Raw genomic sequence first — 56954 nt, forward strand, 5'->3', positions numbered from 1 at the left:
TGCCGGATATAATGGATGTTCGCCATGCCCGAGATGTTCTGGATTTCGCGGAGCGTCTCCAGCTTTCCTTTCTCGAACAGCGCCTGCTCCAGCTCAACCGTTTTGTCGAAATGGTCTTCGATCGACTTCTTGTTGCGCCCGGTCACGATGAGAATGTTCTCGATACCGGCGCGCACCGCTTCTTCAACAATGTATTGAATGGCCGGCTTATCGACGATCGGCAGCATTTCTTTGGGCTGCGCCTTCGTGGCCGGCAAAATTCTTGTTCCTAATCCGGCTGCCGGAATTACGGCTTTTTTAATTTTCTTCATCATATACCACTCCTTTTCGTCGCAGGGGGCGGCTGGCTGAATACCCAGAAGCGGCTCCCCATATAGTTGACTATCATTCCTAAAGCGCTCACGCACAATTTACTGCTCCACACCGGCCATCCCGCATGCTGTCCAAGCCAGGCCATCAATGCCGAAGTCATTAACAGGACTACGCCGTTCACGCCGACGAATTTGAGAAATTCGCTGCGGCTCCGCGAAGGCCCCCTGTCTTTTGCAAACGTCCACGCCCGATTCATCAAATAACTGTTGATCACACCGCTGGAATACGATACGGCCTGAGCCGCCAAATACGGCCATCCCCACAAAGTAAGGAGAGTAAACACTCCAAAATCAATCGCCGTATTTACGCCTCCCGTCATAGCGAACTTCACGAATTGCGCCACATTTTTGCTCATATCAGATGACGCTCTTGATGCGGCGTTCTTTTTTTTTCATTCCGTAGCAATCGCGCACAATGTATAAAGGCCGGCCTTTGGCTTCGTCGTAAATGCGGCCGGTATATTCGCCCAGAACGCCCAGCATGATCAAAATAAAGCCGCTGAAAATCAGTTGAATGATCGCGATGGCGTTCCATCCGGGTACGGCCGCGCTGGTGAACAGTTTGAGATAGAAGACGACGAGCATGTAGATCAGACCCGAAACCGAGAGCAAGCCTCCCAAATAACTCGCTAATTTCAAAGGTTTATAGGAAAAGGAAGTGATTCCGTCCAGGCACAGCTTGAGCATTTTCCTCAGCGGGTATTTCGTTTCTCCCGCCAGGCGCTCGTCGCGCACGTATTCGACGGCCGTTTGTTTAAAACCGACCCAGCTAACGAGCCCGCGGACAAAACGGTTTTTCTCCGTCAGGCGGCGCATTTCCTCGCATACTTTACGGTCCATCAGGCGGAAATCGCCGGTATCGACCGGGATCGCGATCTCCGTGGACGCCCGCAGAATCCGGTAAAACATGTGAGCCGTCTGCTTTTTGAAAAAGGTTTCGCCCTTGCGTTTCGTCCGCTTGGCGTAGACGACGTCGTAGCCTTGCTTCCATTTGGCAATCATCTCCAGAATCAACTCCGGAGGGTCCTGGAGATCGGCGTCGATCACGACGACGGCATCTCCGCCGGCGTAATCCACGCCCGCCGTAATCGCGATCTGGTGACCGAAGTTGCGGGAAAAATTGATCAGCTTGACCCGCTCATCCAGGTCGCTGAAGCCTTTGATAATCGCCGCCGTCTCGTCGCGGCTTCCGTCGTTGACGAACAGCAGCTCGTACGAATCGCCGGTCATATCCATCACTTCCCTCAAGCGCCGGTACGTCTCATGAATGACAGCCTCCTCGTTGAATACGGGAATTACAATCGAATAGCGTACATATGCCGTCATATCGGTTTCCTCCTTCGGTTTATTGAGTAATTTCATACAGTGTCGAGTTGCCATCTCTTCCGCCCATTCCCATCGGACCGCCGCGCCCGCCATCCTGGTTTTGCGACGACGTTGCCGATTGCCACTCCGACGATGGAATTTCCTTGCTGTGTTCTTTAATCCAGGTAATGACTTCCGAGTTTCCTTTCTCGCCGCCGAATCCGCCGAATCCACCGGACGATAACAGGAAGTATTTGATTTCTTTGTTCGCAACCATTTGCTTTAATTTATCTACCGTCAAAATCGGGTCGGAACCCGAAAAGCCCCCCATAGCCATGACCGGCTTGCCGGTCTGAATAATATACGGCGACGCCGAAGTGGCGCTGGATACCGCGAACAGGTACTTCTCGCCGGTATTGTTTTTGGTTACGTAGTCCAGCAGCTTGGTGTTGACCTGCTCGTTCATACCGCCGCCCATCCGGCCCATACCGCCGCTTCTCATCAAGCTGGGCCCCGCCTCGGGCAGCATGCTGTTGCCGCCGTACAGAAGCGGTGTTGCCGCCCAGAACAGAGGCGCCGCGAGCAGCGACAGCAATCCGAGCATGGCTGCGGTGTGCGCCAGCTGTTCTTTTTTGGCGGCGATGAGCAGCAGCAGGGTCATGATGACACCCGCGGCGCCGACTCCAGCCGCCCAACTGTAACCGATTTGCGCATTGTAAGGGTAAATAATGTACACTTCAAAAGCCGTCGTTCCCACAATCGCCGCCGGCAGCAGCCATGTTTGCCAGCCCGCTCTGTCGCGGTAGCGGTGCCACAGCTCCACCCAACCGGCTCCGGCAAGCGCCGCGATCGGCGCAGCCAGCATGATCAAATAATATTGATGGAAGAAGCCGGCGATACTGAAAAATCCCATAGCCGGCAGCAGCCAGGACAGCCAGAACAACGTTTCCTGCTGCTTGTGAGTAAGCGGCGTTCTTCTGCGGATGCCTGCCAGCAGCGCAAGAGCGCCAATGGCTGCAAAAGGAATCAGCCAGCTGATTTGACCGGACAGCGCCGATTGGAACAGGCGCAGCGGCCCGGCTTGGCCGGTGTTGAACGCGCCTCCGCCTCCGCCGCCCGGACCGCCGGGGCCTCCCGGGCCGCCTCCGCCGCCGGGGAAGCCTTGGCCGCCGAAGTTCGGCATCTGCCCGTTCGGCGCACCGCCGTCCGGCATGCCGCCGTTCTGGCCGCCGCCGCTAGCCATGCCGCCGTTGCGGTCTGCGGCCGCTTCGCTGTTCGGCGCGCCGCCGTCCTGCGAACGGCCCTCGCCGTTCGGCATTTGCATCTGGCCGCCGCCTCCGCCGCCAGGCCCTCCCTTCATGCCCGTCAAACGCGACACGCCGTTATAGCCAAAAGCAAGCTCCAGCACCGAGTTCGTTTGGCTGCTGCCCATATACGGGCGCTTGTCTTGCGGGATCGAGTCCACGACTACCGCCCAGGATAAAGATACGGCCGCCAAAACTATGGATGACGCGGCCAGTACGCTCAGTTTTTTCTTCCAGTTCACCTTGGCCGCGATCAGATAAAAGAAATAAAAAGCGGGCACTACCATGTAAGCTTGCAGCATTTTGATATTAAACCCGACACCGACGGCAGCGAACGCTGCGATCACCCAGCCCCACTGCTGTCTGCGAATGCCCCGGAACAGCATCCAGGTTGCCGATACCAATGTGAATACAAGCAAGCTGTCCACATTGTTCGTTCTGCTGACTGCCGCCGCAATCGGCGTACAAGCAAAGACCAGACTCGCCAGCCGCGCCGCCGTACGGCCGAAACTCGGCTTCACGATCGCGTAGATGAGCAGCACCGACCCGACGCCCGCCAGAGCTTGCGGCAGAATCACGCTCCAGCCGTGCAGCCCGAAGATGTAAGCGCTGAGCGTCTGCACCCAGAACGTCACCGGCGGCTTATCCACCGTTACATAACCGCCCGGATCAAAAGAAGCAAAGAAAAAATTATGAAAGCTTTGCAGCATGCTGGTGACAGCCGAAGTGTAGTAGGCATTCACCGTTTTATCCGTCCAGATGTTATACATGTTAAGGAAAGCAGCCAGCAACGCGATCAAAATAAGGCTGATATCCACTTGTTGATATCGTTTTGTTTTCATATTCGGTCGTTCACCCCTTGATTGATTTCCCTTTACACCTAACACTTTAATCACCGTTGCTGAATCCTAGCTGAAAGCCCCCTGAGTTTTTAGTGAAAGCTTTCTGAGCCTATGCTGAAATGGTTGGAACAGGAAACATTCAGTGATTTTTCAGCAAACAATCAAGTTCATCTCAGCTGTCGATTTTATACTAAATACATCATTCAAGAGGCAGTACATGAAAAGAGGGGAAGCATTATGGAACTTATCACAGAGTCCTTCCATCCGTTTCGCTTTCAGGCCATGCAAGTGGACGTAGAGCTGCTGCTCAGGTGCGAAGATAAGGATGCTCTCGTCGTCGAGAAGCTTGCCGTGGATTGGTTCCGAAGCGCAGAAAAACGCTTCAGCCGCAATTTGGCCGATAGCGAAATCAGCTTGTTAAATACGTTGGCCGGCGAAAGCTGTATGGTTTCGAACACGATGTTGGAAGTACTTTTTTTGGCAGAGGCTTATCAAACGGCGACCGAGGGCGGGTTTTTCCCCCTGCTTAACAGCGGCGAGGCCCAAACGGCCAACTCCAAAAAGCCGGCACTGCTCTGGAAAATGGATCCCGTTCAGAAGTCCATTACGCTTCCCGAGCATTCCACCATCGATCTGGGGGGCATCGAAACGAGCTGGTCCGTGAAAAAAATGGCCGAGTACATGCAGACCGGCATGGAACTGAAACAAGGCCTCATTCTCGCCGGAGGCAGTCTGACCGCATGGGGAAGAGCCCTGCGCCAGCTTGACCCATGGATCATCGGCATTCAGAACCCGTGGAACGGCAATATGAAGGTGGGCGGCGTCGCTCTGCCCCAAGGAGCTTTGTCCACGTACAGCAAATATGAAAACCCCGTGCCCGGCGACAGCGACGTGGAGCAATGCACGGTCATCGGCCAGGATGTCATCGAATGCCATGTATGGGCCAAAGCGATCTGCACACTGGGCATCGAGGCAGGTCTTGCGCTGCTATCGGAGCGCACAACGATGTGCGAGGCCATCCTGATTTCGACCAACAGGCAAATCCACTACTTCGGCAAAAAGGAATCGCTCGGCAAAACCTGGCTGGATATGAGCATCGATCATTATCATTTCAGACAGGAGGCTTCCTGAGCGAGCAGGGGCCCGGTGGCTTTGGCGCGCGGGGTCCAGGCTCTGGCGAGCGGAGTCCAGGGCTTTGGCGAGCGAGGCCCGGGGCTTTGGCGCGCGGGGCCCGGGGCTTTGGCGAGCCTGAGAAGCCCGCGATTGTCAGATCGCCCGAGAAAGTCGCGGCACTTTGTTAGGGATAGGGGAACCAGAGGGGCTCCGCTTAGCGGGAGAGCCTGCTTTTCCCCAACGGTGCCTCTCCGGTGTGGGTCGTGGAACCGCACAACTGGGCAGGAGGCAGCTTTGTAAGGAGAAAACCTGCGAAAGTGCAGGTTTTTTCTGTGAAATCGGCTAATTTTGGCGAAATACCTGCAAAAGTACAGGAATTTTCGCTGGAAGTGAGTCTGCGTCCATAAGTTCGGATGAAAAGCCTGCACTTTTGCAGGAATTGTTCGCGACCAGCGACCAAGGACGCAAATTCATGTATTTTTGCAGGTTTTCTTCGTGCAGCCAGGCAGATTTCTGCGCGATTGCCGGCAATTGCCGGCTGCTGCCTGCGAACCCCGCCCCTTGACGGGAGGCCGATGCAGGGGCAAGCCACGATTCCGCGCGGAGCCAAAACATTTCTGCGCAATTGCCGGCTGCTGCCTGCGAACCCCGCCCCTTGGCGGGGGGCCGATGCAGAGGCAAGCCACGATTCCGCGCAGAACCAAAACATTTCTGCGCAATTGCCGGCTGCTGCCTGCGAACCCCGCCCCTTGGCGGGGGGCCGATGCAGAGGCAAGCCACGATTCCGCGCGGAGCCAAAACATTCCTGCGCGATTGCCGGCTGCTGCATGCGAGCCCCGCCCCTTGGCGGGGGACCAATGCAGGGGCAAGCCACGATTCCGCGCGGAGCCAAAACAAAAGCGGCCCTGGAGTTTTACGCTCCAAAGGCCGCCGGTTTTTTTGCGGATTAAGCCTGCACGTTCAGGACGGAGGCTGTCTCCGATGCAGCGTCCGCTTTGCCTAAGCTGTAGGCTTTTTTCAAAAGCTCCTGCAAACTGTTGGTAGAGCTGCTGCTGCTGCTCGTACTGCTTGAGGTGCTGTCGTCATCATCGTCATCATCGCTTTTCAGCGTCTGAAGAATCGACTGGAGCGAGTCATCCTCCTTGGAGGAGGCTCCTTGAGGTCCGCCGGCGCCGCCGGGTCCTCCTGGCCCGCCTGGCCCGCCTGGTCCCCCACCCGGAGGCATGCCCCCAGGAGGAGGTCCCATAGGCTTTTTGCCCGAGGATATCGATGCTGCAATAGAAGACGTATCCCCTGTATCTATGGAAGTAACTTCTTCTCCGGTCCCGGAAGAATCGGAAGAAGAATTTTGTAACTGTGCGTAAAGCTGCAAAGCTGCGGAGCTCAACTCCACGGAGTCGGCGGAATTGCTTGAGCTGGAACTGCTGCTGCTTTCGGACGTGCTGCATGAACTTCCGCTTTCCGAGCTGGCGGAAGTTTGCAAAGATTGCCTGTACAAATAACTGACGGTTGAACTGGAAATGTTCATTGGCGAGTCCTCCTCATCGAATTTGGGTCGTGCCTGAATGTCGTATGTATTCTCCATCGCTCCAGCATCAACGTACCAAATCCAGATGAACATCGCATGAACGTAAAATGAAAGTTTCCTGAAACACTTCCGGCCTTCATCGGGCGTTTGTTTTGAACTGCCGCGCTCCCGTGCTATTATGGAAGAAATAATCGTGTAGGGGCTTTTGCAATGAACTATGATGTGATTGTTATCGGCGGCGGATCAGCCGGATTGATGGCAGGTATTGCCGCCAGTGCCGGCGGCGCGAAAGTATTGCTTGTGGATAAAGGGGACAAGCTGGGTCGCAAGCTCGGCATCTCCGGCGGCGGAAGATGCAACGTGACGAACAATAAGGATATGGATGAGCTGATCCGGCATATTCCGGGCAACGGACGCTTTTTGCACAGCGCGTTCTCCCGGTTCGGCAACCGCGATATTATCGCGTTCTTTGAAAATTTGGGCATCCGCTTGAAAGAGGAAGACAACGGACGCATGTTTCCGGTCACGGACAAAGCCAAAACGGTCGTCGATGCGCTCGTGAATCAAGTCCGCAAGCAAGGCGTGGATATCCGCACGAACAGTCCGGTCGCCAAGGTGCTGTACGAAGACGGACATGTCCGCGGCATCCGTACGCGCAGTGGCGAAACGTTCCGCAGCCGCTCCGTCATCGTCGCTTCCGGCGGCTGCTCCGTGCCGCACACCGGCTCGACGGGCGACGGCTACGAATGGGCGAAGGATGCCGGGCACACCATTACGGAGCTGTTTCCGACCGAGGTCCCTTTGACCTCGAAGGAGCCTTTCATCCGCAGCCGGGAGCTGCAGGGCCTTGCCCTGCGGGACGCGGCTTTGTCGGTATGGAACGCGAAGGGCAAAGCCGTCATCACCCATCGCGGCGATCTTTTGTTTACCCACTTCGGCTTATCCGGCCCGATTGCCCTGCGCTGCAGCCAGTTCGTCGTCAAAGAGCTGGCCAAGTCCGAACGGAAAGAAGTGCTGCTGACGATCGACCTTTTTCCGGATCGGAGCATGGACGAAGTGTACGGCGAAAGCCTGGATCTTGCCAAAGCGGAGGCCAAAAAAGCGATCAAGAACGTGCTGAAAAGCCTCGTATCCGAGCGGCTGATTCCGCTTTTGCTGGACAAAGCCGGCCTGGACGGGCAGTTGACCTTCGACCATATTCCGAAGCAGAACTGGCTGGAGCTGAGCAAGCTGCTGAAAGCTTTTCCCGTGTCCGTTCACGGCACACTTTCTCTGGAGGAAGCTTTCGTCACAGGCGGCGGCGTCCACCTCAAAGAAATCGATCCGCGGACGATGCAGTCCAAGCTCATGGGCGGGCTGTTTTTCTGCGGGGAAATTCTAGATATTCACGGCTACACCGGGGGCTACAACATCACGGCTGCTTTTGCGACGGGCTATACGGCGGGCCTAAGCGCAGCTGCGCTGGAACTGTAGGTCCTCTTCTCTCCCCAATTTGTAAAACTCGCACTGCTGCGCTTCGTAGACACTGCGCCAAAAACGGATAGCCGGCTCGTTCGCGGCCAGCTGTCCGCAGCAGCAGCGGCCGGGATACAGCCGGAAAAGCTTGGCCGCCGCGGCGGTGCCGATTCTCATCCACCTCAATGAATCCATTTGAGCCATAAATAAAGTCCTGTAAGCGTCACAAACAAGGTTGGAACGGTCAGTACGAAGCCGATTTTAAAATAGTACCCCCACGTAATCTTCACGTCCTTGCGGGACAAAATATGCAGCCACAACAGCGTGGCCAGGGAGCCGATCGGGGTGATTTTCGGCCCGAGGTCGGTGCCGATGACGTTGGCGTAAATCAGCGCCTCGCGCATGATTCCTTCGGTCTGCGTGCCGTGAATGGCGAGCGCGTCGATCATAAGAGTAGGCAGATTGTTCATGATCGAGGACAATACCGCCGCAAGGAAACCCATGCCCAGCGTTCCCGCGTACAAGCCGTAATCCGCCGAAGCCTGAATCAGCTTGCCAAGCAGGTCCGTTAGTCCCGCGTTTTTGAGCCCATATACGACCACATACATGCCGATAGAAAAAACGACGATCGTCCAGGGCGCTTCCTTGACGATTTTGCGGACATTCACGGTCTTGCTCCGTCCGGCGGCAATCAGGAAAAACAGCGTCGCCAGGCCGGTGATCATGCTGACGGGAATCTTGATAAACTCGCTGGCAAAAAAACCCGCCAGCATAATGCCGAGAATGATCCACGCCAAGCGGAACAAGCGCATGTCTTTGATCGCCTCGCGCGGCTGCTTGAGCGCGGACACATCGATTTGCCGCGGCATTCGCTTGCGGTAGACGAGGTACAGCATCAGCAGGCTGGCTCCAATCGAGAACAGGTTCGGCACGAGCATGCGCGATGCGTATTCTCCAAAACCGATGCCGAAATAGTCCGCAGACACAATATTCGTCAAATTGCTGACGGTGAGCGGCAGCGACGCCGTATCGGCGATAAATCCGCCCGCCATAATAAAAGGCAGCACCATCGCCTGCTCGAACTTCAGCGCGCGCACCACCGCGAGAACAATCGGCGTCAATATGAGCGCCGCCCCGTCATTCGCGAACAGCCCCGATACAGCTGCGCCGAGCAGGACCGCGTATACGAACATGCGTCTTCCGCTGCCCTTTGCCAGACGTGCCATATGCAGCGCCGCCCACTCGAAAAAGCCGATCTCATCGAGCAGCAGCGAGTTCAAAATGATCGCGACAAACGCCAGCGTGGCATTCCACACAATACCGGTAACTTCGATTACATTGTGCCAGGTCACTACACCAAGCAAAAGCGCCAGCAGCGCCCCTCCCGACGCCGTCCAGCCGATTCCGAGCCCTCTGGGCTGCCAAATCACCAAAGCAATGGTTACCGCAAACAACAAACAAGCTAAAACAATCATATTTCCCCCAAAATTCGACAATATAGCCGGCCTTTCAGCACAGCGATACTATCCATTGTAAAACAAACTGCATAAAACCGAAACACTCGAAAAAAGCGTACCGGCCCGCTTTGTTGAACCGCTTCTGCAAAGGAATTCCCGCTCGCTTTCACCGTTCCGCATGGGGGATACGTGCAGCCGCGGCAGTTTTCGCACTGCGCACTGCGCACAGCTCCAGCATGCAGCGTTGCGCTGCATGACGGCAGCCGGGCAACTCGACGGCCGCAGCAGATCTTCTCTAACCCGCACCTCTCCTGCACGGGTTGCGGCGCTGAAATAGGGGACACAAGGCGGCTTGACTGGAAGAAAACCTGCAAAAGTGCAGGTTTTCCCCGTGAAAGTGGTCCATTTTGGCGAAAAGCCTGCGAAAGTGCAGGAATTTTCGATGAAAATGGATCTGAGCCCATGTTCGCGGCGAAAAGCTTGCACAATTGCAGGAATATTTCGATTGCAGCGTATCAACCGAGCAAAAACTGTACTTTTGCAGGTTTTCTTCGCGCAACCAGAGCCAGATGAGAATGTGCGATACCGGCTCTAGCGTGCGCGTGCGGCTTTCCCAAAAGCCTGACTCGACCGACCGCCCTCATGCAGCACACCACCACCGCACGGTGGGTGGTGCTGCGCACGGTGTGGTGCTGCGCACGCTGGGTAGTGCTTCGCACGCTGGGGGCTGGGCGCGCTAGGAGCTGCGCAACCATCGGCAAACATCGCCGGCCCAATCACCGCCGCTCCAAAAATAGGCTTGCCCCGCACAACAAAAACGCCCCCACGAAACGATCGTGGGGGCGCCCTCCCGGCGGCGCCTTCCTCAAAAGCGGATTCCCGCGCTGAAGCGGTTGTAGTCGTCCGCGGACGGGTCGAAGGCGGCCTCGTCGTCGGTCGGCACCGCGTCCGCCGCTGCCGGGCCGTTTTGCTCCGCATAGCCTTCGGGCCAATCTTCATTCACCGTATGCGCCGGAATGCGGATCGAATTCTCCAGGTCGTAGGCCATCGCATAAGTGTCCCCTTCGGACCTGCTTTGCTGGCGCTCGACCAGTTTGCCCCCGTGCGCTTGGGCAACTTCCAATGCTGACGTAAGCTCCTGGTCGTCGATATGAATGTGCAAAGTCGGCCGCTCGGTCTCAGGAAGCAATTCGGGCTCGTAGCCAAGCTCTTCCAGCGTATCAAGCGCCAGAAGCGCATCTCGTTCCTGCGCAAATTCGAAAAAAATCGGAGTAGAACTGTTCATGTCCGGCATCCTTTCTGCATCCAAATTGTAAAGTCTGCCACTAGCTTCTGCAATCTCGTCCTATTCTATAACTTCCTGCACGATACGCAGCAGCTCATCGTGGTATTCGGGCGCTGCCGCGACCAGATAAGGCGTCGGCGTCTCCCCGCCGGTGACCGGATTTCCGGCGAAATCCGTAACCTTGACCCCTGCTTCCAGGGCAAGCAGCAGCCCCGCGTACAAATCCTCGCCTTCGGAGTTGTACAGCACGATCCCGTGCAGGTCGCCTCTGGCGAGCATGCCCCAGGTCAGCGACGGCGCCCATACGCGCAGCACTCTTTTGAGCCGCTGTTCCAGCGTATGCCTGAGCTTCAGCGCCAGGACGTCGTCCTTGCCGACGATGTGGCCCTGAATCCACGAAATCGTGGATTTGACCAAAGCTCCCCGGGGCTTCGCCTCCAGCCTCGCATCCTTCAGCCAAGCTCCCCCGCCGCGGATCGCCGAATACGTCTGCCGGAGCGCAGAATCGTGCACGACGCCGACGGTGATTTGTCCCCGGAAGCTTAGCGAGATCGAAACGCCGTAGAGCGGAATGCCAAGCGCAAAATTGTTCGTGCCGTCCAGCGGATCGACATGCCAGACCCAATCGCTGTCGGCGCCGCCAGCCCCCGCTTCTTCGCTGAATATACGGTGATTCGGAAAATGCCGTCCGATTTCCTCCACGATCAGCTTGTCCGCCATAATGTCGACTTCCGTGACCAGATCTCCCCGGCTGTCTTTATGCCGGATATCCAGTTTGCCGCCAAATCGTTCTCTCGCCAGCTCGCCTGCCTGCCGGGCGGCTTTTACGGCAACTTCTTGCGCCAATGTCCGAATATCGAGATTCACCCGGGCACCTCCTGTTCTTTTACACAAACTTTATACCCTATAAACGCAGGCGCGGCGGGAAAGTTGCTTTGGCATGCGGCATCTGTTCATTGACAAGCATGCGGAAGATAAGTCATAATATAGCAAAATCAGATCCGATATTTTGACAAGCGGGAAGGGGTATACAGAGCATGGTCAAGCATCATCAACACAAAATTTTGGACTGCACGATTCGCGACGGCGGTCTGGTCAACGATTGGGATTTTAGCGTAGAGTTTGTCAAAGACATGTATCGCGGTTTGAGCGCAGCCGGCGTCGAATATATGGAAATCGGCTACAAAAACTCGGAAAAACTGCTGAAAGGCGGGGCTTCCGGTCCTTGGAGATTTTTGAACGAATCGTTTCTGAGAGACGTGATTACGCAAAAAACCGACACCAAGCTTTCCGCCCTTGTGGATATCGGCCGTGTCGATGAGAAAGATATTTTGCCTCGCGAAGACAGTCTGCTGGACTTGATCCGCGTCGCTTGCTACATCAAAGATGTAGATAAAGGTCTTGAGCTCGTTCAAAAATTCCACGACATGGGCTACGAAACGTCGCTGAACATCATGGCGCTTTCGCATGTCATGGAAAACGAACTCGTGGAAGCTTTCGAAGAAATCAACAAAAGCCCGGTTGACGTCGTCTATATCGTAGACTCCTACGGCAGCATGAATTACAAGGACATCGACTACCTCGTGGCGAAATTCCAGCGCTTACTGCCTGAAAAAGAGCTCGGCCTGCACATGCACAACAATTTGCAGCTTGCTTTCTCCAACACGATCATGGGGGCGGACAAAGGCGTTGCCTTCCTGGATTCCTCCGTGTACGGAATGGGCCGCGCCGCCGGCAACTGCACCACCGAGCTGCTGCTCAGCCATTTGAAAAACCCGCGCTACGACGTGCGTCCGGTGCTGGAAATTATCGAGAAGCACATGATCGCCATGCGTCAAAAATGGGATTGGGGCTACCTCATTCCATACATGATCGTCGGCGCGCTGGATGAGCATCCGCGCACTGCGATGGCGCACCTGAACAGCCCGGACAGAGACAAGTTCGTAGATTTCTACGATAAGTTGACTTCCCCGGAAACTGTGCCTGTAGCTCACAAAGAATAATTTAAGCGCACGACGCCAACACCCCTTGGTCCCGGCCGAAGAGATCCGTTCTCTCTGCCGTGCCAAGGGGTGTTTTTGCTTGCCGGATAACGGTGCGAACGTTATTTTACCAGTCTCGCCCCTACGATATGGTTCTCCGCAAACCGCCGGTCGATTAAAAACACGAACTCATCGTCTTTTTGGCCGGAAGGTATTTTTCTGTAGGCTTCGATATATTCGTCGTCGACCAACTTTGTGCATGCTTCATCGGCGTAAATGTTGCCGGCCTCTATTCTTCTAATCGCCTCGATCAACGTATCTTTCGATGTAAGAAACCCGTTGATTTCCGCATACACTTTTCCTGTGGCATCATGATCCTCGAGCATGATCACAACTTTTTGCAGCGGTCCGGCAAACGCTTTTCTTCTGGGAGAAAGGCTCATACGCAGCGCTCCTTTACGTTCATCTTTAACAGCCATTGCAGATCTTGCTGCTATTTTATGTGGCAAATGCTGCATATGAACTAGGCCGATGCAGGGCAACATCATTGGGATGGCGCTTTCGACAAAATCATTCAAAAAAAAATTGGTCTTTATACCACTCAACCTGTCCAATCGTAGAGTAATAGACAAACATAGTATAAATCATGCCGAAAGAGGCATAACCTAGTATGGAGGCGATATTTATATGGCTCTTGCTTTACAAGCTTTTACAACGACAACCAACACGCAGGTAATTGCCGACACCGCAGCTCCTCCGGGAACTCTTCCTACGGCGGCCGTTGCGACTCTCCCGTCACTTCTGTCCCCGGCGGTTAACGGAAGCACCGCTTATATTTGGTCTCCCAATAATGTTCCGGGACAAACCGTTACCTTGCGGAGCACCTTCGTCATCCCTGGACTGCCTATTCTTGCCGTAGCTTTGCCAGTAAGCGTGTTTTATGCTTTTGCGGCCAATGAAACGGCATTCGTAAGCGCAACGCTGCAAATCTTAAATATTCTTGGCATCATCGTACTGACCGTTCCTTTATTTACTGCAGCGAATGGCGGGAATGAGCAGAATGTGGCGACAGCTTCCGCAGATGCACTGCTTGCTGCAGGCGTGCTAGTAGGCAATACGGCGCAGATTGTCGTAGATGCGAGCATTACAGCGCCGACGCAAACCGGATATGGTCCGGTCGATCTCGGAAGATATCTCGGCGAAATTATCGTCCGCGACATCGTATAAGACGTCAAAAAGCCCCTTAAGTTAAGGGGCTTTCTTATTTATGAGGCCCAATCGGGAAACGGGAGCGCCTCCCGGAATAACCGTTTACAGCAGCGCTTCGATAGCAGGCCCGACGTCCTTAGGATCGACAGGCGGTTCGAAGCGATCGACGACACGCCCGTCGCGGTCCACTAAAAACTTCGTAAAGTTCCACTTGATCTCGTTATCGAGAAGCTGCTCGGGCATTTTCTCGGCGAACATCGAATGCAGCATTTTGCCTGACGGCTGGCTCTGATCGAACCCTTTGAACGGCGCCTGCTCCGTCAAGTAAGCAAACAGCGGGTGCTTCCCTTCCCCGCGGACTTCCAGCTTTTCAAAAAGCGGAAACGTTACGCCATAATTCAGTTGGCAAAATACATGTACGTCCTCGTTCGCTGCCGGCTCCTGCCCCCCGAACTGGTTGCAAGGAAAACCGAGAATGACGAAGTCTTGTTCCCGGTACTTCTCATACAGCTTTTGCAAATCGGAATATTGCGAGGTAAAACCGCATTTGCTCGCCGTATTCACGATCAGCACAACTTTCCCCTTATATTGCTCCAACCGGACATCAGTGCCGCGAATGCTTTTGGCTTCATATTCGTGAACGCTCATCCCCATCATCTCCCACGGTTCGTCATTTAAATTTTATGCAATTTAATTTTACAAAACCTAAATAAGATTGTCAAATTCCCCGTTATAAATCGGCCCCCACCATGCACACGTCATCCGGATTCGGGCAATCTTTCCCTTTGATTTGCAGCATCTGCTCCAGAAATAACGGCAATGAGACCTCTGTACCGGCTCTCAGCATCGCCTTCAGCTCCTCCTGCTTGAGCTTCATGGATACGCCCGGGGATTCGATCAAGCCGTCCGTATACAGCACCAGGCGAGCCGGGCCGGCATAATGCAGCGTCTGCTTCATCGGCTGAAGCTCCGGTATCAGGCCGATAGGAACGCAGGTTGATCCAAGCTCCTTGACCTCCTTGTCCGCAACTACCACAAACCCCGAGGTGTGGCCGGCATTAATGTATTCCAAGCATTTGCGTTCCGTATCGATCACTGTGTAAAGCGCTGTAAAAAAGAAATGCTTGGGACTGCTCGCGGCGCGGAACAACTTGTACATGTGGACGTTCAGCTCTTTGATGACGATCTCGGGCTCTTTGCATTTGCGGATAATTCCTTCCAGCAGCGAGCGGATCGACATGCTGATCAGCGACGATGCTACCCCGCTGCCCATGACATCGATAATAATAATGCCGTAGCGATGGTCGTCGAGCTGATACCACGCATACATATCTCCCCCGAGATAGTGGGAAGGCGCGTATTTGCCTAGAATCGATATGGCATCGTTCCGAAGCGGCGGGCTGAGCACGCTTTGCTGCACGAGTGTGGCAAGCTCCAAATCTTTCTTGCGCACTTCTTCCGCCGCTTTTTGCCCGGTCATATCCAGAAGGATGCCTTTGATCATCAGCAGGTTGCCGCTGTCGTCGAACTCCGAGTACATTCTGGAATCGACCCATTTGATGGCGCCGCTGGCATGTATAATGCGAAAGCTGCACACATAAGGGGCCTTGCCCGCCGAACGGATAGCTTCCGGACTGAGCAGGGGAACGTCATCGGGGTAGATCAGCTCAAGCCAGAAATCGGGATTTTTCACAAAAGTTTCGTACGGATAGCCGTGCAGCCTTTCGGACGACGGAGATACCGCCACGATCTTCTGCCGGGAAATGTCATAAGAATAAAGATGGGCATCGATATTTCCCAGTATTTCTTCCAGCGGAATCTCCATATGCGACCGTTTGCGGCTGCCCGGCGGCTGTGCCGCCGGTTCGAATCTTACGAACGCGAGAATGAGAACAAACAGAACAATTTGAATGACCGCATGATATAACGATTCCATCGGGATGAAGAAGCACAATGCCAAAAGCAAGAGCGATACCTTCGCCGTCAGCCGGTATTTCCCCCCATCGCCGGACAGTTTAAAAATCGGAGTCTGTTTCAACATCGCAATCTCCTCTGTTCATTCTCATCCATAGGGCGGTATAAGCCCGCTGATGATACAACCCCACCTCGTCCATGATGCCTTGAATCAGAACTAGCCCCCGGCCGCGGCCGCTCCGGTTAGGCGCGTATCCGGCAGGGAGCCCGAAGCCGCTGTATTTGGGCTGAATGACGCTGATTTCGAGCTGCTCCCGGTCCAACAGCCACTGCACGACAAAAGACCGCGCGGACGCCAAACCGCCATACTCCCAAGCGTTCATACACGCCTCTTCCGTGGCCAGCTTCAGGAGGGCCGCCCTGGTGCCCGTTATATTGGCGGCAGCGGCCATTTCTGCGGAAATTTGCATAGCCGTCAAAATCTCTTCTTTGCTGCCGATCGCCAAACGCTTGCAGACCTGCGCCAAGGATACGATCATCCTTTCCCATTGCCGTAATAGGCACGCGCCTCCTCGAGGCTGGCAAAGATGTTCATGAACGTCTCGAAACGGACGATCGCCAAAATTTCCGCAACCGCCGCACGCACGCCGGAAATAACGAGCTCCTTGCCCCGGCTTTCCGCCGAGAGCGCCGCATCGGCGATGACGCCCAACGCCGCGCTATTCAGGTAGGCTGCGCCGTATAAATCCACGATGAGCTTGTCGCCGCTTCCTTCGGCCAGCCTGTTGACGGCGGCGCGGAAGTCATCGACATTTTTAAGCGTGATATCCTGCTGCCAAATGAGCAGTTCAATTCCATCCACCGTTTCGATTCTCATCTGCAGGCCAGTCCTTTCTTTATGCAAAAGCATGAGACTCATGACGCTCCAACCGCTGCAGCGATACGATTCGTTCCAACTTCAACAGCATGACAAAGCGGCCTTCCCGCTCGTAGACAAGATCGATAATATCGCGTTCCGGATCTGTCAGTTCCTTCGGTATAGGGCCAAGCTCCTCCCGGCGGATTTTGATAACCTCCGTCACCGCGTCCACGCGAATGCCAAATTCCGTTCCGTGCATCTCCACCACGACGATGCGGGTTTTGTCCGTTTGGGCAAGGGGCGGCAGCCGGAAAAAAGATCGCAGATCCCATACCGGCATAGTCTGGCCGCGCAGCTTGATAATGCCGAGCATATGATCGGACGAGGCAACGACCCGTGTTATATAAGGAACGGTAATAATTTCTTTGACTTGTTGAATATCCAGCGCATACTGGCCTTCCTCCACCTTGAACGTGACCAACTGCCGTTCTTCCCGTTGACCGTCTTCTCCAGGCAGAAGCTCGGATGGGCCTGACACCGGAATCGAGCCCTCTTCCCGGACGAGAGAGCCTACATCGAGTATCAGCGCCACATTCCCGTTGCCGAGAATCGTAGAGCCGGAAATGAAGGGAACGTTGCCTATGTAAGCGCCGAGCGATTTGATTACGATCTCCTGGTTGCCCACAAGACCGTCCACCGCCACGCATACCCGCTTGTCGGCTACGCCAAGCATGACGACGAACAACCGCTTCGGGGTTGCGGAGGATGAATGCTGAATGCCGAGCTTCCGGTGGAGCCGCACGAGCGGGAATACCGCCCCGCGGATTAGGCACACCTCCTGGCCCTGGAGACGGCGGATATCGCCCGGCGAAAGCCGCAAAATTTCAATCACGTTGACAAGCGGCACGGCAAAAGTCTGATTGTGCAGTTTAATCAGGAGAGAACGGATGATGGCAAGCGTCAGCGGCAGCTTGATCGTGAACACGGTGCCGCCCCCGAGAGTCGTGTCGATCCCGATGACGCCGTTCAGCTTTTCGATTTGCGAGCGTACGATGTCCATGCCTACGCCGCGTCCGGATATGTCCGTGACCGAAGCCGCCGTCGAGAAACCGGAATGAAAAATGAGAAATACGAGCTCCCGGTCCGTCATCCGGGCTGCGTCCTCTTCGGTGATAAAGCCTTTTTTGACGGCTGAGCTTTTAATTTTTTGCGGGTCTATGCCGCGCCCGTCGTCGGCAATCGTAATGACGATCTGATTTTCCTGATGGGCGGCTTTGAGCGTAATTCGCCCTTTGGCCGGCTTGCCGAGCTGAAGCCGTTCCGCCGGTCCTTCCAGCCCGTGGTCGGCCGCATTGCGCAAAATGTGCAAAATCGGATCGCCCAGTGCATCCCGCTGATGATCTGGCCGATCTGCTTCGTAGCCGAAGAGCTCCGCTCGGCCAGCTTGCGCACTTCATCGGCCACTACGGCGAATCCGCGGCCCTGCTCGCCCGCCCTGGCCGCTTCGATGGCCGCATTCAACGCCAGCAAATTCGTCTGCTCGGCAATTTCATCGATCACCTCGATAATGTCCCCGATCTTGATCGAGTCCTCCTTGAGCAGGGACATCTGCCTGTTCAACTGCTGTATCCCGTCCATCGAAGCCTGGACGACTTTGCCGCCCTGTTCCGCCCCCACTCGCGTATTATTGGACAGCTCGGAAGCCGTCTCCGCGCTTCGCGCTACGGATTCGATCGCCCGGGACAAATCCTTGAACAGCTCGTTGATCGTCTGTGCCGCAGACGCCTGCGTTGTCGTTCCGCCGGCAATTTCTTGCGAACTGGCGGAAATTTGCTCGGAAGCCGCCGCCAGACTTTGCGCCGAAGTCATAATATCGCCGATCAGCCTGCGCAGCTTTTCCGTCGTTTCGTTCAGCGAGGCTCCCAATTGACCCATTTCGTCTCTGGAGCGCACCTCCACCTGCTCCCGCAAGTCGCCGGATGCGATTTTACGCAGCGAGGCGACAAGCTTTTGGACCGCGCTCGCTACCGATTGCGAAATCATCAGCGCCAGGACGATGGCGATAATACTTGCGGCCGCAACGAGAATAATAACGATGGTTCGTCCCTGAAGATAACTGTCTACCGAAGCGTCAATAGAAGCGACAGCCCCGTTATTGTTCAGATCTACGTTTTTGTTCAACATCTCCGAAGCTTTCGTTATATCCGCGATGGCAATCCGCAGCAGCTCGTTAGCCCGCGTGACGTTATTGTCCTTGCTCGCCTGAATGATGCCGGGTATTTGATCGGTATACGCATTCCAGCTTTTCACAAATTCATTGTAATAGCCCCGCTCTTCCGGCGACGTAATCGTCGGCTCGTACTCGCGTTGAATCGCCTTTTGCAGCTCCAGATTGTCGCTTATCGTCTTCTCCGCTTTGGCCCTGCCGGCGGCATCGTTATCCACAATATACCGGAGCATCCATCCCCTGGTGTCCAGAACGTTCTCTTTCATTTTGGAAAGCGTCACAATGCTCGGCATATACGAATCTTTCACATCTCCGGCCTTGTTGCCCATGGCGTTCATCCCCACAATAGAGGTGATTCCCGTTGCAATCAAAAGCACAATAACCGCTAAAAAGCTAGATAACAGCTTGAAACGAATCGTGAATCTCATTCTGGTTTCCTCCCTCATCTTTATAGCTTCTATTTTGAGGTGAAAACCATGCTTCGGAACATCCCCTGCAGCTCCTGTTTTGGGCCTTATGTACTATTAACAGGTCTAGGAATAATTTCCTAACGCCTGAAAATATTTCGCCAGCGCCTGCGGCCTGTCGGCGACTTCGAGCTTTTCATATATTTTGGTCATATGATTTTTGACGGTATGGGCGCTTATAAAAAGGACTTTGGCTATCTCTGTGTTGTTCAGGCCCTGCACCGCCAAATCAAGCACTTCCGCCTCCCGGGAGGTCAGCTTGCCGTAAAAACGGCGGGACGAGCCCGCCTCGGCCTGCGCCGGAAGCCCGTCTGCCGGCAGCTTATCGGCGAGGCCTGGGCTTTCCGCATAGGAATTTGTTCCTATGCACTCCTTGGCGCCGGCCTCTTTGGGCCCGCTTCCCATCATATGAACCAGCAGGCTGCCGGCCATATGGAAAAAGTAGAGCACTTCTTTGACATCGTGCCCTTGCTCAAAAGCAGCCGCAAGCGCGCCAAACGGTTCCCCCCGCACGACCAAGGGGAGTTCAAGCAGCTCCGTGCCCCGCCAGCGGCTCGTTATCGTTTTGCGGAAAGCGGACATGGTGCCGCGTTCGGCGATCATTTCGGCAAATGCTTTTGTCAGCTGCCCCTCATCGCCGTCCAGCGCGTACACGATTGTATTTTGCTGCTGAAAAGCGACAAATTTCGCATCCGTGTCACGAAAAATCGTCTCCACGATCCATTTGTATGCGGTCTTATGCTCATGAACGTCAATCAATCCTTGCGAAAGCTCCAGCAGAGCTCGCTCCTGGTACCGCTTCTTGTCCATTTCCTTCTGCATGTGGCTGTAGTGGATTTCGGAGGCCATTTGCCCGGCCAAAATGCCGCCCATATCGGCCAATTCCTCCGACATGCCGGAACCGCCCGCGGCGCTGCCGCCAAACAGCAGCCCGTACAGCCGCCCGTTATACTTGACGGGATAGCAAATGATGAATCGCGGAGCCAAGCCCCGCCACGTGAAAATCGAAGCCCTGGGATCTTCCGCAATATCCTCCCAGTATCCCATAATCTGCGTCAAAGCCACTTGCCCCAGCAGCCCCTCGCCCATATAAAAATGAGCCCCTTGCAGCCGCTTATGATCCGTATCGGTGCCGGACGTCTCGGCAACGACGTACTGCTCGCCCCCGGATTTCACCGCAAATCCGGCGAACTGCAGCTCGGTGATTTTCACGAAAATATCCAGTATACTGCGCAGCCAGGCATCGTCCCGGCCATTCAAAAGACTCAGCACGCGAAGCAGCTGAAGCCGGTTGGCATGCGCTTTCACCCTGTCCCTCGTCTCGAACATGTCGCTGATCATATCCGTCATGACGACCAGCTTCTCCAGCGCGCCTTCCACTTCGGGAGCGGACAAGGACGGGGCCTCCTCCACAGCTTGCTCCCACAGCTCTTTGTTGGCCGCAGCGGCGGATTCGGTGACTATGCGCTTGACAAGCTCCTTGTTCCGCGCATCCAGCCAGGCGCCGGCAAGCAAAAAACAAACCGCCCGTTCCTGCACGAGAACAGGCGCCACAATAATTTTGATGCCGTCCTCGCTTTCATACACGATCGGTCTTTGCACCGTTTGCACACGTTCCATCGTATCGTCCAGAGCCTTGTTTTTCATAATTAAAGGAGCCTCCCATAACATTCTGGGAAGCTGAATCGGTCCGGAAGGCTCCGTCATATTGCGGCCGGCCGGATCAATCAAAATGAGCGTCAATCCGCATAAAGATGCATAAGCATCCTGCAGATGTTGCAGCTTGCATGCCTGATTCGTCGTCACTGTCAGCGCCTCTCTTTTATATTCTCTACCCTACAAATTCCGTCCGTCCAAAAGGTATCCCTGCTTTTTAAGGCAATACCTGTCAATTGTCCAAAGCGGCGTATGCAATCGGGAATGTAGAAAATAATAAAGCTACTAGATACCGGGAGTGATTCGGTCCGTATGAGTCGAATTTTGCTTATCGAAGACGAGCAGCGCATCGCAAGAGTGCTTCAGTTGGAACTGGAACATGAAGGCTACTCGGTGCAGGTGGAAAACGACGGAAAGCTGGGGCTGCAGACCGCGCTCGCGGGCAGTAGTTGGGATCTGATTTTGCTGGATATCATGCTCCCGGGAATGAGCGGCCTGGAAGTGCTGCGGCGGGTCAGGCAGGTGAACGCCACGCTTCCCATCATCCTGCTTACCGCCAGGGACGCCGTTCCCGATCGGGTTAGCGGGCTGGATCAGGGAGCGAACGACTATATCATCAAGCCTTTCGCCATCGAAGAGCTGCTTGCGCGAATCCGCAGCCTGCTGCGCCAGAAGACTCTGCAGGAACAGCCCGAGCAGGACCATCTGTTGAGAGTGGACAACCTGACGATGGATTTGCGCAGCAGAGCCGTCCAGCGCGAGGGAAGCCCGATTGAGCTGACGCCGACGGAGTTCGATCTTTTGCGATTCCTGATCCGCCACCAGGATGAAGTCATGTCAAGGGAACAAATCATTTCCGAAGTTTGGGGATACGATTTTATCGGGGATACGAACGTTGTGGACGTGTACATCCGCTACTTGCGCCAAAAGGTGGACAAACCGTTTGCGTCCAAGCTGATTCATACGATACGGGGAGTCGGATATATGCTTAAGGCGGAGCCGGGGGATAAAAATTTCGAGGATCAGGACGCTGAGCCGCCCTCTGAAGAGCCTTCCTGACCATGAGCCTGAAATTAAAAATTACCGCTTGGGTAACGGCGGGGCTGGCGGTCATTCTTTTCCTGAGCTTTACGTTCGTCTACTTCATGTTTATCCGCATTACAACGAGCGGCGAGCTTGAACTGCTGAAAGAAAAAGCCCATACGCTGCTGCAGCGGGATCTGCCGCATCACCCGGAATATTGGACCGGCACGAATCATCTGGACGAACTGTTGATCCCCCAGGAAATGATCCGCTATGTGATACAGGACGGAACGGTCAAATATCAAATTTATTCCGACCAAAGGCTGCTCAGCTACAAGCCCGTGTATGTCTCGCGGGAAAGTGTGTCCACCAAGCAGGCGAGCGACGGCATTTTCGTGTTCGTGCGAACTCCGGTATTCGATCAGGGAAAGCAGATCGCCACTTTGGAAATCGGCCGCAGCCTCGATAAATTAGGGGAATATTCCAGCACTCTGATTTCCATTTTGCTGCTGACATCCGTAGGCGCCTTGATCGTGGCGATTTGCGGCGGCTATTTTTATACGAATGCGATTTTCCGTCCTTTGCAGCAATTGATCGCAACTATGCAAAATATCGAGAAAAGCGGAACGTTCCGCCGCATCGAGCTGAGCGAGAAGAAAGATCCCGACGAATTGGCGCTGCTGGGCGGCACGTTCAACCGGATGATAGACAGGCTGGAGGAGACGTTTCAGAAACAGGAACAGTTTCTGGCCGATGCTTCCCATGAGCTTCGCACGCCGCTTACCATTATTGAGAGCTACGCCAGCCTGCTGCGCCGCTGGGCTTTCAGCGACGCCAAGCTGCGCGACGAGGCCATCGAGGCCATCTTATCGGAAAGCGCCCAGCTCAAGCGGCTGACCCGCCATCTTCTCTCCCTGATCGAGACGGAGAAAGATCATTGCAAGGACGGGGAAACTTATGACCTGGTTCCGCTCGTCCAGTCAACGGCCGCTTCGCTGCGCGTCACCTCCGGCCGGGAGATCGAAATCAAATGCGCGGCCGAGCGGCTCGAAATGACGGGCGACCCTTACAGAATCAAGCAGCTGCTCGTTATTTTGCTCGACAATGCCTTGAAATACAGCTCCAAAACCGTCATCGTGAACATTGAGGAAGAAACGGTTAACCTTCTTGCGATCAAAGTCATCGATCAGGGAATCGGCATCGCCGAAGAGGATTTGCCGCACTTGTTCGACCGCTTTTACCGCACCGACAAAGCCCGCAGCCGCAGGCTGGGAGGAGCGGGACTGGGGCTGGCCATCGCGGCGAACATCGTCAAATCGCACGAAGGCGCCATTGCCTTCAACAGCCGGCCGGGCGAAGGGACGACCGTCACCGTGAAGCTGCCAAGATCGTGTCAATAAAAATATTATCAGACAACTCTCATCATTCTCTCAGAATTGCTTCCGGCTCCTACTCTCTCGGGCCGTACAGGCTTGTCCGGTAAATTATAGGCGGTTTTTCATCTGCTATACTTGGGCTTAGGTGAAGCGATCACCACACAACAAAGCTCAAGGAGGACGTTATGAAAAACCAACAGAAAGTATACAAAAAACTGCTCGTTGCAGCAATGACAGTTTCAATAGGGCTATCTGCGGGAATGGTCGGCGCCCCTCATGCGGCCGAGGCGGCGGTAACCTCTTCATCTTCCAAAGCCAGTCAGGTCATCTCCATCGGCAAGCATTATTTAGGCACTCCGTATCAGTTCGGGGCCAAATCGGGACAGACGAGAACATTCGACTGTTCGTCTTTTACCCAGTACGTATTTAAGAAGGTCGGCGTTAATCTGCCCCGGACCTCTCAGCAGCAATCTCACGTAGGCAAGTATGTTTCAAGAAGCAATCTGCAGCCAGGCGATCTTGTTTTCTTCTCCAATCCCGGCAAACCGGGCGTTATCCACCATGTCGCGATCTACATGGGGAACGGCACCCTGCTGCATACGTACGGAGCAGGCGGAGTCCGCATCACGAAGATGAGCAGCGGAACGTGGTCCTCGCGTTACATGACAGCGCGCCGCGTTTTGTAATCACCTCACCAGTACACCCTTAGGGCCAGCCCCTAAGGGTGTTTGCGTTTCGCGGATATGCCGCCGGGGCTCAATTCCTAGAAGCGGATAAACGCCTCATGGTAGCCTTCCTTGAGACCGCGCTTGCGTACCTGAACCTGCATCAGCCTCTCCCTGTACCGCACTCTCGCCGTCTTCGGTATCACCATGGAAGGCAGCTTGATGACACGGTCTTTACCGTCCAAAGTACCTGTCACCTTAATATGGTCGGATTTGACAAACACTTGCAGCGCTCTCGGATTCTCATCCTTAGGAAGCCTCACCTTGACGATAACATGATCGTGCGTTTCAAAAATGTCGGAAGCATCGGCTCGGGCAGTGGACGCAACGGTGGCGTCCAAGCCGTGCATCGCTTTTTTCAGCGTGTCCTGTACATATCCTTCAACCCACGTCATATTATCTAGAAAGGTCTGCCCATTTTCGCGAAAAGGCAGCTTTTGCCCTAAAAATTTTTCAAGCTGCTCCCACTTCAACCAAGGGTGGCGATTAAACCCGTTCAAGCTCATCACCTCATTTTCCCTACAGTATATGTGCGTGGTATGCGCATGTGACACCGATCTATAAAGGTACCTCTGGGCGGATACCCACATATACTAAAAGCAATAGAGCCTGAATCGGGGGAGAGCGAACATGCCGTCTATCGTAGGAAACGTAAAGATACTGTCCGTAGGTCCCAGCTCCGTCATCCATTTCGGCGATTGCGTGATTATATCTCCTACCAGCTCATCCAAAACTTTTGCCGGTGCGGGTTCCTTTAACACCGGGGATTTCCCGAGCGTTTTCAACGCGCTCAGCAATACCGTAACCAACGATCCCGATCTGATCGATACTACTGCAAACGGGGTGATCATTTAGCATGAACTGGACGATACACCAAACCATACTCATTCAGCATCTGCGAGTCAATTCCGTATCCAACTCATCCGTTCTACAAATCGGCAGCGCCGGATCTATCCGATCCCTCTCCAATTTATATAACACCGGCGGGTTTGTCGAACCTGCCCCGCAGCTTGGGCAGACCGCTACGAATCCGGTGTCCCTGGTTCCTCTGCCCTCGCCGGCATGACGGATACCGGCAATTGTCAAAAAGCCTTACATACCGATGTGGTAAAAAGAGGTGCTTACTCGGATGCAAAAGCCCATAACCTGGCAGCAATGGACACAGCAGTTGTGCAATTACATTGAGGCGCAAAAGCAGCGCATCGACAAACTGGAGCAGAGCGTCGCGAAGCTGCAAACGGAGCTGAAAGAGCTGAAAGATCAAAAACGGGTGCACATTGACAAGATCGAATACCACTTCGACCAGCTCAAAGTCGAAAAGCTGGACGGAACGCTGACCATCGGGATCAGTCCGGCATCCATGGATGCGATCGACGACTTCAGCGTGAACGGCAAGTCCTTCGGGGCAGGTGGCGGAGCCGGCAGCAAAGATTCGTTTCCCGAGGAGGTTCCTCCGGATTCCGGCCTTGAGCAGCAGGTGTCCAGCGGGATCGAACAGTATCTGAAGAAAGATGTACAGGCCGATATGCTCGGCATAGAGGAGAAATACCAGTATCCGCTGGAAGACGGCTTCCGGGATATGATTTTGGATGACATCCGCAAACAGATTGAAACCCGGATTCGGCACTACGTCAGCCAATACCGCAGCGTCGGGTTCGATCAGCCGTTGGAAGCCGTTACGGCCAACATTTTCGAACGCACCAAACAGGATATTTTGAGCGCCATTGAAACGTATATTTCCAACTTGCCGCGAAAGGATAGTGATTGACCGATGGATTTTCATGTTGAAAACAAACAGTTGTGCGTCGGCGATGTGCGCATTATCGGCGTTTCCAGTTCCTCGGTGTTTTTGATCGGGGACACGGTTAACGTCTCCTTATCCTCCATGTTCGACACTCCGCCGGAATCGGTCATTATCAGCCCCCTCGTTCCGCTTGCCGGAGAAAGGTAGGCGAAAGGATGGCGCGGCTATCGATCATAGATTGGGTCTACAATAACGAAGTCGGTTCGGGAAGCGTCATGCAGGTGGGTGACAGCGTGAACATGGTTTTGAAAACCGGGGTTTTTGCCGTCCAAAGGGAAGTACCGATTTTTTACGGGAATGAGGGCAGCTTCGCGGCCTATCCTTTATTCGAAAGACCGTTCCCGCAGCCTGAACCGGGCGGACCGGCAAGCGTGTGTACGGATAACCTCGGATCTTGCATCAAAGTTCGCAGCGTACGCATCCTCGCTATCTCTTCTTCCGCAGTGCTGCATATCGGGAGCAATCACAACATTCGCTCCGAAACGAGAATCAAAAATATCCGCCAGTTCGTCCAAAACAAGCCCGGCCCGCCGGGAAAAACAACGTTCGTCAAAATAGGCGACGATTCGGTCGCGACCTGACCGCCCGGGCGAGCCGGACTCGGGCGGGGATCGCCCAGTCGAGCCGGACCCGGGCAGCGCGGACCAGGCGCGGCACGGGAGGCGGCGCGGCGGGACGGGGGCGGGCGGCGCGGACGGCGCGGCACGGGAGGCGGCGTGGCGGGCCAGGGGCGGGCACCGCGGACGGCGCGGCACGGGAGGCGGCGTGGCGGGACGGGTGCGGGCACCGCGGACGGGCGCGGCACGGGAGGCGGCGTGGCGGAACGGGCGCGGGCTTCGCGGACCGGACGCGGCACGGGAGGCGGCGTGGCGGGACGGGTGCGGGCACCGCGGACGGGCGCGGCACGGGAGGCGGCGCGGCAGGCCGGGCGCGGGCTTCGCGGACCGGACGCGGCACGGGAGGCGGCGCGGCGGGCCAGGGGCGGGCACCGCGGACGGCGCGGCACGGGAGGCGGCGTGGCGGAACGGGGGCTGCGTTTTGAGCGGTGCAAGACTTGGTACTGACAGAGTACGCGGACCGGCGCCCGTTCCTGAAATGCTTGCTCGCTAAGTAGCGTAGGCAATGTGCAGAAAAACTCAAAAAGCCTGCAAAAGTACATCTTTTTGCTGCTTAATGTGCTTTCCTCGAATAATTCCTGCAAATCTGCAGGTATTTTAGCCGAAATGCCAGCTCGGCCCCGTTCTGGTCGGAAATTCCTGCACTTTCGCAGGCTTTTCCCCGGAACGGGTCGTTTACACCGGAAATTCCTGCACTTTCGCAGGTTTTTCCTGGAACGGGTCGCTTACGCTGGAATAACCTGCACTTTCGCAGGCTTTTCCACTGGACGGGCCGCTTACGCCGGAAATTCCTGCACTCTCGCAGGTTTTTCCTCGGGACGGGCCGTATATACCGCAAAAGCCTGCACTTTCGCGGGCTTTTCCACGGGACGGGCCGCTTGCACCGCGAAAACCTGCGCTTTCGCAGGTTTTGCGCGGCCGGCCGCCCGGGCGGCAAAAAAAGCCCTCCAACAAGTGGAGGGCGCTGCAAAGAGCTCCCCGCGGTGCGGGGGGCTTATTTTTTCAGCTGCGGCGCGATGCGGCTTAGCAGCGACGCCATTTCCGCGCGCGTCAGAGACGCTTGCGGGCGGAACGTGCCGTTCGCGAAGCCGTCGACGACACCCATGCGGCTCATCGCCGCAATGGCTGCGTACGACCAGCTTCCCTCCGGCACGTCGGAAAAGCTTGCCTTCGCCGCTCCGCCGGCCGAAGGCACGTTCACAACGCGGGAGAGGAGCGCAGCCATCTGCTCCCGCGTTATGGATTGATCCGGGGCGAAGAGGTCGCTGCTGATCCCCTGGATCAGCCCGTGCTGCTTCGCCAGCGCAATTTCCTGCCGGGCCCAGTGGGTGGCCGGCACGTCGTTGAACGATGCGGCGGCTGTGCCCGCATCGCCGGTCAGTCCCAGCGCGCGGACGAGAATGACCGCCGCTTCCGCCCTCGTGAGCGGCGCGTCCGGCGTGAACGCGCCTGTGGAGGTGCCGACCATCCAGCTGCGGTTCGCCACGTCCAGTACGGCCGACTGCGCCCAATGGGTCTGCATATCGTCGAAGTAAAAACCGTCCGCCCACAGGGTGTAGTAGTTCCAGGTACCGTTAGCGGCCTGGTTCAAGCTCCAGCTGCCGGTGCCTTTGAGATTGTACCGTTTGACGAGCTCCAGCTTCTTTTTGATCGACTGCTCGTCTTCATACCAGACGGTGTAGCTGCCCGGAGGAAGACTTTCCCCGTTCACAGTCGGCAGGACGTCCGTCGGTTGAATGACAAACGTGGCGGTCGGCGATTGGCTGGCCAAATCAAATCGTTTGTTGCCTTTATACGTCTTGATCAGCTGCTCGATCGTCTGGTTGGACACGCTGGATCCGTTAGAAGCCGGGTTCTGATTCCAGTAACGGCCGTAAAAAGGAATCCCCAGCACGATTTTATCGGATGAAACCTGCGTCAAAGCGTACTGAATGGATTTTTCCACAAAGGACAAACTAGCTACAGGTCCCGGATCCGGATCCCCTGGGTAACTTTCGTCGTAAGCCATAATCATCAAATAGTCGCTGTTCTGGGCGAGAGCTTTGTAGTCGTACGCTCCCAGCCAGCTCGCCTTATCTCCCTCCGGGTTGGCCGGCACCGCCACGGAAACTTCCTTGTCAGCCGGCAGTTTGGCGCGTATAAGCCGGATCATATCCGTGTATTTGTCCCGGTAGGACTTGTTCACATTTTCAATGTCCATGTTGACGCCGTCCAAATTGTTCGCCTTGACCATTTCGGCCAACTGGGCCGCCAGCGCTTCGCGTTTATCAATCGCCGTTTCCCCGGTATTTTCGTTGTAATCGTTGCTTATAAAAGGAACGACCCGTTTCCCTTCCTTGTGCATGGCATCTATAAAAGAAGCATCGAAAGTCTCCGAAACTTGCAATGTTCCGTCCGATTTCAAATCGATATAATTGGGAGAAATCGCATCCAGCGCTTGGCCGCTTTTATCCACTTGTGAGACGTAAGACTGCGGATTGCCCGAAAACAAGTACGACATGTTGAATTTCCCCTGTTTTGCTGCGGCCTCCGCATGTACGGCCTGGTTCTGTCCCGTCGTGATGATCCCCGAAGCGAGGGTCAAGCCGACAGCCGCGATTTTCAAGCTTTTTCCCCATTTTCGCACCTTGGTGTCATCTCCTCGTTGTCTATTTGCCTTCTCTATCATGCAAGAAAGACGGTTGTTTAGCAAACTGTAAATACTGGTCCGGTTAAAAAGTTGTACGCTCTCATTCAAAAGTTATCCACAAACCTTCCACACCACCGCCTCAGTTCACCCACAGGATTTCAGGTTTTATCCACAAAATATACACATTTATCCACCTGCCAAATAGCGGTTATCCACATTGCGTCTTGTTCTTCTCCGTTTAACTTTTTGCCCGCCTGCTTCGTCAAAACTATGACCGGAGGCTGTACCGGCCCAATACATCGTTCAAGAGTTTCATTGGAACCCGGACTGCGGTCCCAGACAGATTTAAACAATATGGAAATAAAAGGATAGAATCGGGACGAGAATCGTTCTATAATGAAGTGTAGGCCTGAAATGGGAATCACTTACTTTCAAAATAGAGACTTGACATAACCGGGGAGGATTCCATGCATGTCTGGAGAAAAAATACTTATCGTTGACGACGAGCCGGATATTGTCGAATTGATCCGACTTTATCTGGTTCGGGAAGGTTACGAGGTTATTAGCGCAAATAACGGGCAGGACGTTTTCGAGATTGTTTTGCACCAGCGGCCCGATCTTATCATATTGGATATTTTATTGCCGGGTTTGGACGGAATTGAAGTGTGCAGACAGCTGCGCAAGACGCATAATACGCCGATTATTTTCCTTTCGGGCAAAAGCGAAGATATTGACATCATTCTGGGACTTAGCATGGGAGGCGACGATTACATAACCAAGCCGTTCAGTCCAAGTCAACTGGTCGCCCGGGTCAAAGCGCATTTGCGGCGAAACTCGATCCTCGATAAACAGAAAGACCATCCTCAGCTCGTTAAATACCCCGGGTTAGAAATCGATTTGGTCAGCCGCATCGTCAAAGTGACTGGACGGCCTATCTCCCTTTCCGCCAAAGAGTTTGACCTGCTGGCATTGATGGCCAAGACGCCGAACCGCGTCTATAAAATCGAACAATTATTTGAAATCGTATGGAGCCTCGACAGTATCGGAGATCCAAGAACGCTTATCGTACATATCAGCAACCTGCGAAAAAAAATCGAGCCCAACCCCTCCGAACCGCGATACATTATCACTGTTCGGGGAGTGGGCTATAAATTTAACAGCTTCTTTGCTTAGTGCGCGGCACATGCAAGAAGCCTTTTTTCGTTTGTCCCGGGCGGCGGGTTTTAGTGGAGCAGCTTCGCGTACAGCTCGGCGGCGTATTCCTGCAAAGGAACGGATACGGCCGCGATGAGCAGGGCGGGGAGCATGTTGCCGACGTTGATTTTTTTAATATTGAGCAGATTCAAACCGACGCCGATGACAAGTACGCCTCCGACCGCAGTAATTTGCACGATAATCGCCTGCAGGGAAGCGTCGCTGAACGCCGTCGCTATCAAAGCCGCCGCCATGGCGATCGCGCCCTGCAGCACAAGCACCGGCCCCGCGGAAAATATGACGCCTATCCCTAGCGTCGAAGCCAAAATAATCGACAAAAACCCGTCCAACAGCGCTTTCGTGTACAAAATGTCATGATTGTGCCTCAGACCGCCGTCCAGCGGCCCCAGGATCGCCATCGCCCCGATGCAGTACACGAGAGTCGCCGTTACAAAGCCCTCCGATATGCCGGGCGTACCGTTTCCCTGCGTCTTGCTTCGCATCCGGTTTTGCAGCCAGTCGCCAAGCCGCGCAAGCCTGTCCTCGATCCGCAGCAGCTCCCCGATGATGCCCCCGATCACAAGGCTGATGATAACCGCTAAAATCCGATCCGATTTGAGCGCCATCGCAATGCCCAAAACCGCTATTGCCAGCCCGATTCCTTGCATAACTGTGCTTCGTATGCCTTCCGGTATGCGCGGCAGCATGATTCCCAGCAGCCCTCCCGCGACAATAGCCAGCGCATTGACAATCGTTCCCCATAAAGCCATGCTGCACGGTTCCTCTCTTGACTGCATCTCTTGTTCATCTATTTCATTCTACATGATCGCGCTCATAATTTCCTCCACCCTTGGAAACCGTATGTATAGGCTATGAGAAAGGAGGACTGCTGCATGTCTAATGATAAAACGATGGACCCGATGAGCGGAGACATGGTCGAAACCGACGGTGTCTATGCCAACGAAGACGGCCGCGAAGTGACCCTCAAGCGGGGCGATGAGTTCCCTGCCGATCTTGTCTTGGGCCGAACGACCTGGGAAATGAAGGGCTTTTCCATGGATGAATCCGATATTGATCACAATTTTAAAGAGAACACGCCAATGCGAAAACAGAAGAGCAGAGGTCTGAAGAGGGTATAAGCTTTTGCGGAATTTTCCGGGTTGTGCTTACAGCTCGGTTTTTTTCTGTCTATGGAATCTGTCCGATGGACTCCGCCCGCCAGACTCCTATGCTATAATATAGGTTAATTCTATGAAAACGTTAGGAGATTTCGATATGTCAGGCAAGAGGATCGTCATTGTTACCGGAGGCGCTCTCGGAGATTGGGTTACACAAGAAATTCGGCAGGACGATGTGCTGGTCGGCTGCGACCGCGGCGCATTATTTCTCGTACGCAGCGGTTTGCGGCCGCATATCGCTTTGGGTGATTTTGACTCCGTATCGGCGGAGGAACTGGACGAAATCCGGGCGGCCAGCCGCGAGTTCGTCGATTGCGATCCCGTTCTCAAAGATTTGACCGATACGGAGATGGCTTTCGAATGGGCGATGGCGAACAACCCCGGCAGCATCGTGCTCCTGGGCGCTCTCGGGACGCGCTTTGACCATTCCCTGTCCAACATCCATCTGCTGCGAAAAGCGGCGGACCGCGGCATCCCCTGCACCATTATCGATGCCTGCAACGAGGTCATCGCAGCCGTCAAAGGACGGACGAAGATCCGAAAAAGCCGGTACACCCATGTCTCCTTGCTGCCCTTGAGCATGGAAGTGACAGGGATTACACTTCACGGCTTTCAATATCCGCTGCATCAAGCAACCTTGCAAATCGGGCAGTCGCTGGGCGTCAGCAACGTGCTTGTGGAAGATACGGGAACCATCGATATCGACTCCGGCTATTTGCTAGTGATCCAAAGCAAGGATTGACTCCTCTGCAAACGGCGCCTTCCGGCCCGGCCACGGGGCTGCTTCCCTTGCAGCCCCCGCTACGCCTGCATATGGGTGCAGCAAACCTATTTCATCCGCTTCACTCCTTTAAATACCCCCGGCACATCGCACCGGCCCCCGTTTGCAAGAAATACCCGTCGGATATCCGGCCCGAACGTGCAGCACGTCAGAACGATGAAAATCATCGTTCGAGATGCGTGCCGACGTCTAACTTTCCCCTCACACTTATGCATCCCGTATCCACATTTGGTACAAACTAAACCGGTCTCAAAAAATTCGAATTGCGGAGGCATTTTTTTTCATGACTCCGTCTTGACTTTTGTCGCTATATGCAGTAAATTAAATTGTATAAAATTAAATTGCACACAATTAATCAAACAAAAACCAAACGCAAAAGGAGCTTGATGACCATGCAAAACTTATACACAGCAACTGTAACGGCAACAGGAGGAAGAAACGGATCGATCGTCTCCAACGACGGCGTCCTTAAACTCGATGTGCGGATGCCCAAAGAACTGGGCGGGGCCGGCGGCAACGCTACCAATCCGGAGCAATTGTTTGCCGCGGGGTATTCCGCTTGCTTCGACAGCGCCCTGAACCTGGTCATTCGCAACAAGCGAATCGAAGTCCAGGGTACCGAAGTGACGGCGCACGTAAGCATCGGCAAAGCTGACGACGGCGGCTTCCAGCTAGCCGTGCAGTTGGACGTCAAAATAGACGGCGTAGACGCGCCCGTCGCCAGAGAATTGGTCGAAGCCGCGCATCAAGTGTGCCCTTACTCCCGCGCAACCCGCGGCAACATCGAAGTGAACCTGAACGTAGTCGAATCCGCAGGCTTCTCATTCTAAAGCCGCACCCGCTCGTTCAGCCTTTGGAAGCCGCCGGGCCCGTCGCTCCGGCACATTTTTGCCTTCGAAGTCGCACGCACTTGCCAAAAAAAGCAGCCGGCTCTCCTCAGCCGACTGCTTTTTGCTTATTTTTGCCCGTAGTAGGCGTTTGCTCCGTGTTTTCTTAGGAAGTGGCGGTCCAGCAGCGTCTGGTCCATAGCGCCGATGGACGGGTTCAGGTTGAACGTACGGTACGCGATTTTCGCGACTTCTTCGAGAACGACTGCGTTATGAACCGCGTTGTGCGGGTCTTTGCCCCAGCTGAACGGCGCGTGGCAGTTGACCAGGACGCCCGGGATCATCGACGGGTCCTTGTCTTTGAACGTCTCGATGATGACGTTGCCCGTCTCCAACTCGTAGGCGCCTTTAATCTCCGCTTCCGTCATAAGACGGGTGCACGGCACTTCGCCGTAAAAATAATCCGCATGCGTCGTACCGAGCGCAGGAATGCCTCTGCCCGCTTGCGCCCAGCTTGTCGCCCACGGCGAATGCGTATGCACGATGCCGCCGATCGTCGGGAACGCGCGGTATAGGGCCAGATGGGTCGGCGTGTCCGAGGAAGGCTTCAGCTTCCCTTCCACGATGCTGCCTTCCAAGTTGACAACGACCAAATCCTCGGCCTTCAATTCTTCGTAAGGCACGCCGCTCGGCTTGATCACCACAAGACCTTGCTCGCGGTCAATCCCGCTCACATTTCCCCATGTAAACGTCACAAGCCGATATTTCGGCAAATCGAGGTTCGCTTCGAGAACCGCCTGTTTCAAGCTTTCCAGCATTGTGTTCAACACCTTTCCGGTAATGTGGGTACTATTACAGTCATTATACACTTGTACGTACATGTTTGTCATACATCTTTTTTCTTTGCGTGTTTTGGATGGACTTGTATGTACCACATTCGCTCCAATCGGCGCAAAATATGCTGCATAGACGCGACCACACCGCCGCCGCAAATCGAAAAAGCCGGCCGAGAAAAAGCAATCTCAGCCGGCCGGCAGCAGCGCGTGCGCTTCTGGTTTTATTTTAAGCGGATCATCGAAAAAACAAGCGTCTTCCCGTCCGGTTCAAGCCGGGTTTCCACAGAATAACCGCCGATTTGCTGCGTACCGGTTTCAATCGCTTCCTTCGCAGCCGCCTTGGCGCACATGTCGGAAAAATGCCGGTAAAACGTTTCGGCATCGTATCCGAACAAGAAATCCGTAAACTTGCGGATGCTTTCCGTATTGCGGGCCAGTGTGCCTTCTTCCAGCCGCACCGTGACGCCGTAGGTCTGAAACTGCGGGTCGAGCCACAAGGAAACCTCGCTGCTGCTGCGCGCTTCAAGCGTCGCCCCTTTCACGGCCTGCTCCTTGGCATCCGCATCCCGGAACAGACGCAGCGTCGTCTCTTCCAGGTCGTAGTTCGTCCCCCGCAGCTTGCCGGCCTCTTCCATCACGCCGTAGGCCTGGAGCATCGTTTTGTCCGGGAACACGAGCTTCTTGTAGCTGCCGTCCTTGGTCGGCACGATTTTCACAAACTGCTCGCTCTCATTCGATACGGCGATCCGCTGCGATTTATTTTGCAGGCGTGCGATAATCCGCAGCGCTTCCGCCCGGGTCACATTCACGCCGACGCCAAAATACCCGTTCGGGTAGCCTTCCATTATGCCTTTGGCCATCACTTCGCCGATGAACTTTTGCTGTCTGTCGGAAGCGCTTTGGAAATCGCCGAATCTGGAAGCTGTAGCGACACTGTACGTCTCGTCTTCCAAGTACTCCGTTTCCTTGAGCAAGTAATACAGGATTTCAGCGACATCCTCGCGCTTCAGCTTCGCTTTATAATCGGAAAATTGGCCTTTGCTAATAAAATGGAGATCGCTCGCCAAATCCAAATAAGGCTTCGCCCAATACCCGACAGTACTCGGTTTAAACGAAAAATCGCGGTAATCCTGCTGCAAAATGCTTTGATTGCCGCTGCTGAGCGCCTGCAGGAACGCGGGTTTCCATTTCCGTTCTCCGTTCGGGTATACATCGGTAAAGGAAAGCAGCACTATTTTCACAAACTGATCCGCCGTAACAGAATCGTCGGGACGAAACGTGCCGCCCGGGAACCCGTCCAGCAATCCCTGCTGCGCCATCTGTCGGATCGTTTGCTCGGCCCAATGGCCTTGAATGTCCGTAAACCCGGCCGCTTCGCCCGTTCACGGCACGGCTGCGGCAGCTGCCACTACGAGCAAGATTAAAAGCGATATCATCTTTTTCAACTTTATCATCAACGACTCTCCGCTTCTCCATGGTGAATTTTGGCGAAATATCGCGCCTTTCCTAGGATAATGCTTCATCCGGGCTTTGAAAACCTGCTAAAAGCCTAGAATCGCCGAGACAAACGGGACTATGACGGCTGGGACTCCAGCCGCAACAATGCAGGAACAAACCACTTACCCCCAACCTTATACACAACTTATCCACAGACGGCAATCCCTCTAACGCAGCACCGGCCAGACATCATGCTCAGAAAACATGTAATGGCATCACAAGCACCCGTCTGCTGAAAACAAAATCCCTATCACATCACTTACGTCACTGCCCCACCACCGACGCCGTACGCAAAAGCCTGCAAAAATACATCCTTTTATGCCGAAGTAGACTCATTTCGAAATATTCCTGCAAATCTGCAGTTTTTATCGCCCAAACTCATGCTTAACCCCATCGTCGGCGGGAATTCCCGCGCAACAATCGCAGGCTTTTTCTCCAAGCACGAAAAAAAGCCCATCGCCGAGGCAATGGGTTTCCTTTTTTTCGTACTGCTGCCGGTTTGGCGCTGCTTTCGCGGCGTTTCCTGCGGCAAGTTTCCAGCTGCAAACTACCCGATTTTCCGGCCGGTCCCGACCAGGACTGTTGAATTGTAATACCGGAGCCACTCGGTAAAATGCTGCATTTTGTACAAATAATCCGCCGCGCTCGCTCCGTACAAATATCCGTACTTTTCCAGCTTCAGCGTTTGGTGCAGCTCCCAGCCGTTCATATACAACGCTTTCACGAACGCCTCTTCCGTCTGGGGCTTGTACAAATCCGTCCCTCTGGAAATCTCGACCTCTTCGATGATCGCTCCCATGTAGTAGGGATACACGTTCACCTGATGCCCCAGATCCACATAAGCCAGCCCCGTGTACTCATAGGGAAGCCAGACGAGGCTGGTCTTCATGTCGCTTAGTTTGACTGTATATGCAAGTCCCATGTTCAATGCTACCGGTTGCGGAAAATTGTTGATTTGTCCTGAGCGGATATGCTCCCAAACATGTTCAACGAAGTTCATGATGTTCTTCCTTCCATTAGACGCTCTAGGATTTTATAAAGCCGGCCGTAAGACCCAAGTTCGCGGGATGAGATAAACCTCAGCGAGGTCTTCTAAGATGTGAGGGCCGCGTTAGAGGTAGCCTGAGCGAAAGTACCTATTGCAAATAGTACAATTTTATCAGCAACTGTTCAACTGCTTAAATAAAATCAATGGAAATCCCGACCGATTTTTTTCCTGCCACCGGTATGCTGCAGCGTTGAACGGAACCGGAACGGCCGGCGACTACACCTTAAACTGCCGTACGGCTTCATGCAGCGCCTGTGCCGACTCCGTCAAATGTGTCACAGAGCCGGTTATCTCCTGCATCGCGCCCAGCTGATTCTGGGTATGCGAAACAATCGATTGCGACTGCTGCGCCGATTGTTTGGCCAGGTGCGCCATCTCGGAGATGGAGGCGGATACTTCTTCGGCTCCCGCGGACATTTCCTGCGAAGCGGCGGACAGATCCTGCACCTGCTCCGAAATGCTTGCAATGGAGCGGAGAATACCGCCGAACAAGGCGCCGGTCTCCTGAATCAGCCGCACCCCTTGGCCCACCTCGTCCCGTACCCCGCCCATTGCAGTTGCCGAAGCCAGGGCATCCTCCTCGATGCCTGCGATGTTGGCGTTAATTTGCGCCGCCGCTTGCGCAGACTGCTCGGCGAGCTTGCGCACTTCGGATGCGACAACGGCGAATCCCCTGCCTTGTTCGCCTGCTCTGGCCGCCTCAATGGAAGCGTTGAGCGCCAGCAAATTCGTTTGATTGGCAATGCCGGCGATCAAATTTACGACTTCATGAATTTCCCGGACGCGGTTTCCAACCCGGTCGATCACTTCCGCGGACGATTGGACTGAGTGTTCGATGCGCATCATTTGATCGATCGATCGGGTAATGGCCTCATTGCCTTGTCCGGCATCCCCCTGGGCTTCCAGCGACGCTTCGGCCACGGAAGATGCGGATTCCGCGACTCTCTGAATGCCGGTCGCCATCTCCTCCATCGCTCTGGCGCTTTCGGATGCCCCCTGATCCGCCGCGGCATTGCCCGCAGCTACCTGATCGATCGCGTGCGCTATCTCGCCCGACGATTTGATCGTCTGCCGGGCGTGCGCCTCCAACTGTCCGCCGGATCGGCTGACGGTTTCCGCATTCGCGGCAGCCTCCTGAAGAAGCGCCCGCAGCCGCCCGGCCATTTCATTGCCTGCCGCGATCAACTGGCCGATCTCGTCCCTGGTCCTGCCCTCCAGACGGCCTGTCAAGTCGCCCTCCGCGATGCCCCGCAAAAACCGGACGGCCTGTCCGACAGGCTTCGTAATCATCCGCTCCAGCGCAAAAGCCAAAATCAGGCCGATCACAACGACCGCAGCGCTGGACAGCAGCATCGTGCGGTCAAGCCCGGTCAAGCTGTGGTCAAGCGAGCTTTGCGCTTCTTTATATCCTTGATCATAAGCCGCTATGAACTTGTCGAGCAAGTCGAAAGTCTTGTTTTTTGCCTCGTCCGTGGCGTCATCCGCTTTTCTGTATTGCTCGTTCAGCTGCTGCAAGGTTAAGTTTTTTTGATTTTTATAGATCGATTCTACCTGGTCGAATCTGTCTACATAAGCATGCGCCTGGACAGACAGCTCTTTCGCCAATTGCTTTTGTTCATCCGTCCGGGCCGTGGCCGCCATGCCTTCTACCATGTCCAGAAACTGCTTTGCGTTCGTTTTGTGTTCTTCGATGACATCGGGATTGTTGTTAATGATCAAATCGGCCTGGTTGCTGTATAAAAGCCCGACCATACTTTTCAAGGAAAGCGCCGTCTTCTGGTTGACCATCATCTCAGTTTGCTTCTCTATACTCGACTCTGCGGAATGCTCCATCATATAGGACAAAGAGGCTGAAACCATAAACAGCAAAATTAGCGCAACAAAACTCATTAAAAATTTAAATCGAATGGAATGAACGAACGCCACCGAAGACACCGCCTTTTGGGAGTAAAAGTAAAGTCGAATATTGTCGAAAAATGATATATTTTATTCGCACTCACGCTTTCTACCTTTAGCCGTCGTACTCCTCCAAAAAGAGTGCCAACCCTCGGTCAATTTGCCGCAGCCGGACTTAAAACCCGTGCCGATTGCGAATTCTGTTTATGGAATATACAATCCATGCAACTTATCCGGATTTCTCATAAAAAATATGTGGCGGATGCCGCCGCGCTCATCCATTTCAAATTGGATGGCCGTAACGATTTTTCCTTGCTCGGCAACAAGAATAGCGTCCTCACCGTTGATCGGAGCGATATGATAAGTTTGCGTTTCGGCGTATTTGGCGCTGATTCCCAGCAAAAATTTCGTGACGCGCTCGCGTCCCGGAATAGGCCGTATCGCTGCATTCGCCTTGCCGCCGCCATCGGAATAAACGACGACATCCTCGGTCAGCGAGCGGAGGAACAGCTCCATATCGCCCGTATTCGCAGCGTGCAAAAATTGCTCGGCCAGATTGCTGCGCACCGGCCCGGCCGCATGAATCCGCGACTGCTGCTCGTCGTGCAGCTTTTTCTTCAACCGGCTGAAAATTTGCCGGCAGTTCGTCTCCGATTTGCCGATGATGTCGCCGATATCGGCGTAATCGTACTCGAACGCTTCGCGCAAAATGAAAATGGCCCGCTCGACCGGCTTCAGCTTCTCCATATAAACGAGAAACGCGTACGAGAGCGTCTCTTCCCGTTCGACCGCATGCAGCGGATCGTTGTCGCTGAGCATAAGCGGCTCGGGCAGCCACTGCCCTACGTACAGCTCTCTTCGCTTGCGCGCCGACTGCGCGTAATCGATACAGCGGTTGGTCACCATTTTGCATAGATAGGCTCTCGCATGCCGCATTTGCTCCGGCTCAAGCTGCTGCGCGTTCATGAACGTATCCTGCACCATGTCTTCCGCATCCGCGACGGAACCCAGCATCCGATACGCGATGGAAAACAGAAGCGGCTTATATTGATGGTACAAATGTTCTATATCCAAAGGATTCACTCCTTGATTTCAATGTTACCTTTCAGTATACCTGATCCGAACCCCATTCATAGAGACGGTTGAAGGACACATTTTGTGACTTCAATTTTTTTATTCGACAATGCGAACTTTTTTGACTTCCGCTGCGTCTAATTTAGGAGAGGTGAGAGTATGGAGACGACCGGTGTCCATGTATTCGATTATTTGAAATATGTATCCGAAACGACGGATCAAAAAGCGATTCTGCGCAATTTGATGGAGGCTTACGGCAACGATGTATGGAACTATGCGTTCAGCATCTGCCGCAATATGGACCTGGCCGACGACATCACCCAGGACGCTTTTCTTAAAGTATACCGCAACCTGACCACATTCCGCGGCGAAGCTTCCGTGAAGACTTGGCTGCTTACCATTACCCGCAATACCGCCTACGATTATTTGCGCAAAGCGTTCTGGCGCAAAGTTACGCTTGTCGGCTTCATCCATTCCGCAGGGACGCACCATTCCGCGGAGACGGAAGCGATGGAGAAGCTGTACGCCAGCGATATATGGAAAAAAGTGATTTCACTCCCTGCGAAGTACAGGGAAATTTTGATTTTGCACGCGCATTACCAGCTTTCGACCAAAGAAATGGCCGCCGTCCTGAACATATCGGAAGGAACCGTTAAATCCAGGCTCCATCACGCCAGACTGAAGGTGCTTCAACTGAAGGAGCGTGAAGCGCGTGAACTCTCCTGATCCGGACGATTTACATAACGATTTGGATTCGGGACCTTTACGAGTACCCGGATTCACGCCAGACATGCAGCGCGAGATCGAATCCGCCATCGAACGAAAAGAACGCTCCAAACCCCGGGTCATGCCTCTGGTTTGCATTGCCGGCCTGGGCGCGATTACCGCGGTTTTTCTGCTTTTTCCGTGGGAATCCATCAACTCGAAAAGCAACGCCGCTTCCATCGCGGAGACTGTCGCCAGCGCGGAGGCGCAGACTCTCGTCACTACGCCGGCGCCGATCAATACCGCCCTGCTGATCGGGCTGAGGACGGAGCAGGAAAGCCAGGACAGCGACCGGAAGCCCGAAACGCTGCGCTACAGCACTTACAGAACGATGCTGATCGCCCCTGTCCGCGGGCAGCTGCAAAAAACGTCCGAAGGCAGCGGCATTCTCATGCCCTACAAGCAAAATTTCTGGAAAATCGATTCGCTTGTCGCGAAAACGCAGACGGACGAAATTCATTACTTGTCCGCGCATCTGGCCGATCAGCCCGCCAAGCCGGAAGTTTTTGTCGACGATCCGGAAGAAAAGATGACCCGCGTCGAAACGCTCGTGTTCGCCGGCAACCAGTATTTATCCGTCACCGAAGCGGAGGAAGCCTGGCACGGCAATGCACCGTACCAAGCCGATCGAATTTGGGTGCGCACGCTGCCCCAGCTGAAAGAAGGGCATACCACCCAGTTTTATAATAAGCCTGCCGACAAAAATCATGTGGCCATCGCAGACGTATACGATTCCAGCGCCAAGAACGTTCTCGTCAAGCTCTCCGAGCAAAAGCAATGGAAAGGGCAGTCCAGCGAGATTACCGGCCAAAGCTGGACGATTGCGCGGGCTTCCGGCCGCTGGATCGGCAAAGTCGCGGAGACGCCGCCGGCTAGCTCAACGTCGCCGGACCGCTACACGCTGCACAACTTCCCTCGCGAGCTGCCGGATAAAGTCGTCAGCCACGATGAGCTCGGTTCCTCCTGGATGGATATCAAAGCATCCTGGCCGAACGCAAACGATGCCCTGACTTCGCCGATGAACGATATGATCGTTATTTTTGAGTCGGGCAAGCTGAAATTTTATCCTTTCGGCCAAGCGCCGAACAACGACCCGCAGCTGACGGTCGACTTGCAGCCCGGCGAACAGTTGGTCATGGCCCAATGGGCGACCGACCACTACGTACAGGACTGGATCGATAAAGCAGCCAAATATTTGTCCTATTAGCAGCGTGAATAGAGCAACACCCGGCCCGGCTGACTCATGCGCGGAAAACCTGCGAAATCGCATCTGTTGTCCTTGATGCGCCCCGTGCGGATCCTTTCCGCAAAAGCATACGGCGATTGTCCAGAGCGTTGAAAAGCTCGCACGCAGGAGGCGGCACACCATTTGGCAGCGCGTAGAAATGGAAGCCTGCAAAAGTCAGACCGCCCCGGAAGGTCACGACACTTTGTCAGGGGTTAGGGGAACCAGAGGGGCCCGATTAGGGGCGCAGCCGCTTGTTCTGGGTGCGCGCCTCCCCCGGCGTAAGTCGTGGAACTGCACAACTGAGCCTGGGCATGAGGCGGCTTGATAGCGAGAAAACCTGCAAATGTGCAGGTTTTTCCTGTGGAATCGCCTCATTTTGGCGAAAAACCTGCGAAAGTGCAGGAATTTTCGCTGAAAGTGAGCCTGAGCCCATGTCCCGGCTGAAAAGCCTGCACAATTGCAGGAATTCTTCGCGGCCAACGTATCGAGGACGCAAATTCATGTACTTTTGCAGGTTTTCTTTGTTCAGCCAGGCAGATTGTGGCTATCGCTTCTGACAACCCCCATGACGCCGTGGCCGTCACTCCATAGTATGAAAATACTGCGTTCTATTTTCGTATAAAGTGCAGGCTTTTGCGCGCCGATGGACCTGCTGCGCAGGATTCCTGCAAATTGCGCAGCAATTTCCTGCGAATACATGCGCTCAGCCGCATTGGAATCGATAAAGCCTGCACTTTCGCAGGCTTTATCACGCCGCCGAGCCGGCTAAGTGAAAAAACCGTCGTGCAAGCGCAGCTTGCCGACGGTTTTGTGCGTTTTACCAGCCCATGCGATCGCGCAGGCGGGTGATGTGGGCGATATGATGGTTGCCATGCCATGCATAGAGGCCTATGTTCCAATCCAGGCGGATCGTGGCGCCGGATGCCGGGTGAATGAACGTGCGCGCCAGCTGCTCGCTATGCAGCGACTGCAAAAGGAGCATCCAGCGGCGGTGCAGCGCGTCCAGAAGCGACAGCGACAGCTCCACAGGCGCGGATCTGCCGTCGCTGAGCTCGGCCCAGCGTTCCTCGTAGTAGGGCCGGATCGTCGGTTCATCCTCCGTTAAAGCCAGCTTGAAACGGGTGTAGCTGTTGATGTGGCTGTCCGCGACGTGATGGACCACCTGGCGCACCGTCCAGCCTCCGGGCCGGTAAACCGTGTCCAACTGCTCATCGGACAGTCCTGCGACTGCCTCCGCGAGTCTGCGCGGAGCCGACTCGATGTCGGCCAGCCACTGCTGCAGCTGCTCCCCGGAAATATCCCCTTCGTGCTCGAACAATCCGATCGGATAACGCAATTCATCCATAATGACGACCTCCTGAATCATTTTCACCTAGTATAGCGCTCCTTGCCCCTCATTACTTTATTATACTTGATGGCCAGATACCATACCACAGATAGCCTGTTCTTCTCTCCTGATCAATATCACTGAGCTTGTATTTCACGACGCCGTCACGGCCTACGAATATGGGCTTATTAGTGCCAAGCTCGTAAAAACGCGACCAGATCGGCGTTTTTACGCTAGGATCATTTTTAACAATGACATCATTACCGGTCTTGACGACACTGATTCCGGTAATTTTGACCGCTTTGAACCAGTCTTCGGCGGCTTTGATGGCGGCGGCGATTTGCGTAGTGGACGTTCTGCTTTTCAGGAATTTCACAATAGGCACACTTTCCTTGGCGCTAAGCGAAGGAACCTCGTAGATTCTTGCCCCTGCAGGCTTCAGTGTACTGGAGTCATGCTGTTGTCCCCACGCGGTCAATTTACCGTTTGTCACGACTTGCGTTTTCAGTATACAATCTACTCCCTTAGCGACAGCTTGTTTGCTTTTGCCGGCCAGGGTGCTGTCAATGAATGAAAAGTCTCCTTTTTTATTTGCAACCTCATCCAGCAGGATCATAACATTAATCATGGCATCATCATTGTAGGTAATGTGTGTATGATAACCGGAGCTTTGGTAAACTTGCGGCCACCCGCCATTGGCATACTGCATGTTGAGCAGGAAATTGATGCCCTTAATGGCTGCAGCGGAATATTTGCTGTTATTGGTTTTTTTAAATTCGCTCGCCAATCTTCTGATTTCCGTATAGGTAGCTTTGTTATCAATGGTGGACTTGGCCCATTCGCCGCTTGTTTCCGCGTAGTCCTTCTTCCACCCGCCATCAGACTGCTGGTTGTTCAGAATATCCGAGATGCTTGCCGTAGTGCCCGAAGCATCCGCAGCCCAAACGGTTGAAGCAGGCTGCAATAATACTGCCGGTACAGAAAGAAACATGGAGAAAGCTAAAGCAACAGTTATCGTACTTTTTTTCATTTCAAATTCTCCTTTACCTTTTCATAGTGTGATCGAAAACCGGATGTATCCTTTTTGGCATCACCCCCTTTATTGCATCTGCATTATTTCTTTTGGCTCTGGGTATACGATTCTTGATATTCCTGAATCATTTTATTGCCTCCTGCCGCCTTCCACTTCTCAATTTCAGCCTTCCAACCGGCCTCATCGATTTTGCCCATAATGAACTTGGTTTCAGCGTCCGTTATCATCTGTTCCAGTTCCTTGCCTCGCTCGGAGAACGTTGCAGAATTAAGCGTCAAAGCCGGATTCGGCACAATAAATTGTTCATTTGTTTGACTAATTTCCTGGCTCCTGCGGAACAGATCCGGCTGCTTCATCGCTTTCGCAATATTGTAGCTCTCGCCACGATGCGGAGCGTATCCCGGTATGGCTTCACTTCTTTCAAATCCGCGTCGCGGTCAAGCGGTTCTGTAAATTCGCCCTTATCCGCATAGTGCTTGCCCTCGATGCCTTTCACGATTAGATTCGCCATTTGCGGATCAAGCAGCTTGTCTACGAAGGAAAGCACCTTCCTGAACTCAGCTTCTGTTTTCACGGAAGATTTAGGAATCGCCAAGAAGCCGGAATTGCCGCTTTCCCCGGGAACTCGGCGGCCATTCGCCCCTTCCACGGGAGCGGCTCCGATGACCGCATTCGGAACGACCTTCACGATTTTATCCTGCCAGCTTTGCGCATTGCCGCCGGAAATACGAATGCCTGCGCGGCCGGATTCGTAAGCTTTATCCACTTCCGCCGTATCGACGACAGGGAAATCCTGATTGATCAGTTTTTCATTGTACAGTCGTTTGAATAATTTCAGCGTTTCAAAGAAAGGTTCAGTCATAAACTCCGGCGTAAAGATGCCCTTCTCAACCTTCCATTTAGCTGGTCCTCCTTGGGAAACGGAAATTCGTGTCAACATAGAGCTAACATCCTGGTTGTATTTTTTCTCCAGCATAATGCCATAGGTGTCATTTTTTCCGTTTTTATCAGGGTCATCTAAAGTAAACGCTTTAATTACATTGTACCAATCGTCCAATGTTTTGGGGGACTGGAGATTCAGCGCATCCAACCAGTCCTTTCGGTAATGAATGACGGCGCTATATACTTGCCAAGGGGAACCTAAACCATCGTAATCCTTGCGGGCCTCCTTCTTAACGTTGAGAAGAGTTTTATCAGATGAGTTTAGTAACGCGATTTTTGAAAGCGCTTTATTTTCGCTCCAATCTTCACTGCCGGCGGCCACATCTGCCCGGTAGTGTGAAGAAAAGCCTGCAAAAATACATGAATTTGCACCCTCAATGCACTGTTCACGACGAATTCCTGCAATTGTGCAGGTTTTGCGTCACGTACAGAGGCTCAAGTTCATTTTCAAGGAAAAAACCTGCATTTTCGCAGGCTTTCTCCAAAATGAACCGTTTATACAGAAAAAACCTGCACTTTCGCAGGCTTTCGCGCCTCTTAACCCGTTCATGGGCGGCTGCGCCGTCTTCGCCGTCTCGGGCCGGATCCCGGAGCGGCCACCGTCTTGCGGCTTCAGGGGCTCCTCTCCCGGTTGACTCGCCGACCAGGATGCTTGTCCTGCGCGCCTCTCAGCTCCCAGCCGTCGCGCTCAGGCGATCGGCGTGCCGTTCGCTACCGGGACATCGGGCTGCAAGAGCACGACGTCGCCTTCTTCCGGCGTTCCGCCCAGCACGAGCACTTCGGACTGAAATCCGGCGATGCGCCGCGGAGGAAAATTCACCACAGCCACGACCTGCCGGCCTATTAGCGTCTCCGGGCGATACCTGTGCGTAATTTGCGCCGAGGACCGTTTGATGCCAAGCTCCCCGAAATCGATTTCTAGCTTAATCGCCGGTTTCCGCGTTTCCGGAAAAGGCTCCGCTTGCACGATCGTACCGACCCGAATATCCAAAGATAAAAACTCATCTATCGTTGCCATACTTTTTGCCTCTTTCCCAAAAAAATCGCAAACATGACATACCCCAACCCCGCTCCCGCAGCATTCAAAATAATGTCATCCGTATCGAAGCTTCCCCGCTTTGTAACGAGCTGCAGCAATTCCAGTACGAATACCCCGGCCAGCATGACCGAAATAAACTTGCCAAAACGCCACCGGAACAAATAAGGCAGGCCCAATCCAAACGGTACGAACACACCGATGTTTCCGACGATGTTGATGATCCATGTTTTTAGCGAGTAGTGTTCCCTGTTGAAGAAATAGTCGCCAATCGTCCGGAAAGGAATCAAATTATACCGATATTCGCTGAAACCGGCATGACTTCTTCCAAATCCGAAAAACATCCAATATATCAGGCAGCATGCATACAAAATCATAGCATATCGAACCAATCTAAGCACAGGCGGCTACCTCTGCGTCCAGGTGGCTCTCGTATACGCCAATTGCATGCCTGCCCGCTGCATATTTCTGCAGCTAACCGAAGCGTACGACGCTTGTCCGGCCACTAGCCGGCATTGATGCTTCTCAGCCTCATGCAGCCTTCTTTCGATCAGCGCTTTTTGCACGCCTTTGTTTCTGAACGCCGGAAGTGTGGCGGCAAAAGTCAATGAAGCGAGCCCGCTTTTCATATACATAACGCCAACGCCCGCCGGCTCCCCGCCAACATGTCCGATGAAAAACTTCCAGCCTTCCCTTTCGAAAAGGACACCGTTATTTGCCGCCACAAAACTTTTGCCGTCCGGAGACAATCCCGTCCCCAGGCAATGAATTTCGGCATACAAATCAAACTCGTGCTTGTCCAGCGGACGAACCGTCACCCCCGCCGTCGCCTCCCAGGGTCCGCACTCATGAGGCAGGCCGGCCAGGCTTGCATGGAAACCGGACTGGCAAAAGCCTTTTCCGGACAGCGCCCCGAACAGTTCGCCGCTCGCTTTTAAAGGCGTAATTTCAAATTGAGGCCGCCCCTCCCGCTCCTGATAAAACTGCAAAATATCGTCCAGCAGATCGATTTCGCGGGCGCTTATTCCTTTTACCGTATTGAACTGCGGCCAAGGCATCTTTTGGCTGTAAAACGCGGTCGCGCCGCCGAAAGCGCGGATTTCCACCCCCATCGGATTCCCCGGCCGCTCTTGGATAGCCGTCATCCGATCAACCATGTAGTCAATTTCAGAGCTTTCAATCGCTTCCGCAGCGGCAGCGTTCCAAAGCAGCGGCATCGCACATCCTCCTAATCGGTTAATGCTATAGTAAGAGTATAACTTATTTTGGAGGTAATTTCCTGATGGAATGTCGTACCGGATGTGCCGCCTGCTGTATCGTCATCTCTATCTCTTCCCCCATACCCGGTATGCCGAAAGGCAAGCCCGCGGGCACCCGCTGCGTCCAGCTTACAGCCGATAACGCCTGCAAGCTGTTCGGCCATCCCGATCGGCCCGACGTGTGCCGCAGCCTCCAGCCTTCGCCGGATATGTGCGGGCAAACCGCTGAGGAAGCTTTTCGCCGCTTGGCTTTTCTCGAAGAGATCACGAAACCGCCCGCCTGCGGTTAAAACAATTAGAATGAGGGGAGACGCCGAAGGCAGGAGCAAGTCTAGTTTTGCATAAGATCTTTCCCTGCCATCTTCAACTGGAAGTATTGCGGAATACCTGCCTGGAGCCATCAGTTTTACACACTACTATGATCTTCCAGGGGTAACTGCTCAAGTGTCAGGTACTTCGATTATAGACACAGATAATGTATATCACTTTGCCTATAGTATTTATGGCGGGTGATGGATCGACTCATAAAGAAATCACCACAGTATAGCTTTTTTCAATATTTGTTCATTTTTGGGACAAAGCATATATTCATTCCATATATGCTTTGTCCGATATATAATACAAACAGGGTAACTTTACATTATACATACGCCTCAGATTGCCTGTTACAAACATGACAGGAGGAAATAGGATGAATTTTGGGCCTCTTAGAGCACAACAAGCGGTTCTTAACTCTAGTAGCTTACGGATAAATCCGGCAAGCAAGCAAGGAGTTCCATCACCCCAGCTTCATGAAGAAAAACTCTCCCGATTCGTTGTTCAAGACTCTATGGAGATTAGTGAGACCGGCAGACAACTGGCGGAAGGAGCTATTGTGTCACAGGCTGCCAAGTATTTTGGTACAACACAGATCAATGATTCATTAAACCGTGTTTTGGAAGGTCAGCCAGAAGAAGTGTCCAATGCAGTGTACAATATGATTCAATCCAATTTTATCGTCGACGGAACGGTAACGGATGAGAATCAGCGGGCTGTATTGCTAGAGATGGGAGTTTCCCAATCCAAGTATATTGCTGACCATTATATGAAGGGCGATAAGGCCAAAGAATTTCTGGAAACCATGAACCAGATAGCTAGAATTGCTTTGACACGATCCATTGATCCAGAGAGCGGAGATATTAGTTACACGACTCCAACAGATCGTCCGTTAGGTGCTCCTGAGGATTACGTCAAACTGTCGGAAGTGATGAAACAGGCGGATCCTCAACAATATGCGGCATTCATGAATGACATCAAAGGTGGAGGTAATGGACTGAGCCAACTGTTAAGTTTTGCGCGAAAGGTCCCTCAACACCCCGAATGGATTAACAAATACAAGGAACGTACGGGACAGACTGAAGAACTGTTAAATAACACACAGTTAAAGAATCGGTTTGACAAAGCTGATACGACTTCGGCTTCCGCATTTATGAACAGTATGCAAAATCTTCTTAAGGAAGCTTCCGCTACTCAGGACTCTTACATGCAGAATATGCGGGGATTTTTTCGGAACTTGGGTGTTCAGGTTGGTTAAAACCTTCAAATAATTTTACAGTTCTGTTTACATCCTGCTAGGAACGAAGTATAATAGCTTCAAAACATACTCGTGATATTGAGGAAGCACCTCAAACTTGGGCATTAACGCCTTCGTTTGAGGTGCTTTTTCTATGTTTGGCCGAAGCGAGTCTGTAAAGCTCTTTGAAAAAAAGAAGACCATAAACGAGGGCCGGGGCTTGTTGTCTACCTACAAACTACTATACGATTTCCTAAAAAACTCCTGTAGTTTCAAAGTTAACAATAATAACATCATTTTCACTTGTGAGTACTAGCTTTACTTGCTCTAAAGCAGGGTTTTCTTTCGTTGAAGTAACTGTAACTTCTAGTATTTCATTGCTGTCAGGAACGAATAATTTTGGTTCTGTCTCGTATTCTTGAACATTGGAAAAAGTTAGTAACCCATTAGTTATCTCGGGCTGCTCTTCTCTATAATTTGACTGTTTCCAGTTGCACAAATCTAACTCCAAAATTAGTTTCTGGGCAATTAAAGATACGCCTATAATGCCGGCTATCCATTTATAATATTTGTTGAAAAAGCGTTTCACGCCATCACCCTCGCTATGATCTGCATATTATTTGGCAACAACGTCGATTTGGGCTTCTCCGTTCACTTTAGCCTTCAGGAAGATCGCCGTGATTTCCCCGGACCATGAAGTCCCGGGCACCACATTTTGACTGTTCTTGAATGTGATTTGTCCAGGTGTATAAGCAACCGTCAGGTTGGAGCCCGGAATCTTCCCTGACTGCATGACATCCCGCTGCGGCGTGTAATTGTACAAATCGACGACTTCCAGGTGATTCGGATCATACGTAACCACATACGTCAATTCACTGAAATCCTGAACGTTGAAAGCAAGCAGCGACAAATCGAAGCTTTGCCCTTCCGTTACGTTGACTGTGTACGTCGGGCTCGTTGTGCTCTTCACAATCGCGTTGCTCCATGCCGTTACTCCTGTTTGGTTTTTCGCCCTTAACCGGTACGTATGCGCCGTTCCCGATGTCAGCTTATCATGTGTATACGTAGGACTATCTCCTGCGTCTACGGTCTGACCGTCGATCTCCAGATCGTAGCCTGTCGCCCCGGCTATCTTTTGCCAGCGTAGCTCAATGCTGTTATTGGTCGCAAAAGCTTCAACGCCGACCGGAGCATCCGGCGGATCGGGCAATGTCGACAAAGACAATATAGCCACCCATGGGTTCGGACTATCGTCCTTTTTCAAGCGAATCTTGTACGTATGGAATTCGCTCGCTTTTAAACCGCCATGATGGTAGATCGTATTGCTTCCATTGTCGGCAAGCACGCCGTCCACCTCGATGTCGTATCTGGCCTCGGGAGCCACAGTGTCCCAGGATAATGTGATCGCTTTGTTCGTCACCACCGCAACAATGTTGGTCAGGGATAGGCTTCCTTCGCTTCCTTCAGGGAATGTAGACAAGGTGACCGGACTGCTCCACTCGCTGCTGCCGCTAATATTGTTGGCTCTGACCCGGTATGTGTGCTTGCTGGAAGGCGCCAGAGTGCTATGAACAAACTGGTTGTCGGTGACGTTCGTGACGGATGTCCCGTCGATTTCTACTTCATACCCGGCCGCATGAGAAACTTTGTACCAGGTCACGGTGATCGCTTTCTCTTCCGCTGTCGTCATGATATTCGCGGGAACTTCCGGCTTTTCGGGATGTGTCGTTACGCTGACCGGGTCGCTCCACACACTCTTGCCGCCGGCATTGACCGCTCTGACCCGGTACGTGTGCCCACTCAAAGCGTCCAGCCCCTGATGAACATAGGCCGTGCTGCTGCCGTTATCGATGATCAGTCCGTCTGCCTCAACTTCATAGGCATCCGCTCCATCCGATTTGCTCCAGCTTACCGTCACTTGATGGATCGAAGGGGTCGCCGCAACATGTACCGGCGACGCAGGGGGATACGGCAATGTTTGCTTCACCACCGGCTGACTCCACTCGCTGACGCCGCCTTTATTGGCGGATCTGATCCGGTACGTGTGGTCAGTGAGCGGCTGCAGCCCCTTGTGTATGAAGGTCGTTTTGCTTCCGTTACCGATTACGGTTCCGTCCACCTCAATGTCATAGCTTTCCGCGCGGGCGACACTGTCCCATGAAACGGTGGTTTCCGTTTGCAGCGGCGTGGCCTGAACGCCCATCGGAATCGCCGGCGGATCAGGCAGCGTGAACTTGCTGATGAGGGCGCTCCAATTACCCGGACCACCGGCATTATTGGCTCTTACCCGATACGTATGTTGGGTATTAGGCGGCAGATTACTATGGGTAAAAGAGGCGGATTTCCCGTTGTTCGTAACGATACCGTCTGCCTCAACGTCATAACTTGTTACGTCCGTTACTTCCGGCCAACTTAATTTCACCCAGCGTTGAGACGATTCAGCTGTAATATTGGAAGGAGGGGTTGCTAAAGTTGTTCCGCCAAAAAGCGGACTATCCGCCGTTTCTTCCCCGTTTTCATTTTTTGCTTTAGCTTGAAAGCTATATGTTGTATTCGACTGCAGCCCTGTTACCCTTATCTTCTTGTTTGCAGACACAATCCATTCAGGCGATGCGGTTAATGCGCCCGTGGCGCCGACATACTGCCCGCCGGACTTGATTTGATATGGAGTGATACCGGGATTGCTATCATGAAACACAAAATCCAAGCTTGTCTCTGTCGCTTGACTTAATGTCAGGGAAGGAACCTGCGCTTTGGTCTGAATCGTCTGTTCCTTGCCCGCAATATGCTGGGCATTATCTCTTGCTTCGAATTTGACATTATATGCCGTATTCGGAATTAGATTGGTCTGTGTATATGAGGACAAAGCCGTCCACGAGGTTCCATTCGGACCGAAAAAATACCGGTAAGGCTCCGGATTTAAACCGGAAATCGAATCCGACGCCGATCCCGCAATTTGTATCGTTGTGTCCGTTGCAGTCACGGTTACCGTTCCTAGTACCGGGGGCGTTTTATCGACCGTGAAATTCACCGACTTTGAGGTCGTATGCGAACCGTCGTTTACGGTAAATCTCATTGTGTGCAATCCTTCCGTTAAAGTTCCTATATTCAAAGCGTTAAAGCTTAACACTTGCGCCGTTGCCGTATTCGATATTACTTTCGTATCCCTGGGGATTGTCTCCGCATCGATATAATACGCCGAGTTTAGCGGATCCCCGTCCGAATCGGCTACTTTTACAAACGGGATAAAAGCAGTATCAGCATCGCTTAATATTTGTGCGGATGTCGGCGAGACGATTTCCAAAGTAGGGTATACAAACCCAGGGGCGCTCTGCCTCTCAATAACCCCTGCAGCCCTAGTAGCAAATAATTGAAATTGAAGATATCCCGCATAATTTGAAGGGGCTCCCGGATAAAGAAGATTGCATACGTTATTCACATAGTAGCATGAGCTGTATACACGCTTGAGCGGAAAGGAAAAGTTAAGCGTTGATAACGCCCCGGTCGGCGAACTATCGCCGGAATTAAATCCACATATGCCGCTATTAGCACACAATACGTTATATCCTACTCTGGCATTGCTGCCCGCCAAGGAAGTCATCCTGATTCGATAATTGTACTCCTTGGTATCCTGGACCGTGAATGGGAAATCCAACTGAGAACAGGAAGAAGAATCACAATACGACTTGTCAAAAACCGCCACTTGTTCCCATGGTTCTTCCGCTTGAACAGCAGGCATATCGCTGCTTGGCAAAAACGAGCTTGCTATAAAAAAATGATTATTAATAGGAAACTAAGCGATACTATTTTATATCCCACACAGCATCACCTTTCAAACTGTTATCCAAGTTCCCCCACGCTCCTATTTGAATGTCTGTTGAACTATCGCTAACCCATTCGCAATATTTTCCATAAATCCCTGCTTGATTGGAGCCAAGAAACGCCAAAAGCGGATTTTCACTCCTTAAGCTATACGGACGCATAAAAAAACCTTGCAAGATTAGTCGCAAGGCGGCCCCGTAAGGCAAAATATGAGTTGAAATTAGTCAATTTTAATTAGACTTGCTGTTAACAAATTCAATGAGCTTCCCATCCGGCAGTACATAATAAGTTTGGCTGCCCTTGTGCAGCAAGGCCATACCGTTAGCCAAGTCAGAGAAAGCGTCATACTTGCCACCAAACATGCCATCGAAAATAGTACCATAGCCAGTAAAAGTTGGCGGTACGATCATCTCGCCTTTGGCATTAACGAAACCCCATTTACCGTTTTGTTTGACAAAAGCCTGCCCATTGTGGAACTGAAAAGCCGAATCAAACCGAGGCGAAATGACAATTTGGCCTGATGTATCCACATAACCGTATTTCCCATCGATCAAAGCGGCCGCCAAGCCCTCGCCAAATTGGAATGCCTCATTATAGATAGGGGGAATGACAAATTGCCCCTTGGTGTTGATATATCCGATCTTGTTATTTTTAGCTACCGGCGCCATCCCCTCAGAGAATTGTCCATATTCGGATATCCCCAAACCTTGGAAGTCGATCACAAGCTCGCCTCTGGTATTCATAAATCCACTGCGTTCGCCGCGCACAAGCGCCAATCCATCGTGAAATGGAAAAATCCATTTATAATTAGGTTCAACCACTACTTCGCCCGTATGATTAATTAATCCCCACTTGCCTCCTTTTTCGACGGCAGCGAGGCCTTCGGAGAACGACAAGGCATAGTCGTATTGGGGGGCAATTACGAAAGTGCCTGTCTTGTCGATAAAACCCCATACCCTATTCTTCCCAACAGGCGCCAACCCTTCTTTGAAATCTCCCGGAATTAACTTAGGGATAAAATCGAACGTAAACCTGAATTTCCCGGTTTTGTCGATATAGCCCGATTGACGGCCATCTTTCGAAGCGGCGAATGCCAGGCCTTCGGAGAAAGGAAGAGCAAATGAGAACTTCGGTTTAATAGCGACAGTGCCGCTATTATCCATGTACCCCCAGGTTCCTGTCTCTCCTTTAAAATAATTGATATCTTCACCGCCATTGAACGGTATAAGAACCGTCTGCTCGGACAATGCCCGAAGATCCTTCTGCTTGGCTTTCTCCAGAATATCTATAATTTGCTCCAGCTTTTGTTTGTCGGCCGCGTCGGTCTCTTTCTGCAAATTCCTCCTGGCCGTGTCCAAAGCGGTACCTTCGCTAGTTGAATAGCCAACATCCGCTCCATAATCGACCAACAGCTGAACAACTGCCGGATTTTTGCCAAAAACGGCTGACAGCAATGGCCTGATACGGCCGGAGTTCGTTTCGCTTTTGTTCGGGTCCGCGCCGGATTTCAAAAGCATCTCGATCATGTCTATGTTTTTGTGGTACATAGCGAAGCTTAGGGTCGTAAGATCGTCGTGTTTATTGGCAAAATTCGCGCCGCCGCCATGATCCAGCCAATACTTGGCCTTCTCCATATCATTCTTCATAACGGCCTGATATACGTAATAACTTTTATCGTTGATGATGTCGACACGATTCGTTTTCTCATCCCAAGTAACGTCCCCGTCGACACTCTCGCCTACAAACCGCAGTGGAACGAAAGTAGTCCCGTTCACGATCCTCGGGGCGATGGGCAGCGTTACCGGTTTCCCATTGACGGTTGCTTCCGTCGAATTTACGGTCATCACGATCTTCCAGTCATTTTTAGTGCTTGTTATGGTCTGAGTCCCTTCGTCCCAATCGATCTCGATACCGAAATTTTCATAAATAGGGCGCATTTGAACCAGTGTATTCCCGTCCTCCACCATAGGAAGTTGTGTGAACAAGACTTGATCTCCGTTGAGATAAACACGTATCGGCTCAGTCGACGCAGCGTATGCGGATAATGGGAATGAGCATAAGAACATGAACAAGAACGTAAACAAAATACGACAATTATGAGTAGCTTTCATGGAATGATCATTCCTCTCGATTAGTCCGAATTTCCTTGATATATCGTTTGCACCGACGATCTTATAGAAACTATTACTCGTACAGCTTGTCTAGCAATTCTGTAAAAGTCCAACTAATGAAACTAATCGCTTCCTCAGGATTACTAAACGCAAGCTCATGATCCCAAAATACTACAGAAGGATTTGTCGAGTTTTTCCTGAAATCAAAGCAAATTAGATTCCCAAATGGATCATCCGCGATAGGAACTATTCCTTGAGGTAACCTATCATTGACATTCTCGAATGTTGAGATAATATAATGACTCCTGCTAGGATTAAAACTTAACAAGTATCCAAAAACTGCCTCATCATGATCATCAAAATCAAAGGTATTAGGCGTAGGCCAACCACCATGATTTTCACAGGCAATAGACAAATAATCTTCTGGAAATGAGACATTCCAATATTGGGACGCATTAATAATCTCGTCTCTAGTAACTTTAGTATCAGTAAATTCCCAAGATACCTTCACTACGATCGCACTCCTCAAATCGTCAGCACCGCTTCTACCACTTCTTCCCGATGGCGTTGCCGCGGCGAAAACCGAAGTTGCTCACCGAACCGCCTTCCAAATAAACGGGCTGACGCTTTTGACTCTCCCAATGAAGAGGCCTCGCTGTCAAACCGATCTTGCTTCTATTTACTCCTTCAATGAGGAGCGTCTCCAAGAATCGGCGTCTAGATACATCTACTTCGCCACGCAATTCCTTTCAATTATTGAGAAAGTATAGTCCATCAAAACTTGAGATCGGAGCATGAATATAACTTTTTTCTATACCTTGAAGATCAGTAAATCAAAATATTTAGCTAAACTATATAAACATTGCTGTGATATCGTCCCAATCTGTATTCGATGGGAAGTCCTCTCCTTCAAAAAATGATTTGAACAAAAGGGTAACCGACTTCAAATTCATGACTTGATTTTTTAGAATAGTAACAGGCGAACCAGATATACTTATTTGGCATTCCTCAATATTTGTATTATTCTTTTGTTTTGCTTTTTTATGGATAAACTCGTCACTAGAGTAGTACTTTCTTGCCTCAACTGTAAACACCGTTGGACCACCTCCTACTTGCATGTAACTGCTATCCTCTTTTTCAATTATTGCAAAAGAATTAGAATAACCATCGATTTTCGATAGATATTTTTCGATGTCATTTTTTCTAACATTTTTGATACGGATACCTTTTTCCATTCTAAAAATCATAGTATCCTCCCGAATTCGTTTATCCTACACCTACAGTTCTCTACCATTGAATCAGACGGTCTTCCTACCTTCCAATCATCCAAAGTTTTAATTGCTTTATTAACTTCATTTTTTAGACAATAAGCCGCAATTAGTCTCCACTTATAACTGTTTCCATTTATTATGAGTCTTATATCGGATTTTTCATACCCCTCAATTAGAGAATCTAACGTAGAGAAATCTTCCCAAAACTTCCTGGCAATATTCTCTATACAATACGTAATTATTGGGGCAAGATTAGATATCTCTGTTGTTAAGGTAATCGGCCACTCAATAAACTCCCTTTTAGACTGTAAGTTTCCAATGTTTGCGGAAGCGGTTGGCCAACCCTTTTTGAATTTTTCTCCTTTAAGCGCAGCCACTACTTTTTCAACATTTTCAAAAGTTACACTGGGGTTTACTTCCACACATCCTGCTTCTTTGCCCTTTAAATGGCGAAACATAAAATATAATTCCTGAGTGCACTCCCCATGTTTCTTTGTAAATGTTGTCCTGTCTTTCTTTAAATCAAAGCCCATTCCTTGAAGAAATGGACTTTGGCCTTGGACTAAAGAATCAAAAATTAATTCAATTTGTTTATTATACATTGAAAGATAACATCTCCTAATCTACATTCATAACTTCTATAGAATTAGTTCTCCATTGATATCGGAATATTTGGCGCTAATAATGATAGCAGCATAAGCTCCTTCAAGGGTTCGCTCTGGTGGACCTTGGATCTATTTATTTCCAAAGAAAATCCAACAGTATTCGGATTCCTCGACTGATCACATAAAGCGGGATGTTAGGTTTCCATAAATTCTAACTATAACATATTGGCGACCACACAAGTGACCTAACAACCAAGATTAACCTTCCCGTTCGCGGCATTCCCAAGGACAAAGACGGCTTTTTACAACCCCCAACTTCCCAGGCTTCGCTTCTTCCGCTTTTGGGCTGGATACATGTTCATGCCCTGCTGGCTTGCCTGTCCTCACCGATCCCTTATTCGTGGCAAACGGCTTCCTCGCCGACCGATTCCCCTTCCTATCATGATGCCTGTCAGTCCAAGCGTTGTTTGGACTGACACTTGCATCATGAATGAAGCATGGAAATCGACAGAGGAAGCCTGTGT

58 protein-coding genes and 1 pseudogene (1 of these 59 running past the window's edge) are annotated in these 56954 nt (G+C 52.7%); 20 read left to right on the forward strand and 39 right to left on the reverse strand.

All coding sequences use genetic code 11. From position 1 onward, the window contains the following. The 4 genes in view from galU to AC3G2T_RS21785 are tightly spaced (at most 19 nt apart) and all read right to left on the reverse strand, a layout consistent with a single transcriptional unit that may run on beyond the window. Positions 1-314: the start of a UTP--glucose-1-phosphate uridylyltransferase GalU gene (gene galU / locus AC3G2T_RS21770; RefSeq protein WP_474685404.1), read on the reverse strand. 595 nt of this gene lie to the left of the window's left edge; the window shows 314 of its 909 coding nt (coding positions 1-314); it begins with the start codon at positions 312-314; its stop codon lies off the left edge, out of view. Beyond that, positions 311-727, reverse strand: coding sequence for a GtrA family protein (locus AC3G2T_RS21775; RefSeq protein ID WP_488436873.1), 417 nt, complete (start codon positions 725-727; stop codon positions 311-313). Before AC3G2T_RS21775 ends, galU begins: the two co-directional genes overlap by 4 nt. A 1-nt stretch (position 728) precedes the next feature. After that, the gene (locus tag AC3G2T_RS21780; protein WP_488436874.1) at positions 729-1697 is read right to left on the reverse strand and encodes a glycosyltransferase family 2 protein; all 969 of its coding nucleotides are present in this window, start codon (positions 1695-1697) and stop codon (positions 729-731) included. Positions 1698-1716: 19 nt separating this feature from the next. Further along, the gene (locus AC3G2T_RS21785) at positions 1717-3822 is read right to left on the reverse strand and encodes a glycosyltransferase family 39 protein (RefSeq protein WP_488436875.1); all 2106 of its coding nucleotides are present in this window, start codon (positions 3820-3822) and stop codon (positions 1717-1719) included. A gap of 237 nt (positions 3823-4059) precedes the next feature. Here AC3G2T_RS21785 and AC3G2T_RS21790 point away from each other — a divergent pair, with 237 nt between their 5' ends. Next, on the forward strand, positions 4060-4953 hold the full coding sequence (locus AC3G2T_RS21790) for an FAD:protein FMN transferase (RefSeq protein WP_488436876.1): 894 nt from the start codon (positions 4060-4062) through the stop codon (positions 4951-4953). A gap of 928 nt (positions 4954-5881) precedes the next feature. Here the strand turns inward: AC3G2T_RS21790 and AC3G2T_RS21795 are convergent. Continuing rightward, positions 5882-6463, reverse strand: coding sequence for a hypothetical protein (locus AC3G2T_RS21795; protein ID WP_488436877.1), 582 nt, complete (start codon positions 6461-6463; stop codon positions 5882-5884). A gap of 210 nt (positions 6464-6673) precedes the next feature. On the opposite strand from AC3G2T_RS21795, the gene AC3G2T_RS21800 reads away from it, so the two are divergent. Further along, complete coding sequence (locus AC3G2T_RS21800) at positions 6674-7936, forward strand: BaiN/RdsA family NAD(P)/FAD-dependent oxidoreductase (RefSeq protein ID WP_488436878.1); 1263 nt, start codon at positions 6674-6676, stop codon at positions 7934-7936. Here AC3G2T_RS21800 and AC3G2T_RS21805 read toward each other — a convergent pair. The 4 genes from AC3G2T_RS21805 to AC3G2T_RS21820 all read right to left on the reverse strand — a co-directional run bounded on the left by AC3G2T_RS21805 (position 7910) and on the right by AC3G2T_RS21820 (position 11527). After that, entirely contained in the window at positions 7910-8095 is a 186-nt protein-coding gene (locus AC3G2T_RS21805) for a hypothetical protein (protein ID WP_488436879.1), read from the reverse strand. The genes AC3G2T_RS21800 and AC3G2T_RS21805 overlap by 27 nt on opposite strands. Positions 8096-8100: 5 nt before the next feature. Further along, complete coding sequence (locus AC3G2T_RS21810) at positions 8101-9393, reverse strand: arsenic transporter (RefSeq protein WP_488436880.1); 1293 nt, start codon at positions 9391-9393, stop codon at positions 8101-8103. 847 nt (positions 9394-10240) lie between these two features. Beyond that, the gene (locus AC3G2T_RS21815; protein ID WP_488436881.1) at positions 10241-10660 is read right to left on the reverse strand and encodes a hypothetical protein; all 420 of its coding nucleotides are present in this window, start codon (positions 10658-10660) and stop codon (positions 10241-10243) included. A 60-nt stretch (positions 10661-10720) separates the two neighbouring features. Beyond that, on the reverse strand, positions 10721-11527 hold the full coding sequence (locus AC3G2T_RS21820) for an inositol monophosphatase family protein (RefSeq protein WP_488436882.1): 807 nt from the start codon (positions 11525-11527) through the stop codon (positions 10721-10723). 170 nt (positions 11528-11697) lie between these two features. Here AC3G2T_RS21820 and AC3G2T_RS21825 point away from each other — a divergent pair, with 170 nt between their 5' ends. Beyond that, entirely contained in the window at positions 11698-12663 is a 966-nt protein-coding gene (locus tag AC3G2T_RS21825) for an aldolase catalytic domain-containing protein (RefSeq protein WP_474685416.1), read from the forward strand. A 101-nt stretch (positions 12664-12764) separates the two neighbouring features. Here the strand turns inward: AC3G2T_RS21825 and AC3G2T_RS21830 are convergent, their stop codons facing one another. Then, positions 12765-13085, reverse strand: a complete 321-nt coding sequence (locus AC3G2T_RS21830) for a hypothetical protein (protein ID WP_488436883.1) — start codon at positions 13083-13085, stop codon at positions 12765-12767. Between the two features lie 244 nt (positions 13086-13329). Between AC3G2T_RS21830 and AC3G2T_RS21835 the strand changes: the two genes are divergently transcribed. Continuing rightward, positions 13330-13869, forward strand: a complete 540-nt coding sequence (locus tag AC3G2T_RS21835; RefSeq protein WP_488436884.1) for a hypothetical protein — start codon at positions 13330-13332, stop codon at positions 13867-13869. Between the two features lie 84 nt (positions 13870-13953). Here AC3G2T_RS21835 and AC3G2T_RS21840 read toward each other — a convergent pair whose 3' ends face one another. The 8 genes and pseudogenes from AC3G2T_RS21840 to AC3G2T_RS21875 all read right to left on the reverse strand — a co-directional run bounded on the left by AC3G2T_RS21840 (position 13954) and on the right by AC3G2T_RS21875 (position 21124). Beyond that, positions 13954-14499, reverse strand: a complete 546-nt coding sequence (locus AC3G2T_RS21840; protein ID WP_474685420.1) for a glutathione peroxidase — start codon at positions 14497-14499, stop codon at positions 13954-13956. Positions 14500-14581: 82 nt separating this feature from the next. Further along, the gene (locus AC3G2T_RS21845; protein ID WP_488436885.1) at positions 14582-15892 is read right to left on the reverse strand and encodes a PP2C family protein-serine/threonine phosphatase; all 1311 of its coding nucleotides are present in this window, start codon (positions 15890-15892) and stop codon (positions 14582-14584) included. Further along, the gene (locus tag AC3G2T_RS21850; RefSeq protein WP_488436886.1) at positions 15867-16292 is read right to left on the reverse strand and encodes an ATP-binding protein; all 426 of its coding nucleotides are present in this window, start codon (positions 16290-16292) and stop codon (positions 15867-15869) included. The genes AC3G2T_RS21845 and AC3G2T_RS21850 overlap by 26 nt, the downstream gene beginning before the upstream one ends. 8 nt (positions 16293-16300) lie before the next feature. Further along, entirely contained in the window at positions 16301-16642 is a 342-nt protein-coding gene (locus tag AC3G2T_RS21855) for an STAS domain-containing protein (protein WP_488436887.1), read from the reverse strand. 19 nt (positions 16643-16661) lie between these two features. Then, on the reverse strand, positions 16662-17609 hold the full coding sequence (locus tag AC3G2T_RS21860) for a chemotaxis protein CheW (RefSeq protein ID WP_474685437.1): 948 nt from the start codon (positions 17607-17609) through the stop codon (positions 16662-16664). 33 nt (positions 17610-17642) lie between these two features. Beyond that, positions 17643-17936 (reverse strand): annotated as a pseudogene (locus AC3G2T_RS21865) (ATP-binding protein); the annotation flags it as partial. Beyond that, on the reverse strand, positions 17840-19279 hold the full coding sequence (locus AC3G2T_RS21870) for a methyl-accepting chemotaxis protein (protein WP_488436888.1): 1440 nt from the start codon (positions 19277-19279) through the stop codon (positions 17840-17842). The gene AC3G2T_RS21870 and the pseudogene AC3G2T_RS21865, both read right to left, overlap by 97 nt. 105 nt (positions 19280-19384) lie before the next feature. Next, positions 19385-21124: a LuxR C-terminal-related transcriptional regulator gene (locus AC3G2T_RS21875; protein WP_488436889.1), complete on the reverse strand. Its 1740-nt coding sequence runs from the start codon at positions 21122-21124 to the stop codon at positions 19385-19387. Positions 21125-21286: 162 nt separating this feature from the next. Here AC3G2T_RS21875 and AC3G2T_RS21880 point away from each other — a divergent pair, with 162 nt between their 5' ends. The 3 genes from AC3G2T_RS21880 (at position 21287) to AC3G2T_RS21890 (ending at position 24059) form a co-directional block, all read left to right on the forward strand. Continuing rightward, positions 21287-22033: a response regulator transcription factor gene (locus AC3G2T_RS21880; RefSeq protein ID WP_488436890.1), complete on the forward strand. Its 747-nt coding sequence runs from the start codon at positions 21287-21289 to the stop codon at positions 22031-22033. Between the two features lie 2 nt (positions 22034-22035). Further along, positions 22036-23397, forward strand: coding sequence for a sensor histidine kinase (locus AC3G2T_RS21885; RefSeq protein ID WP_474685427.1), 1362 nt, complete (start codon positions 22036-22038; stop codon positions 23395-23397). 161 nt (positions 23398-23558) lie between these two features. Further along, positions 23559-24059 carry a C40 family peptidase gene (locus AC3G2T_RS21890; protein ID WP_474685428.1) on the forward strand — a complete coding sequence of 167 codons (501 nt, stop codon included), beginning with the start codon at positions 23559-23561 and terminating at the stop codon, positions 24057-24059. A 77-nt stretch (positions 24060-24136) separates the two neighbouring features. Here AC3G2T_RS21890 and AC3G2T_RS21895 read toward each other — a convergent pair whose 3' ends face one another. Next, complete coding sequence (locus tag AC3G2T_RS21895) at positions 24137-24598, reverse strand: Hsp20/alpha crystallin family protein (RefSeq protein WP_488436891.1); 462 nt, start codon at positions 24596-24598, stop codon at positions 24137-24139. 130 nt (positions 24599-24728) lie between these two features. On the opposite strand from AC3G2T_RS21895, the gene AC3G2T_RS21900 reads away from it, so the two are divergent. From AC3G2T_RS21900 to AC3G2T_RS21920, 5 genes are all read left to right on the forward strand, one after another. Next, complete coding sequence (locus tag AC3G2T_RS21900; RefSeq protein ID WP_474685430.1) at positions 24729-24953, forward strand: spore germination protein; 225 nt, start codon at positions 24729-24731, stop codon at positions 24951-24953. A gap of 1 nt (position 24954) precedes the next feature. Then, the gene (locus AC3G2T_RS21905; protein WP_474685431.1) at positions 24955-25164 is read left to right on the forward strand and encodes a spore germination protein GerPB; all 210 of its coding nucleotides are present in this window, start codon (positions 24955-24957) and stop codon (positions 25162-25164) included. 63 nt (positions 25165-25227) lie between these two features. After that, entirely contained in the window at positions 25228-25866 is a 639-nt protein-coding gene (gene gerPC, locus AC3G2T_RS21910; RefSeq protein ID WP_488436892.1) for a spore germination protein GerPC, read from the forward strand. A 3-nt stretch (positions 25867-25869) separates the two neighbouring features. Then, positions 25870-26049, forward strand: coding sequence for a spore gernimation protein GerPD (locus AC3G2T_RS21915; protein WP_474685433.1), 180 nt, complete (start codon positions 25870-25872; stop codon positions 26047-26049). Between the two features lie 8 nt (positions 26050-26057). Beyond that, the gene (locus AC3G2T_RS21920; protein WP_488436893.1) at positions 26058-26483 is read left to right on the forward strand and encodes a spore germination protein GerPE; all 426 of its coding nucleotides are present in this window, start codon (positions 26058-26060) and stop codon (positions 26481-26483) included. A 1030-nt stretch (positions 26484-27513) separates the two neighbouring features. Here AC3G2T_RS21920 and AC3G2T_RS21925 read toward each other — a convergent pair. Then, entirely contained in the window at positions 27514-29145 is a 1632-nt protein-coding gene (locus tag AC3G2T_RS21925; protein ID WP_488436894.1) for an S-layer homology domain-containing protein, read from the reverse strand. Positions 29146-29619: 474 nt separating this feature from the next. Here AC3G2T_RS21925 and AC3G2T_RS21930 point away from each other — a divergent pair, with 474 nt between their 5' ends. After that, complete coding sequence (locus tag AC3G2T_RS21930; protein WP_488436895.1) at positions 29620-30321, forward strand: response regulator transcription factor; 702 nt, start codon at positions 29620-29622, stop codon at positions 30319-30321. A gap of 50 nt (positions 30322-30371) precedes the next feature. Here AC3G2T_RS21930 and AC3G2T_RS21935 read toward each other — a convergent pair whose 3' ends face one another. Beyond that, complete coding sequence (locus AC3G2T_RS21935; RefSeq protein WP_488436896.1) at positions 30372-31112, reverse strand: DUF554 domain-containing protein; 741 nt, start codon at positions 31110-31112, stop codon at positions 30372-30374. Positions 31113-31235: 123 nt separating this feature from the next. Here AC3G2T_RS21935 and AC3G2T_RS21940 point away from each other — a divergent pair, with 123 nt between their 5' ends. The 3 genes from AC3G2T_RS21940 to AC3G2T_RS21950 all read left to right on the forward strand — a co-directional run bounded on the left by AC3G2T_RS21940 (position 31236) and on the right by AC3G2T_RS21950 (position 33131). Then, positions 31236-31481, forward strand: a complete 246-nt coding sequence (locus AC3G2T_RS21940; protein WP_474687198.1) for a hypothetical protein — start codon at positions 31236-31238, stop codon at positions 31479-31481. Between the two features lie 136 nt (positions 31482-31617). Further along, entirely contained in the window at positions 31618-32262 is a 645-nt protein-coding gene (locus AC3G2T_RS21945; RefSeq protein ID WP_488436897.1) for a thiamine diphosphokinase, read from the forward strand. Between the two features lie 431 nt (positions 32263-32693). After that, positions 32694-33131, forward strand: a complete 438-nt coding sequence (locus AC3G2T_RS21950; RefSeq protein ID WP_474687196.1) for an organic hydroperoxide resistance protein — start codon at positions 32694-32696, stop codon at positions 33129-33131. A 125-nt stretch (positions 33132-33256) separates the two neighbouring features. On the opposite strand, the gene araD is transcribed toward AC3G2T_RS21950, so the two are convergent. The 5 genes from araD to AC3G2T_RS21975 form a co-directional block, all read right to left on the reverse strand. Further along, a complete protein-coding gene (araD, locus tag AC3G2T_RS21955) occupies positions 33257-33946 on the reverse strand; it encodes an L-ribulose-5-phosphate 4-epimerase (protein WP_488436898.1) in 690 nt (229 codons plus the stop codon). A gap of 239 nt (positions 33947-34185) precedes the next feature. Then, positions 34186-35319, reverse strand: coding sequence for an S-layer homology domain-containing protein (locus tag AC3G2T_RS21960; protein WP_488436923.1), 1134 nt, complete (start codon positions 35317-35319; stop codon positions 34186-34188). Positions 35320-36008: 689 nt separating this feature from the next. After that, entirely contained in the window at positions 36009-36461 is a 453-nt protein-coding gene (locus AC3G2T_RS21965) for a hypothetical protein (protein ID WP_488436899.1), read from the reverse strand. A 264-nt stretch (positions 36462-36725) separates the two neighbouring features. After that, entirely contained in the window at positions 36726-38435 is a 1710-nt protein-coding gene (locus AC3G2T_RS21970; RefSeq protein ID WP_488436900.1) for a methyl-accepting chemotaxis protein, read from the reverse strand. A gap of 174 nt (positions 38436-38609) precedes the next feature. Beyond that, positions 38610-39479 carry an RNA polymerase sigma-70 factor gene (locus AC3G2T_RS21975; RefSeq protein ID WP_488436901.1) on the reverse strand — a complete coding sequence of 290 codons (870 nt, stop codon included), beginning with the start codon at positions 39477-39479 and terminating at the stop codon, positions 38610-38612. Positions 39480-39638: 159 nt separating this feature from the next. On the opposite strand from AC3G2T_RS21975, the gene AC3G2T_RS21980 reads away from it, so the two are divergent. Together AC3G2T_RS21980 and AC3G2T_RS21985 are read left to right on the forward strand one after the other, a co-directional pair. After that, complete coding sequence (locus AC3G2T_RS21980; protein ID WP_474687188.1) at positions 39639-40205, forward strand: RNA polymerase sigma factor; 567 nt, start codon at positions 39639-39641, stop codon at positions 40203-40205. Then, the gene (locus AC3G2T_RS21985) at positions 40192-41451 is read left to right on the forward strand and encodes a hypothetical protein (protein ID WP_488436902.1); all 1260 of its coding nucleotides are present in this window, start codon (positions 40192-40194) and stop codon (positions 41449-41451) included. Before AC3G2T_RS21980 ends, AC3G2T_RS21985 begins: the two co-directional genes overlap by 14 nt. Before the next feature lie 838 nt (positions 41452-42289). On the opposite strand, the gene AC3G2T_RS21990 is transcribed toward AC3G2T_RS21985, so the two are convergent. The 7 genes from AC3G2T_RS21990 to AC3G2T_RS22020 form a co-directional block, all read right to left on the reverse strand. Beyond that, complete coding sequence (locus AC3G2T_RS21990) at positions 42290-42817, reverse strand: YfiT family bacillithiol transferase (RefSeq protein ID WP_488436924.1); 528 nt, start codon at positions 42815-42817, stop codon at positions 42290-42292. A gap of 52 nt (positions 42818-42869) precedes the next feature. Continuing rightward, complete coding sequence (gene pelA, locus AC3G2T_RS21995) at positions 42870-43829, reverse strand: pectate lyase (protein ID WP_488436903.1); 960 nt, start codon at positions 43827-43829, stop codon at positions 42870-42872. Positions 43830-43912: 83 nt separating this feature from the next. Then, the gene (locus AC3G2T_RS22000; protein WP_488436904.1) at positions 43913-44188 is read right to left on the reverse strand and encodes a hypothetical protein; all 276 of its coding nucleotides are present in this window, start codon (positions 44186-44188) and stop codon (positions 43913-43915) included. Further along, positions 44185-44772, reverse strand: coding sequence for a type 2 periplasmic-binding domain-containing protein (locus AC3G2T_RS22005; RefSeq protein ID WP_488436905.1), 588 nt, complete (start codon positions 44770-44772; stop codon positions 44185-44187). The genes AC3G2T_RS22000 and AC3G2T_RS22005 overlap by 4 nt, the downstream gene beginning before the upstream one ends. 690 nt (positions 44773-45462) lie before the next feature. Next, positions 45463-45792: a chaperone CsaA gene (csaA, locus tag AC3G2T_RS22010; RefSeq protein ID WP_488436906.1), complete on the reverse strand. Its 330-nt coding sequence runs from the start codon at positions 45790-45792 to the stop codon at positions 45463-45465. Next, on the reverse strand, positions 45780-46211 hold the full coding sequence (locus tag AC3G2T_RS22015; RefSeq protein ID WP_488436907.1) for a VanZ family protein: 432 nt from the start codon (positions 46209-46211) through the stop codon (positions 45780-45782). The genes csaA and AC3G2T_RS22015 overlap by 13 nt, the downstream gene beginning before the upstream one ends. 6 nt (positions 46212-46217) lie before the next feature. Then, positions 46218-47027, reverse strand: a complete 810-nt coding sequence (locus AC3G2T_RS22020; RefSeq protein ID WP_488436908.1) for a GNAT family N-acetyltransferase — start codon at positions 47025-47027, stop codon at positions 46218-46220. A 65-nt stretch (positions 47028-47092) separates the two neighbouring features. Here AC3G2T_RS22020 and AC3G2T_RS22025 point away from each other — a divergent pair, with 65 nt between their 5' ends. Continuing rightward, positions 47093-47359: a YkgJ family cysteine cluster protein gene (locus AC3G2T_RS22025; protein ID WP_488436909.1), complete on the forward strand. Its 267-nt coding sequence runs from the start codon at positions 47093-47095 to the stop codon at positions 47357-47359. Between the two features lie 401 nt (positions 47360-47760). Then, positions 47761-48642 carry a hypothetical protein gene (locus tag AC3G2T_RS22030; RefSeq protein ID WP_474687174.1) on the forward strand — a complete coding sequence of 294 codons (882 nt, stop codon included), beginning with the start codon at positions 47761-47763 and terminating at the stop codon, positions 48640-48642. Between the two features lie 232 nt (positions 48643-48874). Here the strand turns inward: AC3G2T_RS22030 and AC3G2T_RS22035 are convergent, their stop codons facing one another. The 6 genes from AC3G2T_RS22035 to AC3G2T_RS22060 form a co-directional block, all read right to left on the reverse strand. Next, positions 48875-49210: a hypothetical protein gene (locus AC3G2T_RS22035; protein ID WP_488436910.1), complete on the reverse strand. Its 336-nt coding sequence runs from the start codon at positions 49208-49210 to the stop codon at positions 48875-48877. Between the two features lie 27 nt (positions 49211-49237). Next, entirely contained in the window at positions 49238-51697 is a 2460-nt protein-coding gene (locus AC3G2T_RS22040) for a fibronectin type III domain-containing protein (protein WP_488436911.1), read from the reverse strand. A 976-nt stretch (positions 51698-52673) separates the two neighbouring features. Beyond that, positions 52674-54554: a WG repeat-containing protein gene (locus tag AC3G2T_RS22045; RefSeq protein ID WP_488436912.1), complete on the reverse strand. Its 1881-nt coding sequence runs from the start codon at positions 54552-54554 to the stop codon at positions 52674-52676. A gap of 73 nt (positions 54555-54627) precedes the next feature. Beyond that, positions 54628-55065 carry an SMI1/KNR4 family protein gene (locus AC3G2T_RS22050; protein WP_488436913.1) on the reverse strand — a complete coding sequence of 146 codons (438 nt, stop codon included), beginning with the start codon at positions 55063-55065 and terminating at the stop codon, positions 54628-54630. A gap of 340 nt (positions 55066-55405) precedes the next feature. After that, a complete protein-coding gene (locus tag AC3G2T_RS22055; RefSeq protein WP_488436914.1) occupies positions 55406-55801 on the reverse strand; it encodes a hypothetical protein in 396 nt (131 codons plus the stop codon). After that, positions 55798-56427, reverse strand: a complete 630-nt coding sequence (locus tag AC3G2T_RS22060; protein WP_488436915.1) for a hypothetical protein — start codon at positions 56425-56427, stop codon at positions 55798-55800. Before AC3G2T_RS22060 ends, AC3G2T_RS22055 begins: the two co-directional genes overlap by 4 nt. Positions 56428-56954 lie beyond the last annotated feature (527 nt).

The organism is Paenibacillus sp. sgz302191 (assembly GCF_057749925.1).

Coding starts and splice junctions, on each gene's coding strand:
- AC3G2T_RS21775 (WP_488436873.1), bottom strand. CDS start 727: ATGAGCAAAAATGTGGCGCAATTCGTGAAGTTCGCTATGACGGGAGGC.
- AC3G2T_RS21780 (WP_488436874.1), bottom strand. CDS start 1,697: ATGACGGCATATGTACGCTATTCGATTGTAATTCCCGTATTCAACGAG.
- AC3G2T_RS21785 (WP_488436875.1), bottom strand. CDS start 3,822: ATGAAAACAAAACGATATCAACAAGTGGATATCAGCCTTATTTTGATC.
- AC3G2T_RS21790 (WP_488436876.1), top strand. CDS start 4,060: ATGGAACTTATCACAGAGTCCTTCCATCCGTTTCGCTTTCAGGCCATG.
- AC3G2T_RS21795 (WP_488436877.1), bottom strand. CDS start 6,463: ATGAACATTTCCAGTTCAACCGTCAGTTATTTGTACAGGCAATCTTTG.
- AC3G2T_RS21800 (WP_488436878.1), top strand. CDS start 6,674: ATGAACTATGATGTGATTGTTATCGGCGGCGGATCAGCCGGATTGATG.
- AC3G2T_RS21805 (WP_488436879.1), bottom strand. CDS start 8,095: ATGAGAATCGGCACCGCCGCGGCGGCCAAGCTTTTCCGGCTGTATCCC.
- AC3G2T_RS21810 (WP_488436880.1), bottom strand. CDS start 9,393: ATGATTGTTTTAGCTTGTTTGTTGTTTGCGGTAACCATTGCTTTGGTG.
- AC3G2T_RS21815 (WP_488436881.1), bottom strand. CDS start 10,660: ATGAACAGTTCTACTCCGATTTTTTTCGAATTTGCGCAGGAACGAGAT.
- AC3G2T_RS21825 (WP_474685416.1), top strand. CDS start 11,698: ATGGTCAAGCATCATCAACACAAAATTTTGGACTGCACGATTCGCGAC.
- AC3G2T_RS21830 (WP_488436883.1), bottom strand. CDS start 13,085: ATGAGCCTTTCTCCCAGAAGAAAAGCGTTTGCCGGACCGCTGCAAAAA.
- AC3G2T_RS21835 (WP_488436884.1), top strand. CDS start 13,330: ATGGCTCTTGCTTTACAAGCTTTTACAACGACAACCAACACGCAGGTA.
- AC3G2T_RS21840 (WP_474685420.1), bottom strand. CDS start 14,499: ATGAGCGTTCACGAATATGAAGCCAAAAGCATTCGCGGCACTGATGTC.
- AC3G2T_RS21845 (WP_488436885.1), bottom strand. CDS start 15,892: ATGTTGAAACAGACTCCGATTTTTAAACTGTCCGGCGATGGGGGGAAA.
- AC3G2T_RS21855 (WP_488436887.1), bottom strand. CDS start 16,642: ATGAGAATCGAAACGGTGGATGGAATTGAACTGCTCATTTGGCAGCAG.
- AC3G2T_RS21870 (WP_488436888.1), bottom strand. CDS start 19,279: ATGAGATTCACGATTCGTTTCAAGCTGTTATCTAGCTTTTTAGCGGTT.
- AC3G2T_RS21880 (WP_488436890.1), top strand. CDS start 21,287: ATGAGTCGAATTTTGCTTATCGAAGACGAGCAGCGCATCGCAAGAGTG.
- AC3G2T_RS21885 (WP_474685427.1), top strand. CDS start 22,036: ATGAGCCTGAAATTAAAAATTACCGCTTGGGTAACGGCGGGGCTGGCG.
- AC3G2T_RS21890 (WP_474685428.1), top strand. CDS start 23,559: ATGAAAAACCAACAGAAAGTATACAAAAAACTGCTCGTTGCAGCAATG.
- AC3G2T_RS21900 (WP_474685430.1), top strand. CDS start 24,729: ATGCCGTCTATCGTAGGAAACGTAAAGATACTGTCCGTAGGTCCCAGC.
- AC3G2T_RS21905 (WP_474685431.1), top strand. CDS start 24,955: ATGAACTGGACGATACACCAAACCATACTCATTCAGCATCTGCGAGTC.
- gerPC (WP_488436892.1), top strand. CDS start 25,228: ATGCAAAAGCCCATAACCTGGCAGCAATGGACACAGCAGTTGTGCAAT.
- AC3G2T_RS21915 (WP_474685433.1), top strand. CDS start 25,870: ATGGATTTTCATGTTGAAAACAAACAGTTGTGCGTCGGCGATGTGCGC.
- AC3G2T_RS21920 (WP_488436893.1), top strand. CDS start 26,058: ATGGCGCGGCTATCGATCATAGATTGGGTCTACAATAACGAAGTCGGT.
- AC3G2T_RS21930 (WP_488436895.1), top strand. CDS start 29,620: ATGTCTGGAGAAAAAATACTTATCGTTGACGACGAGCCGGATATTGTC.
- AC3G2T_RS21935 (WP_488436896.1), bottom strand. CDS start 31,112: ATGGCTTTATGGGGAACGATTGTCAATGCGCTGGCTATTGTCGCGGGA.
- AC3G2T_RS21940 (WP_474687198.1), top strand. CDS start 31,236: ATGTCTAATGATAAAACGATGGACCCGATGAGCGGAGACATGGTCGAA.
- AC3G2T_RS21945 (WP_488436897.1), top strand. CDS start 31,618: ATGTCAGGCAAGAGGATCGTCATTGTTACCGGAGGCGCTCTCGGAGAT.
- AC3G2T_RS21950 (WP_474687196.1), top strand. CDS start 32,694: ATGCAAAACTTATACACAGCAACTGTAACGGCAACAGGAGGAAGAAAC.
- araD (WP_488436898.1), bottom strand. CDS start 33,946: ATGCTGGAAAGCTTGAAACAGGCGGTTCTCGAAGCGAACCTCGATTTG.
- AC3G2T_RS21965 (WP_488436899.1), bottom strand. CDS start 36,461: ATGAACTTCGTTGAACATGTTTGGGAGCATATCCGCTCAGGACAAATC.
- AC3G2T_RS21980 (WP_474687188.1), top strand. CDS start 39,639: ATGGAGACGACCGGTGTCCATGTATTCGATTATTTGAAATATGTATCC.
- AC3G2T_RS21990 (WP_488436924.1), bottom strand. CDS start 42,817: ATGGATGAATTGCGTTATCCGATCGGATTGTTCGAGCACGAAGGGGAT.
- pelA (WP_488436903.1), bottom strand. CDS start 43,829: ATGAAAAAAAGTACGATAACTGTTGCTTTAGCTTTCTCCATGTTTCTT.
- AC3G2T_RS22000 (WP_488436904.1), bottom strand. CDS start 44,188: ATGAAGCAGCCGGATCTGTTCCGCAGGAGCCAGGAAATTAGTCAAACA.
- AC3G2T_RS22005 (WP_488436905.1), bottom strand. CDS start 44,772: ATGTTGACACGAATTTCCGTTTCCCAAGGAGGACCAGCTAAATGGAAG.
- csaA (WP_488436906.1), bottom strand. CDS start 45,792: ATGGCAACGATAGATGAGTTTTTATCTTTGGATATTCGGGTCGGTACG.
- AC3G2T_RS22020 (WP_488436908.1), bottom strand. CDS start 47,027: ATGCCGCTGCTTTGGAACGCTGCCGCTGCGGAAGCGATTGAAAGCTCT.
- AC3G2T_RS22025 (WP_488436909.1), top strand. CDS start 47,093: ATGGAATGTCGTACCGGATGTGCCGCCTGCTGTATCGTCATCTCTATC.
- AC3G2T_RS22030 (WP_474687174.1), top strand. CDS start 47,761: ATGAATTTTGGGCCTCTTAGAGCACAACAAGCGGTTCTTAACTCTAGT.
- AC3G2T_RS22040 (WP_488436911.1), bottom strand. CDS start 51,697: ATGAGATTTACCGTAAACGACGGTTCGCATACGACCTCAAAGTCGGTG.
- AC3G2T_RS22045 (WP_488436912.1), bottom strand. CDS start 54,554: ATGAAAGCTACTCATAATTGTCGTATTTTGTTTACGTTCTTGTTCATG.
- AC3G2T_RS22055 (WP_488436914.1), bottom strand. CDS start 55,801: ATGATTTTTAGAATGGAAAAAGGTATCCGTATCAAAAATGTTAGAAAA.
- AC3G2T_RS22060 (WP_488436915.1), bottom strand. CDS start 56,427: ATGTATAATAAACAAATTGAATTAATTTTTGATTCTTTAGTCCAAGGC.